This window comes from Thermococcus sp., from assembly GCF_027011145.1.
In the GTDB taxonomy this organism is placed as follows: Archaea; Methanobacteriota_B; Thermococci; order Thermococcales; family Thermococcaceae; genus Thermococcus.
In genome coordinates this window covers 1-54369 of the sequence record NZ_JALVAO010000056.1, presented here as the reverse complement: position 1 = coordinate 54369, position 54369 = coordinate 1, and the positions used below count along the sequence as shown (strand labels likewise).

Genomic DNA, 54369 nt, shown 5'->3' with positions numbered 1-54369 from the left:
TCCGATTACGTTATAGTCAACGAAGGAACACTTGAGGAGCTTAAAGAGAGGGTCGAGGAAATAATAAAGGACATCGCGGAGAAGGTTTAAAGGGAGTTTTACCAATTAAGCTCTGGTGGAAGCATGGGGGAGATTGTTATACGGGTCCCGGAGGAAATTGAGAGATATCTCACGCCGGGGCTTAGGAAAAAAATAGAGCTTGAGGCATTAAAGGAGATAGAAATGAGACTCTTAAAGGCCAGAAGGTTCATTGAGCTCGCGGAAAAGAGCGAACTGAACGATGAAAGCGCTGAAACTCTGTCGGAGGAGCTGAAAAAAGCCCTCGCTAGGAGATACGGGGTGGTCTAAACGGAGGTCGTTCTAGACTTCAACGTCCTTTTCTCGGCCCTCCACAGCAGGGGAGTTGCCCACCAGATTTTCGCCTGGAATTATGTGTTCAGAACAGTTAGATTCCTCGTCCCCGAATTTTTCTGGGAGGAGCTTGAGAAGCATTTCGATAGAGTACTGGCGCTGAGCAAGTTGAAGAGAGACGAGCTTGAGGAGATGCTTGAAATCATTAGGGAACAGACAGTTACGGTTCCTCGGGAGTTATTTAAGGACGAACTCGAAGATGCCAAGCGAGTTTCACCCGACCCACTCAACGTGCCCTACGTCGCCCTTGCTCTGGCCCTCGGTGTGCCACTCGTTACAGGGGACAAAAAGCTCATTAGGGAGCTTCCAAAGAGGGGAATTAAAGTGGTCACAGTTAGAGAGCTGTACGAAATAGTTGTGGGTGAGTAGCATGAACCTCCTGATAATAGCCCCCTGCCTCCTGAGCCCCTTCTACGTTTACCGGGGAGCGAAGGAGAAGGAATACGAGACCGCGAAGAGGCTGAGAAAGCTCCTTGGAGAACTCGGCGAGGAGTGGCAGATTCTGGCCTACCCCTGCCCGGAGTTCGAGCTAATCGGCTGGCCGAGACCGCCGATGGGAAGGGAGAGCTTTGAAAGGCTCGGCATGCGCGAGAAAGCAAACGTTATAGCGGATTTCATTGGGAGGGTTTTATCTGAGGAAAGGCCGGAGAAAGTTGTTTTCCTGGGTGTTAAGGGTTCGCCCACCTGTGGCGTCTTCCACACAACTTCAAACGACCCCGATTCATATGATTACGGCCTGATTCCGGCGTTCTTCTACATGGACAAGGAGGATAGAATTAAGGAGAGCAAAAAGGTCGTTGAAGGCTTTGGCTTTAGAATAAGAGAAGGCCCGGGGATTCTCTTTGAAGAGCTGATGAAGAGGTTCCCCGATGGGGTTTATCTCGAGTTCGATAAAGATGACGTTGAAGATAGTGTGAGAAGGTTAGGAGAGGCACTTGGACTTGGAGTAACTCTGAGTGAGTTGAAGGGGAAACATATGGAAACAGAAAGGTGAATGTTTGTTTTGAATTCAAGCTTTTAGATGATATGTGCCTTTGAAGACATTAGTAGGCTCTAGTTGGGTAGTTTTCACTTAAGACTTTGCCATTTTGAACTCTAATTCAAAAGTTGAAGGACTAAATTGGAAAAAAGGAGAGTAAACTCAAGTTTTAGGCTTTGAATCAGTTTCAGTATTCTTTCTTTTTGGATTCTCATTCTCTTCTTTGGGATTATTATCTGTGCTTTGGGAAATGGAGTTATCAGTAGAAGACTCTGGAGGAGCATACAATCCTTCTTCAACTATTTTTATTGACTCAATGTCATTCCAAGGGATTATCCAATAGTCCCCCGCGCTTTCTTGGGAGGTCCAAAGTATTAAATCATTTTTATCTTCAACTATCTGACCACCGTGCATCAGCTTGGATTTTCTTAGGACAAGAACCTTGCTATCAAGCGGGTCGTAGAGCTGACCAAAGAATACGCTACCTGTTTTAGTTTTCACAAGAAGATGAGGTAGCTTATTACTAAATGAACTGTTATTAGAGATATTTATTTTCCATAGCAAAGCAGTCCCAGTGTTGATTATGGTAGAGAATATTAAGGCGGATAATATAGCACCAATCCCCGCAACAATAACAGAGGCCGAATAAAAAATGTAGGAGAACCAATAAATGAAGACCTCAAACCCACAGTCATAACTGCTAAAACAGAGCCCAAAAATATCCATGCTGATCCGTTTAATGCGTTTTTCACTTTGTTATGTTCTAGTTGCACCTCAGAAATTAGAGCTTTTTTAAGTAAAATGAACCAGAGATTTAAGAAAACCCACAAAACTCCAATAATAAAAAATAGGAAAGCTGTTTCTTTATTTTCCGAGTTAAATTTCCCAGCCAATATTGTACAGAAAAGAGAAATGTTAACAATAACAGCACCAATCAGAAGCCCATCTCTCTTACTACAACCCCGAGAGTACTCCAATGCCTGTTTTTTCAATGATTCATACTCCCGCTTTACGGTAGAATGATATAGCAAGTTCGATTTAAAGAACATTCTGCTTAAGCCCCTACCTTGTATTACATTGTATCCAAAACTCACAACCCCGATGATAGCACTAAGTACCGTAGCAAACACTTCCCAATCCATTTCGATCACCAAATAATAGACTAACCAGATATTTTCAACTCCTTGCTATCGCCTCCCTTACCAGCCTCTCTGCCTTCTCCATCAGCTCCTTAGCTTTTTCCTCCGTGTGTGCCTCCAGCGTTATCCTCATTATCGGCTCCGTTCCGCTGGGCCTGAAGAGAATCCACCAGTCGTCGTTCTCTATCCTAATCCCGTCTATGTCTATCAACCTCTTGTATTCGAAGGTCTTCAGGGCTTCCTTAGCTATTATCTCCATAGCTTTAGCCTTCTTCTCGTTGGGGCAGGGTATCTTGGCGCGAAGCGTCACGTAGCGCGGGACCTCTTTGGCGAGCTCGCTTATGGGTCCGAGCCTGTCAATCATCTCCAGAACCAGTGCACCGGCGAAGATTCCATCCGGGGTGAAGTTCCACTGCGGGATTATCCAAGTTCCAGATGGCTCGCCACCGAAAACGCCACCGTGCCTGACGAGTTCGTCGGCAACTGCCACATCGCCAACGCGCGTCCTGATTACTTCTCCTCCAAGGGGCCTGACGTAGTCATCGAGTGCAAAGCCCGCATCAACCGTTGTAACTATCTTGCCCTTTCCAAACTTCCTGAGCATGTAGCCCGCTATGAGCGAGAGCATGACCTCGTACTCGACGAAGTTGCCCTCATCGTCAATGACGCCGATTCTGTCCGCGTCTCCGTCGTGCGCTATGCCTACATCGGCCTTCATCGCCTTCACTGTCTTCGCCAAGGCTGAGAGGCTCTTCGCGTTCGGCTCAAGTTCTCTCACAAAGAAGCCACTCGGATGGGCGTTAAGGCTGATGACCTTATTCCCAAGCTCGCGCTGGAGGTAGGGACTGAGAACTGAGCCTGCCCCGTTTCCAGTATCTAAAACAACTGTGTAGGAGTTCTCAAGTTCGACCATCTCAAGTGCCCGCTTAATGTATTCACCCCTTGGATTTGCCCTCCTGAGCGTTCCAATCTCGTTCCAGGGGGCCTTTTTAAAGTTCCCGGAGTCTATTATGGCCTCAAGTTCCGCCTCCATCTCGGGTGTATAGGCCATGCCATTACTCTGCCAGACCTTTATTCCGTTGTATTCCGGCGGATTGTGGGAGGCAGTTACTGTGACACCCGCATCGGCACCGTAGAGCTTTATGGCGAAGCCCGTGAGGGGTGTTGGGGCCAGGCCAATGTCTATAACCTCTGTTCCAGTAGACAGGAGACCGCTTATCAGGGCTCTCTTCAGGGTTTCACTGCTCGTCCTCGTGTCCATGCCAACAATTACCCTTCCCCCGTCGAGGTAAGTTCCAAGGGCCTTCCCAACGCGCAAAGCGAGTTCGGGGGTGACGCAGTCGTTGAAAACACCTCTGATTCCGCTGGTTCCAAAGTACCTCCCCATTCCAACCACCGCCTTCTGGTATCCGTGGTGGGTATAAACGAAGGGATATAACGCTTTCGTAGTTTTTTCAGGGTGTAGCACCAACACGAAGACGTTTCGCGAGCTCAACGAGTTTCCTTGCCCTCTCCGGAGAAACTTCGTTCTCGACAATTCCGTCCCGCTTTATCCAGGTTCCAACGATAAAGCCGTCGGCGTGCTTCCAGAGTTGGGGCAGGTTCTCGGAGGTGGTTCCCGAGCCAACTACCACCGGAACGGGGGAGATTTTCTTCGCGAGGGCGAGCTTTTCCAGGTTAACGGGTTTTCCGGTTGCCTTTCCACTCACGACGATGGCATCGGCTAAACCGCGCTCAACGGTGTCGCGTATAGCATCCTCAAAGTCGAAGAAGTGAACCGCGTGCTTAACGTGAACGTCCGCGAAGACCTTGATTTTGCTTGGGAGGAGTTTTCTCAGCCTTGCAAGTTCATGGGCGATGCCCTCGATGATACCCTGGTCCGTGTAAACCACACCGCTCAGCACGTTCACCCTTATGAAGTCCGCTTTTACGGCGTAGGCTATGGAGTAAGCGACCATCCCGTCGTTTCTCAGAACGTTTATCCCAACCGGAACTGAAACCTCGTCACGGATTGCCTTGGCCACAGCCGTAAAAGATGCAACGGTAGTTTTATCAACGTATTTTGGAAACGGCACGTCGCCGAAGTTCTCAACCATAATCGCATCGAAGCCGGCTTCCTCAAGCGTTCTGGCGTCTTTAAGGGCTGACTCGATTACTGCGTCTAAATTACCATCGTACCTGTAAGAGCCCGGCAGGGGCTTCAGGTGAACCATTCCAATCAGGGGCTTTCTATCAAAGTTCATGGTAGTAGCACCCAAAGTATTTTCTCAGCCTGGTTAATGAGGTTTGCGGGGAAACCCTGATATAGATTGTGGATAAGTTAGTCATGGTGGGATGCATGGCGAATGAGGAAAATCCTGAACTGCCGAAGTCAGTTTTGAGACATCTGGAACCCGGCGAGGAGGTTCTTTTTTCGATAAGGAAAAAGATAAGCGTTGAAAAGCCCAAATGGCTTCTCGTTACGGACAGAAGGATAATCTACCTGGATGAGAAGTTGCTCGGAAGGTACGACCTGAGGGCCATCCCCTACCAAAAGCTGGAGCAGGTCACCGTGAAGCTGGGGCTTGTGAGCTCGGAGTTCGTGATAGAGAGTGAGGAGAACATAACACTCAAGCTCGGATGGATGGACAAGGAGGAGGCGAGAAGGGCGATAAACGCTATTAAGGACGCCCTAAATGCTATAGCCGTCGAGCCGGTGAGCATCGGCGTGAAAAAGGGTCTGACCAGCGAGACCTGGACGCTGAGGAAACCCAAGGAGTTCATAACGCGCACCGTTCCTGCCCATCAACCCGAAGCACCTCAAAGGGAAGACCCAGTTGAGAAGCTCAAAAAGCTGAAGGAGCTCTACGACCTCGGGATAATAAGCCAGGAAGAATACGAGGAAAAGCGGAAGAAGCTCCTTGAGGAACTCTAGAGGATTACCGCTTCCTTTCCAAGGAGTTCCTTTCTCGGCGTTTTTACAACACCCAGAACGTAGCCCCTTTCCGTTGGGTAGAACGCCAGCACTGTTGTTGCGATTTCTCTCAGGAGGGCGTCGAATCCCCCGGCTTTGGAAGACAGGACGTCTGAGTTAACGAGATATATGGCTATTCTGTCCCTCTTACCAACAAAGCCGGCAACGTTCCTAATAAGCCTGAACAGCTCCCTGTCCGTGAGAACCATAAACAGCTTGTGGAAGCCGAGAACCGGGTTTATGGCGACTCCTTCTATGACCTTGGAGTATATTCTCTCGTAGTATCTAAAGTCAATTGAATGCCTGTCTACGTCTATGGTTCCTATAACCCGGCCAACGTTTCTCGAACCTCCGATTTTAACAACCGGAAGGTCGTCAAAGCCTGAGATATCAAAATCAAGAACCCTAAGTCTCGCCAAAACCTCAGGGAACGTGTCGAGAACATCGTCAATCAGGACGGGTTTACCGTTTTTCTCCGCCCATTTCACGAGCAACCAGAAGAGTAGCTCGGAGGGGGAGTCCTGGGTGTACTCAACAAGAATAGTTTCGCCGGGTAATAACAGGGACATAATGTTACTGAGCCCATCACTGCCCATGGCTCATCACCAAAAACAGGAATGGAACTAAAAATATAAAAACGTTATCAAACTAGCCTGCCCTCGACGAGAACCCTTGGAGAGAGGAAGCTTGAAATCCTCCTCGCTTTCCTCCCGGGTTTCAGGGTTTTTAAAAGCTCGAAGACGTTGCCAACGAGCATGTTGTCCTTAAACGGCCTGAGCTCGCCGTTTCTCACGACGTAGCCGAGCTCAACTGTGAGCGAGAAGTCACCGCTCACGGGGTTTGCCGTGTGTTCGCCGAAGACCCTTTTGACAACGATTCCCTCGTAGTCCTCAAGGCTCTCCTCGCCGGGTTCGAGGATTACGTTGCTCGTTCCGATGTAGGGAACGCTCCTGAAGCTCCTCAACGCGTTTCCCGTGCTCTTCATTTCGAGAAATGAGGCGTAGGTGTAATCGAGGAGGAAGCTTTTAATTACCCCCTCCTCAACGAGAACGGCCCTCTGGCCCGGAGTGCCTTCGCCGTCGAAGGAGTAGCTTCCCGGAAAACCTTCGAGCGTTGAGTCATCAACGAGGGTGAACGAGCCTATTTCCTCGCCCGGCCTTGAGAACCTGCTCCTTCCGTGGTAGACCTCATCGCCGTAGAGGTTGCCCAGAAAGACATCTAAAAGGGACGAGACCGCCTCGGGTTCTAGGACGAGCTCCCCGGTGAAGGGTTCAAGCTTTTTTGCTTCAGCGCTCAGCCTGGCATCTCCGATGGCGCTCTCAACGGCCCTCTCAAGTTCTCCGAAGTTCTGGAGTGATGTAAAGGACTGCCTGTATGAACCTGTTCCCGGCGGGTCGCTGATTACGGCGTATGCTGAAACCCCCATGTAAGTGGAGCGCTCCTCGAGTTCGATTCCGTTGGAGTTCACAATCCCGCTCGTTCCAACCGCGAGGGAAAGAGAGCCGGAGATAGTCTCGTTTTTCTTTTTCTCGCTCATAAGCTCTGCGTATTCCAGGGCCATGGAGTGGGCCTCTTCAAAGGGAATCTCGTCGATTCTCCTATCGTAGAGACCCTTTACGAGCGGTGTTTTTTCCTTTTCTGGAAAGCCCCTGAAGGGAACCTCGCTTATCCTCGCCAGTTTTAGCGTTCTCTTCACGAGGTTCTCAAGTTCATTACCGCTTGGATGCAGGCCGGTAATGTAAGAGAAGCCGAGCCTTCCCTTCAGGCCGATTCTAAGTCCTATTCCAGAGTAGAACTTCCTCTGGGAGCGCTCAAGGGTTTCCCTCTCTATGGCGAACGAACCCGAGCGACCGAACTGGTAAAAGACCTCCCACTCAACATTCTCCCCTTCAAGTAGTCTGACGAGTCTCTCAACTGCCTCAATCACCTCAATCCCCCCACGAGGGCCCTTGTGAGGATATGCGGACCACCGTCGTCGACCGGAACCCACTGACCCTTTCCGCAGTAGCCGGGGAACTCAACGCGCGTGTCGTTTCCAATCGCCCTTATGTTCCTCAGAACGTCGAGGATTTTGCCGGAGAGTGCAACGTCGCGGACGGTTTCCCTGATTTCCCCGTTTTCAACGATGTAACCAATCTTGGCCCCGAAGGTAAAGGTCCCGTTTGCCGTGTCAACCTCTCCGCCCTTGTCGCCGAGCATGTAGAGACCGTGCCTTACCTCCCCGAGGATTTCCTCAAAGGACCAGTCGCCGGGCTCGACGTAGGTGTTGCTCATCCTTACTAGGGGCTGATGGTTGTAGCTCTCGGCCCGGGCGTGTCCATTGGGCTCAATGTCAAAATACTCAGCCGTTTCCCTGTCATTGAGGTAGCTGACGAGAACGCCGTCTCTAATTATCTCCACGCGCTTGGCCTTAATTCCCTCGTCGTCGTAGGGATAGCTCCCGAACTTGCCGGGCAAAGTGGGGTCGTCAACCACCGTTAGTCCTTCAACTGCTATTTCTTCGCCCAGCTTTCCCGCCAGAATACTGTCTCCGTTTTTTACGGAATCAGCCTCAACCGCATGACCGAGTGCCTCGTGGATTAAAACCCCTGTGAGCTCGGGGTCGGCTATTACCTCCATCTCGCCGGAGGGCGGTGAGCCCGCTGAAAGTAGCTCTCGGGCCTTCGCCTTAACGTGGGACGTCCAGTGGTGAAGGTCAATCCCCTCCACGAGTTCCCAGCCGAGGGTTCCTCCAAAGCTCTTCCAGAAGCTCTGCATCTCACCGTTTTCCTTCGCCGTAACGGAGAAACCGAGCCTTATCCTTGGGACGACGGTTCTGACCTCGCTTCCGAGGGAGTTGAAGTAGAGGGTTTCGACGATTGAATCACCGTAGTTAACGCTTCTGCTGACGATTTTCTCACCTTTGAGCAGTTTATCTATTTCCTTGACGAGGGAGAGCTTTTCCTCGATGTCTATTTCCGTGAAGGGCTTTTTGACCCCGAGTTCAACCTCGTCCCTAACGGGGTCGCCAAGGTAAATCCTCGCGTTCCCGCGGGACAGCTTGGCTATCTTCATAGCCGTTTCTATCGCCTTCTCGAACCGCTCCCTGTCGTTTGCGCTGGAAAACCCCCACGCCCCGTTGAAGGCCCTGGCCCCTATGCCGAGCTCCGAGTTGCTGGAAAGCTCCCTCAGCTGGCCGTTTGTCATGATTAGCTTCCTGGAGGTTACCTTGACGAGCCTGATTTCATAGTAATCAACGCCGTGTTTTCTCGCGAGTTCCTCAGCCTTTTTAACCAGCCACTCCATAACCTCACCGCAGGGCATAAAAGGGAAAGGCCTTATATCCCTTGCCATAGAGGGATGAACCACAGAGTTTAAGGGTTGAAAGATGGAGCGGAGGAACGAGATACTCAACTACATCAGAAACAGGCCGGGTGTGACGTTCAGAGAACTTGCAAGGGAGCTTAAGCTGGGCATCGGAGACCTTCAGTACCACCTCGGAAAGCTTGAGAAAGAGGGCAAGGTGTTTTCAAGGAAGGTCGGAAGGAGGCGTTACATATTTCCCGCGGGCTTTGAAGAGGAAGCCCAGAGACTGCTCATGGCCATATCAACCGAAACCCGGCGAAAGATACTCCTCCTGCTCATGGAAGGGGAGATGAACCAGGGGGAGATAGCAGAGAAGCTCGGTGTCAGTCAGCCAACTATAAGCTACCACATGAGGGAACTGGAAAAACTCGGCGTTGTTAAGGCCCGTAGGGAAGGGAAGAGCGTTGTCTACTCCACAAACTATGACCCTGAGACGTTGGTCAGGTTGATTAAGGAATACAGGCCGGGGCTCTGGGAGAGGCTGGCAGATAGCCTTATAGACCTCCTCGCTGGAATGGGTGAGGGTGAATGATGGAGATGCTACTTGACGTGGCAACGATACTGCTCGCACTGGCACTGATGGGGGTTAGCTATCTGGCCTACAGGAAGAGCCACCTAAGGGCAACGCTTTACCTAACCCTTGCCTTCCTGCTCTTCGCCTTCAAGAAGGTTGTCGAGATTTCCGCCGAGAGCAGGGTTATCCAGTACGACATCGGGTTCATAGTCGATACCCTCGAGGTGCTTGTACTTCTGCTGTTCTTTCTGGCCCTCTGGAAGCGTTAAACCGTTGAACCACAAACGCTTTATTTGGCTCTTCTAATTCTTCCCGGGTGGAAAGATGAGGAGGGGAATAGTTCTTATACTGGCAGTACTCCTTCTGCTCCCCTTAGCGACGCCAGCGATGGCTCAGTGTCCAAGCGAGGGGCACACCGTGGTGATAAGGGCACCAGCCGTTGCAAAAACCTCAACGGGCGAGCTGACGGGTGTCGTCACGGAGTTCGTAATTACGGTAGCTCCCGGCCACGGACACGTTTACATAGAGACGTGGCCTTTGGCCCAGGTTGACATGCAGGCGAGCGCGAGACTGGCGGCGCAGGTGGCCGGAAGGGTTCTCGGGGTAAACATGAGCCACTACGACGTCTTCATACAGGTTCGTGCCAACACCTCAATCATCGGCGGTCCTTCAGCTGGGGGAACGATGACCGTTGGAATTATCGCGGCACTGGAAGGCTGGAAGATTAACCCCAAAGTGATGATGACGGGAATGATTAACCCCGACGGGAGCATCGGGCCCGTCGGCGGAATCCTTGAGAAAGCCGCGGCCGCTCACGAAGCGGGAGTTAAGCTCTTCCTTATCCCGGAGGGCCAGAGAATCCAGTACGTCCAAGAAACCCAGAAAAAGGAAATCGGGGGTGTTCTTGAGATAAACACCGAGACCAAGCCAGTTGACGTTGTTAAGTACGCCGAAGAGCGCTGGGGCCTCAAGGTTGTTGAGGTGAAGGACATCTACCAGGCGGTTTACTACTTCACCGGCCACAGACTCCCGAGGCCGGAGCCACCCAAGAACGTTCAGATTGATACCTCCTTCCTGAAGAACGACGCCGTCAGCGATTACAAGAACACGACGGATTACTACCAGAGAGTTCTGAAGGAGCTGAAGGGTAGCAACGTTGGATACGACACATACGTTACCCTGCTAACAGCCTTAAACAACGCCGGCCAGTTGCTCAACCAGTCAAAGGACTACATAGACAAGGGAATGTACTACACCGCCCTCAGCAAGGACTTCCAGGCGAGGATAATCATAAGGCATGTTGACTGGTATCTCAGGATAAACACCCCACAGGACGTTGAGAAACTACTGAAGAATACCAGTGAAACAATAAAGGAGGCGGAATCCTACGTTGAGAACCAGAGCATAAGGGGCATAACAATGCTCCAGGCCATCGCGGCCGCGGAGCAGAGGGTTGAAGACGCCAAAAGCGCCCTTGATAGCGCATGGAAGTATTACTACTCTGGGGACTACTGGGACTCTGTGGGAGAGGCCGCCTACGCCTATGAAAGGGCAAAAACAGCAATATTCTGGGCCGAGCTCGGAAAGCGCTTTGCAAGGGGAGAGCCCATAAAGAAGGATCTAATCAAGGTCACCGCAAGGGACTACATAGACGAGTCCGACCTCATAGTGGCATACATCGAGTCGATGTACGGCGACGTTTTGGGGAACAGCTTGACAAGCACAATAGAAAAGGCCCAGCAGTACTACGACGACGGAAAGTACTCCGCGGCGCTCTTTACGGCGATGCAGGCACGCGTTCAGGGGGAGGTCTTCCTCGATACGCTCGCCATAACCAACTGGACTGTCCTTATGGACAAGCTCAACATGGTGAAGGAGGACGCGAAAACCGCGATAGGAATAGCCGAGGAGAAGAACATCACACCGATACTCGCGATAGCCTACTACGAGTTCGCCCAGAGCTTTGAGGAGCTGGCAAAGAAGAACCAGAGCATTGACAACCTCGAGACGGCCATGACCTTCTACATGTACGCAAAGGAAACAGCCAACCTGTTCCTGTCAACGCCCCTGAGTCCTGTTCCAAAGGTCTCCACCACCAACACGGTTCCGGAGATAAGCGTCCCGAGTGCGACAAAAACGTCAACGCCAACCCCTGTGAAAACCTCTAGTGAGCCCGATTACGGTCTTGTAGGGCTCTTCGTGGTCATAGCCTTCGTCGTGGGTCTGGCCGTTGGAAGAAAGGTTTAGCCCGGAAGGGCCTTCACTCCTCTCTTCTTTAACAGCTCCACCTCCCACTCGGCCAAACTCGGGCATATCGTACAACCGAGCCTGTAGAAGCCCTCGTAGTAGAGGGGATGTAACTCGAAGCCCCTCATAATTATGAAGAGCTGGACCATGAACCCACTCCAGAACTTCACGGGCATGACCTCAAGAATTTTCCCGAAGTCGGTTTTCCTCTCCACCACGGGTGGCTTTAATCTTCTCCTCGCGCTCTCGCCGTCCCTGTCTCCAACGAGGAGAACGGGCCTTTCAAACTCGGAAACTATGGAGTACAGGGCTTCTACTTTCTTCCTCGTGCACCACCTGTTGTTGTGGGTCGGCATGCCGTACTTCTCGATTGGCATTGGGACGTCAACGCGAATTAAATCAACGCCGAGTCTTCTGGCGAGGCCTTCAACGTACTCGTCCGTTTCGGGCATCTCGTACTCCATTCTCACGTACACAGCAGTTACCCTGCCGAAGGTCTCCTTGGCAAGGATTAACGTCGCGGTTGAGTCCTTTCCACCGCTCCAGGGGACGATGATATCATAATCCCGGAAGGTTTCAAGGAACGCCCGTGAAGCATTTGCAAAGGCTTCAATGTATTCCCTGTTGAGCTCGATTAGGGAATCCAGGGAGACGTCCTCAACGCAGGGACAGCGCCAGAGCACTTCTGTTGGAAAACCGAGCTTTTTACTGACTTCAGCAACTTTGTTCGGCCCGGAGAAATAGACCTCCTGGTTCATGGTCTTCCTCAGAACGAGGGAGTTCTCACCGAGCTCAACCCCCAAAATCGACCGCATAGACCTTCTAAAGCCCTCTCCAACTGCCAGGTAGATATCATAGTCCGGATTTAGCTCGATTCCAAACGGGTTTTCAGGGTTTAAAGCGTACGCACCGCTCCATTCAATCCCAAGCCTGAAGCGGGCCTTTATCTCCTCGATGTGCGAGTACAGCTCGTCAACCCGCATGTTTCTGACACGCTTTGTCCTCAAAAGCCTCGCATAGAACGGCTTTCCGCTCTCCCTAAGAACCGGAAGGAGTTCCTCCATGAGGTCTCTTTCCTTCTCACCGAGGAGGAGAACCGGAATGTAAGGCGCCTTAATGGCTTTCTCAAGGTTTTCAAGGACTTCCTCCTTTTTCCTTCCACCACCGAGGCTCTCAACCCTTAAAAAGCCTCCGTAGTTTCTCTCGTTGATATAGCTTAGGGCCTTTGCGTCCTTCCTTGCCCGCGCTATGAGCGTGAACATGGAAGGGGTTAAAAGCGGAAATTTAAAAGCCTTGTCGCCGATGAGGAAAACTCCCTGCCCTGAGCCGTGATGAGACCGGCTTTCCTGAGGCTAGACCAAGTCCAGTATGAACTTTCTGTAGGCCTCTTTTACCCTTTTCATGGAGGAAACGCTCACCCATTCGTCGCTGGCGTGCCAGTTGCCCCCAACTGGGCCGAAAACGAAGGTCGGTTTTCCAAGGTATGTGGCAAAATAGTTGAAGTCCCCAACGCTCCTGCCGTATGTCACCTGAGGGTCTATGCCAGCCAAAGCCATGGCGCGCTTGAATAGCTTGACCTCGTGGAGGTTTTCCCTAATGACGTAGGGGAGCATGTCAGGTGTCGGTCTCGGGAACTTCTCTATTTTCAGTTCCGCTTTAACGTCGAGCCTTTCCGAGAGTTTCCTTAGCTCCCCCTCTACCCTTTCCCAGTCCTCGCCGATGACTACATGCCTGTCCACGATGGCCTCGGCGTAATCCGGAACGCTCAGGCCGTCGGCATTTCCTTGGATTGACAGCGCGCAGTAGGAACCCCTCCCGAGCTTGATGTGGTTCCTAGTTTTGATGCGGTAAAGGTTCCCCACAAGCCTTGACAGTTCCTCAACCGCGTTGATTCCAAGTTCCGGCCGGGCCGCGTGGGCCTTCTTCCCCCGGGCGGTTAGCCTTACAACGAAACGACCCCTCGCGCCGAGCATGAGCCTCTCGTTCGTTGGCTCCGCAACTAGGACAATGTCGGAATCCTTCAGCTTCCCGCTCTTAATCAGTTCCCACGTCCCCCTGGAATAGCCCTCTTCGTCGCTAACTGCCGTGAATATCAGGTTGGGCCTTTCACGCTTGGAAAGCTCCCCCATCTCAATGAACAGGCTCATCAGAACGGCGAGACCGGCCTTCATGTCGGCGCTACCGAGGCCGTAGAAACTGTCACCTTCAAGTTCGCCTTTGGGATTCCTCGTCCAGCCGGGAGAAAGGTTGACGGTGTCCATGTGCCCGTTGAGGACAACCGTGTAGCCCCTACCGGGAAGGTAAGCTATGATGTCGTCTCCAAAGCCCTCAACCGGGAGCGTTTCGACCTTGAAGCCGTGTTCCTTAAGGATTGAAGCTATAAACTTTGAAATCTCGTTTTCCTTTCCAAAGGGAGACTCGATGGCAACGAGGTCTTTAAAAAGCTCAAACTCGTCCATCCCTATCACCCACCAGCTCCCTGACAAATTCTGAAAACTTCACTTTCCGTTCTATTCCTTTTACCCTTTCAAGTTCTTCCCTGAGGAAAGATATGTTCTCCTCGATTTCATTGGCCAAATCCTGGAGAAGCATTGAGAGATCAAAGTCTTCAATTTTCCCCGAGAGATACCTGCAGGCCCGTAACTGGAGTTCCTCGAGCTTAATCGTCTGCTCGAGAACTTCCGCATAGTCGCCAACGGTCTCAATCGAGACCTCTATATCTTCCCCCTTAACTTCCGATGAAAGGGACTCCGGATGGAGCCGTAATGCTATTTTCCAAAGCTCCTCTGTTTGTCTTTCTTTCTTCTCAACAAAGCGCGAGAACTTGATTTTCCCATACCCCCTTGGGAGGGACTCCATCATCACCTGGTACACTGCAAGAACACGCTGGGAGGTTGAGACTAGATAGCTGAGAACGTCACGGGGAGGAAGCGATGAGACACGCCTGAGAACTTCGCTTAAATCGTCTTCAAAAAGATCTCCAAGTAAATCCATGGCATCACCTTTAGGAATTTTGAGGAAATGCGTAAAAACGTTTTGTTGGTGGACCGGGCGGGATTTGAACCCGCGGCCTCCGCCTTGCGAGGGCGGCGCTCGTACCAGGCTGAGCTACCGGCCCACTTCAGTTTATAGTCAAAGGTCGGGATTTTAAAAAGTTTTGGTATCGCTCAGTGGTGACCGCTCTCATCACCCTTCAGGAGGGCTTGGGCGTCATCATCGCTGGGCTTAAAAACTCGCGAACCTTTTTAACCCTGGTGATTTAGGTGAGGTTCATCCCGTTCATCGTTGCCAGACCGGAAGTTCAGATGGCAATAGACGAGGCCATAATGCTCGCCAGAATTGAGGGCAGGGTTCCTGACACCATCAGACTCTACGCCTTCTCGCCCAGCTCCGTGACGATAGGCAGGTTCCAGAGCGTGAGGCACGACGTCAACCTTGAAGAAGCTAAAAGGCTTGGTATTCCGGTCGTGAGGAGGATTACCGGCGGTGGAAGCGTCTTCCACGACGAGTTCGGCGAGATAACATACTCGGTAATAATCGGCGAGGACTTTCATCCGGCCTTGAAGAACGTCGAAACCAGCTACCGCTACCTAGCTGGCCCGCTCGTTGATGCCCTTGAAGACCTCGGTCTTAATGCCGGCTTCTCGGGTCTGAACGACATAGTTGCCAACGGGAAGAAAATCAGTGGCTCAGCCCAGACGAGGAGAAGAGGTGTTATCTTACAGCACGGCACGTTCATGTACGCGACGCGCGTTGAGATACTTGGAAAGGTGCTTAGGGCATCAAAAGAGAAGCTCAGGGATAAGGGAATCTCAAGTATCTGGGAGCGCGTTACAACGCTGGAGCGCGAGGGCATAAAGCTCACCCGCTGGGAGGCCTACGAGCTTCTCAGAGAGAGCTTTGCCAGGGCCTTTGACGTTGAAGAGGGTGAGCTAACGGATTACGAGCTCGAACTCGCGGAGAAGCTTATAGAGGAGCGCTATGGAAGGAAAGAGTGGAATGAAATGCGCTAAGGCATCTCCCACTTTTCTTTGATTTTAAACTCCTCAGCCAGCTCGTAGAACAGTTCGTCTCTTCCAAGTTCTTCCCGGAGTTTTTTAAAGTTCTTGAAGAGCCGTGGCAGTCTTCCCTTTGAGCGTTTCAGCATGGAGTTCCCTATTTCGAGGGCAAAGCGGAGGTAATTGTCGCTTACCATTATTTTTCCGTCCCTGCCGAGTGGAACGGTCAGGTACTCGGTCCCGTTGATTTCAACGAGATAGCGGTTCGAGATGACCTTGAAGGTTGTATACTTGAAACCACTCGCCAGTCCGAGCTCATGGAGTCTCTTCGCCTTCTCCAGGCCCTCTGCAACCACGTGAAAGATTGGTGGCTGGCTTTTCAGGAATATTAAACCGCTTTCAGCTCGTCCAAGGGCCCTCTTTGCTTCTGGAAACGTCATCTCCCTGTGAACCTTGATTAGCCACCTTGAGAGTGGTTTCGCCCCGAGGGAGGGCTCCTCGATGATTCCAATCCTGCCGGAGCATGAGCTTGTGGTGTAGATTCCCTTGATTGAGTTAATGAGAAGGAGGAGGTCTATGATGTCTTCATCAACTTTCCCGTCGAGCATCGCTGTGAAAAGGCTTTTAAGGGCCTCGCGCTTTGCCTTCATCTCTCAGCCCCCTGTGGGGTTTTCAATCGTCGTTTGACTGCGTCTGCACCTTAATTTCTCGTGAATGTGGAATTTAACACCGCCTTTCCCGGCATCTGACGAAAACTTTATAAAGCTAACCCAAAAGCTTAAGCTGGACATGGCCGGGGTGGTGTAGCCTGGTCAGCACAGGGGACTGTGGATCCCCTAGCCCGGGTTCAAATCCCGGCCCCGGCCCCAGAATCAAGATCTATATTCCTTCTCCATGATATTCTCAAGCTCTTTCACAGACTTGAGTTCAGAAGTTAAGAGGCTAAAAATTTTCTCTTCGAGCGCTTCTTTCTCCAAAGAGACAAGCAGAATTCCTCTATTGAGGGTTGCCAAATCCCGGAGACTAGCTATGAACCTTAAAACGCTCTCGGGCTTGTTTTCGAGTAATAGGTATTCAACACACTCCATTAGCACAACTTTGTCGAGATTCGTTGATTCCAGAAATGATCTTAGATTCTCAAGGAGGTATGGAAGTCTTGTCGGAGCTACTGCATCATCATGATGAATCTTTGAAACCCAAAGGACTGGAACAATCCTTAGCCCAAGCCTTCTCCTGAAGATCTCAGGAGGATCCCTAGTGACGGCTATACCGGGCAAATGCCGATGCTTAGTAAGCTCAACAAAAATCCTCTCAGTTTCCTCGCTTCTTCCCCAGTAAGCTCCGTGAACAAGTTCATAATCCGGTTCCGTGGCTATCTGAACAATGGCGTATCGACCTTTCGCAAAGGGCACGTACAGCATTAGAGAGGAGAGAAACAGAAGTAGTGCCCCACCAGTGAGAAGAACAGAACGGATAATTGCAAAATTCTCATTCCCGTACAGAAGCGATGTTCTCAGGAGGACACCGATAACTTCCGCAAAGACTATGAGAAGAAACGCCCCAAGAAGGAGGTTAAAGATCCTTGTGAAATACTTAACCCTAAGATGCCTCTTAACGCTTTTTTCAACAGTAAGGAGCATTATGACTATAGCCATTGATAGGAGTAGCACAACAAGGTCGCGAAGGAAATAACCCAGAGATAATATCTGGGGCATGAACTGAGTTTGAGCGGTAGGTTTTTTAACAATTTCGAGCAGTCTCCCTGAACTACACTCCAATGGTGGTTGAAATGTCATGGAAAGACAAACTCGGTTTAATTCACATTTACACAGGAAACGGAAAGGGGAAGACAACTGCCGCGTTTGGCCTCGCTGTGAGGATGCTCGGCTCCGGCGGGAAGGTTGCGATAATCCAGTTCATGAAGGCTCCAAAAGTCTACGGTGAGCAGAAGAAAATCGAGGAATGCGGTGCGCTCATAGAGTCCTTCGGACTGCCAAAGTTCGTCCACGGGAAGCCAGAGCCAGATGATATAGAGGCCGCAAAGAGGGCCTTGAAGAGGGCGGAGGATCTAGTCTCCAGCGGTGAGTGGGACCTGGTGATTCTCGATGAAATCTGCGTTGCCCTGGGCTTCAAAATGCTGGACGTTGAAGAAGTCAAAGAGCTCATAGATAAAAAAGCACCGAAAACGGAACTCGTCCTTACAGGTCGTTACTGTCCGGAGGAGCTGTTTGAACTTGCAGACTACGTTACGGAGATGAAGGAGGTAAAGCACCCCTACCAGAAGGGAATAATTGCAAGGAGGGGCGTTGAATACTGACTATCTCTTTATCATTGTTACCCCCGGAATATGGATCCTTACCTCTACTATGCGCATCACCTGTATTATCAGTGTCGCAAATACGAGGTAGATACCCGCGACTATAAGGTATATTTGTGCGTAGAGGAAGGTTTCTGAGGCTGTAACACTGGCCATGTACATAAGTTCTGGAACCGCAAGGAGCATTGCCAGCGAGGAGTACTTGAGAAGGTAAACCATCTCGTTGGTCCAGCTGGGGAGCATTATCCTAAACGCCTGAGGGAATATTATATGCCTTATTATCTGCCATTTACTCATTCCCAAGGAGAGAGCTGCTTCAATCTGACCTGATTCTATGGAGTTGAAAGCACCCCTCATATATTCTGCCTGATATGCTGCGCTGTTGAGCATTATGCCGAGCATCGCCGCGAGTGTTGGACTCATTACGAAGTTTTCAAAGTGCTGTCTTATCAAGAGAGGAAGTCCAAACCCGATAATGTAGAGCTGAAGAAGCATTGGAGTGCCCCTTATAAGCTCGATGTAAGCTATTGCAAGCGCCTTTGGTAATCCCCTTCCGTAAGTTCTCGCGATGGCCAAGAGAAAGCCGAGGACAAATCCCCCTATGAACCCCAGAATTGTTAACTCCAGCGTAACCTTAAGCCCTTTGAGGAGTTGAAGTAGTATGAAACCGTAGTCCATTATCTCCACCTCACAGAGACAGGTCAGCTATTCTCTTCAGAAAGGCCTTTGTTTCCTCCCTCTGAGGGCTGTAAAGTAACTCCCTCGGCTTCCCCTGTTCCCAGATTTTTCCGTTGTAGAAAAACAGAACTTCATCGGCTGCATTCAGGGCAAATCCTATTTCGTGGGTAACAACTAGCATCGTCACGTTTTTCTTTGCGAGTTCTCTCATAACGTCCAAGACTTCTCCTGCCAGCTGAGGATCAAGTGCCGACGTTGGTTCATCGAAGAGAATTATATCCGGCTCCATTGCGAGTGCCCTTGCTATTGCAACCCTCTGTTGCTGTCCTCCGCTCAGTTCCGCTGGATATTTCTCGAAGGCATCTTCCTCAAGATGAACTGCTCTAAGGGATTTAACCGCGAGCTTTTCTGCCTCATCGTCACTCAGACCTTTAACGACCTTTGGTCCAATTTTCACGTTTTCAAGGGCTGTCAGGTGTTTAAAGAGATTAAAATGCTGGAACACAAACCCTATTCTCGCGCGTATCTTCTTTATATCAACGTCTTTGGATAGAACGTTTATGCCATCAAAGATTATCTCTCCACTGTCAGGCTCAACTAGCCTATTAATGCACCTCAGAAGGGTACTCTTCCCAGCCCCACTTGGACCTATTATAACCTTTGTCTCGCCCCTTCTAACTCCAAATGAAACTCCGTCCAGAACTGTTTTTGAGCCAAACTTCTTTTTGAGATTCCTTATGATTAGAACGTTAGAGCCTGACGTTTGAAACACCCCCTGTTCCTTTTATACCATACTTCTTTGCAAGGATCCCAGCAAGATACGTGAGCGGAAGAACCATTATAAGATAGAAAACAGCCGCTAAACCGTAGTAGTGAAATGGCTCGCCCGTTATTGAAACCAGATACTGAGCCTGCCGTGTGAGTTCTACTATCCCCACAGCTAAGGCTACGGAGGTATCTTTGAGAACTATTACATATTCATTCATCCATGCAGGAACGGCCATCCTAAGAGCTTGGGGGAGAACTATGTATCTCAACACTTCTAACTTTGACATCCCCAGAGAATAGGCTGCTTCCACTTGTCCCTCCCCAACCGCCTGAATTGTGCTCCTAAATATCTGAGACTGGTATGCAGAAGAGCGTAGTCCCAAACCAAGGACGGCCGCCCAGAAAGCTGGCAATCCGATTCCAGTTATAAGAGGCATCGAAAAGAAAATCACCATGTATATCGCAAGAAGAGGAATTCCCCTCAAGGTCCCCTCATAAACCATGGCAACGTACCTCAAAGTTTTCCCACCGTAGGTTTCAATTATGGCTATTGGAAGGCCTATCAGAAGTCCAAGAAGTATTGATAGAATCGAGAGCACCACGGTTATCTTGGCACCCTCAAAAAGCATTCTGACTGCAGTGTCCAAAGACACCATAGTTCCAATCAAGACAACATCCCCCCAAAATAATAAAAGGAAATCAGCTACCAAAGTACTCCTCAACGAGTTTATCCCACTCAGGGGAGTTCATTATCTCTTTAAGGGCCGTATTAATGCCCTCGAGGAGTTTTGTATTGCCCTTCTTAACGGCTATACCGTACTTTTCACCAGTCTTTATGGTGTAAACGACCTCGACATTGTACTTCTTTGAGAACATTTTTGCAACTGGGCTGTCGAGAACAACGGCATCCACCTGACCGTTTAGGAGGGCTTCAATCGCCGCAACGTACGTAGGATACTCCTTTATCGTCGAGCTGTTGCCCAAGTGCTTTTTAACGTAGATTGCACCCGTTGTACCCTTTTCAACGCCTATCGTTTTTCCTTTGAGGTCATCTAGAGAATTGACCTTGATATTTGAACCTTTCCTAACGAGAACTGCTTGGTCGGCTTCCCAGTAGGGTATACTAAAGTCCACGACTTTTTCGCGCTCCGGTGTTATTGTCATTCCCGCTATAACAACGTCGACTTTTCCTGCCTGAAGTGCTGGAATCAAGGAGTCAAAGTCCATGTCCTTTATTTCAACCTTGTCGTATCCCATTTTCTTTGCTATCAGCTTTATTAGGGCGATATCAAACCCAGTTATCTGACCATTGCTTGCGTTTTTATACTCAAAGGGCGGAAAATCTGCACTTGTACCAACGACTAAAACCTTTTCCTGAGTTGTGCCACTGCCAATGCAACCGCTCGAGCCCACCGCTAAAAGAAGGGAAGCCACGAGCAGTAGTCCGAGATAGGAAGTCCTCCTCATGATGACCACCGCTCAAAAGTTGCAGGAGTATTTTTAAATCTTTACCTTTATCCACATGTTGAACTTTTGTTCCAAAGATTTTTCCAAAAATATCCCACGAACTTGGCATGATCTTCGGGCCTATTCCCGATTAGATTTCGACATTAACCGAAAAGCTTTTTAGTTAGAAAAACTTAAGATAAGCCGGGAAGATTTTAGTAACAATTTTTCAGGATAATCGGAAGGGGGTGATGATATGAGCGAGCTCATCCAGCAGATTGTGCAGGTTCTCAAGGAGCAGGTTGTTCAGGATACCGTCGTTCCGAGGAACATTAGGAGAGCGGCTGAGCAGGCGATAGAGGTTCTCCTCGATGAGAGCAAGGAGCCGGCCGTTAGGGCGGCCGATGCGATAGCAATCCTCGAGGAGATTAGCGAGGACCCGAACATGCCCATGCACACGAGGACGATCATCTGGGAAGTCCTTGGCGCTTTGGAGCAGGTTAAGTGAGCCTTTAGTTTTTCCGCTCATTTCCTGCTTAAATACCAGAGTTTTGCACTCTCCTCGACGAGTTCCGCCTTGTAAAACGCTTCCCTTAAGCTTTTTCCAATGGTTACTATGCCGTGCCTGGCCATCAAAACGGCATCTGCGTTTCTCAAAGCTTCCGCCGTAACTTCTGCCAGCTCCTCCGTTCCCGCGGGTCGGAAGGGAGCTATCGGGATTCTGCCGAGGTAGAGTTCCGCCTCCGGGGTTATGATTGGAAGTTCGCCTTCAAGGAGGGCTGATGCAACAATTGAATAGGGTGGATGGAGGTGGGCTATCGCTTTTACCTCGGGCCTCGCTTTATACACTGCCAGATGAAGCCTGTATTCGGAGGAGGGTTTAACTCCTGAGAGCTGGTTCCCCTTCAGGTCTATAACGGCAACCTGCTCCTCGGTCATCTCGTCCATAACAACTCCAGTTGCCTTGATAAACACGAGGTTCCCGACTCTAACGCTCAGGTTTCCGCCGAATGCGGCCGTTAAACCCCTCTCGTGGGCCTTTCTTGAGTATCGAACGAGCTGACGCTTGGCTATCCTGGTCATGTTAATCACCCTTAACCTTAACCCCGTAACCACAGTCGAGGCAGATTGCCCTCTTTCCGCGCCACATCAGTTCGCCTCCACATATCGGGCACGTGTCCAAGTTTCCGCTCTCCTTCCAGCGCTCGAAGGTCTCCTCGTCGATAACGAGGTAAATACCGTCCTTATCCTCCTCGAAGTCCCCGAGAATGGGATTGCTCTCCAGTTCGCCGGTTTCCAGGTTAACTATAACAGGCTCAACTCCTATGTTCCCCTCATACTCCAAATCGTTCGCCGGGAGGATTTCAAGGATTAGCGAGTTGAGCTTCCTGTCGTGATAGGCCATGACCTCAAGGGCATCGCTTACTTCACCGCTCGCTGGGATAATGTCAACCACAATGTTTTCCCGGGGGAAGAGCAGAGCTATCACGTCCCTGCTCCTGAACAGTGCCAGTCCCTTACCTAGATAAAGCTCCTCGAGGCCGAGTTCCTTCAGGAGGTTCCTGACTTCCTCGCCCGTGGGTAGCCTCTTGTCATTTACCATAACTCTCGCCATTCTTCTCGCTAGAGATATTGCGACTGTTATAGGCTCGCCCATTCTTTCCCACCGCAGGTATTCAAGGAGAAAAATTTATAAACCTGTCCCGGGGATAATGGTTCGGGCCACCCAGTAGGGTCCCGCGGTAGCCTAGCCTGGGAGTGGCGGCGGACTGTAGATCCGCAGGTCCCCGGTTCAAATCCGGGCCGCGGGACCACCAGAATTTTGAGCGCTTCTCGAAGTCTTTTGAACGAAATTATCCCCTGTGCTCATACTCTTACGGTTTTATCTCCAGAGAAGCAACGGTGTTCTAAACCGATTTAGAGCCTCAAGAAGAAGTAAAAAAGCTCCGGCTCACTTCATTCTCTCAAGAATAATCGCCGGGCATACCTTGAGGACGCCGTCAATCCTTCCGATTTTGTTTGAGATTATGTCCGAGAGGTCCTCGCCGTCCTTTGCCCAGACCTCGGCCATTATCATGTGGTCACCGCTCGTGAGGTAGACGTGCCTCACGAAGTCAAACTCCTTAAGCTTGCTTGCCACCTCAAAAATCTTCTCCGGTTTGGTGTCTATTCCGGTAATGCTCACGAGGTTGTAGCCGAGCTTTGCCGGGTCAACGACTATCGTGTACTGCTTTATTACCCCTGCCTCTTCCAGGGCCTTAACTCGTTTCCTCACTGCAGTCTCGCTGATACCGAGGACTTTGGCTATCTCCGTAAAGGGCGTTCTAGCGTCCTTGGTGAGCATGTCAAGTATAATCCTATCCCTTTCATCAAGCATAATCCACCACCTAAGTTCTAATTACGCACCCACCATTTATTAAGGTATCGGTCTTTTCGGTTTAGGTCTCGAACCTCTTTAATTCAACCACTGCCTCAACGTGTGGCGTATGCGGAAACATATCAAGACCAACGGCACTCTCGATTCTGTACTTATCCTTCAGGTGGGATATGTTCTCGGCGAGCGTTTTGGGGTTGCAGGAGACGTAAATAAGCCTTTCGGGTTTGTCTCTCAGTATTTTCCGAATTAGTTTTGGATGAAGGCCCGCTCTGGGCGGGTCAACAATCACGGTGTCGTAGTCTGAGAGGCTTTCCACGTCTTTATCGCTTCCAACCCTGAAGGTCGCCTCGACGTCGTTTATTCGGGCGTTTTGGTTGGCCATCTCAACGGCGAAGGGGTTGATTTCCACACCCTCAACTATAAAACCCCTCCTTGCCAAATAAACCCCAAACGTCCCAACGCCAGAGTAAAGGTCAAGAATCCTTTCACCGTTGGCGAGCTCGGCAACCTTCCTAACCAGGTTGACCGCCTGATAGCTGTTGGTCTGGAAAAAGCTGTTCGGGTGAATCAGATAAACAACGTCGTCCAGTCTTTCCCTTATGAAAGGCTCCCCCCAGAAGCGTTCTACATCGCCATAGGAAACGTCGCTCTCGCTCCTGTTGACGCTCCAGTAGAGGGAAGTAGCGAAGGGAAAGTAGTCCGGAAACGACTCCGGTAACTTTCCTTCCTTTGTTACGAGATTGACCATGACTTCGCCTGTGAACTTCCCCTCGCGAATCACGACGTACCTGAGGAAACCCTCGTTTTTTCTTATGTCGTAGGTCGTAAGGCCCTCGTCCTCGATAAACTCTCTCAGGGCTTTCAAAGCCCTTCCGCTGGTCTCCCCAAAGACGGGACATTCCCCTATGTCAACGACGTCCCACCACGTTCCGTAGCGCCTGAACCCAACACCTTTTGTCGAAATGACAGCATCAATCCTGTTCCTATGGCCGTATATTACTGGAGAGGGCATAACCTCGACATTCATGCGGAGATATCTGGAAAGTTTTGATGATTTAAAGCGGAGCTGTTCCCTATAGGGAACATGCTGGAGCAGACAACCACCGCACCTACCGAAATGGGGGCATTTAGGCTCAACCCTAAGCTCAGAGGGCTCAACGACTTTAAAATCGGTCGCTATCAACTTTTTTTTCTTTCTCCTCCATTTCCTGACTTCAACAACGTCCCCTGGCGCCGTGTATGGGACGAGTATTTCTTTCCTTCCATCCCTGAGGACTCCGAGTCCCTCGTCGCTTAGCCTCTCAATAACTCCCCTCATGGCCGGCGGTGCTCGTGAGTGCTTATAAACCTGCCCTTTGAACGTTCGCCAAAACTGTCCACGGAAAGTTTATTTAGTTCGAGAGCGTACTATTATCGGTGCCGGGTTCATGTTTGGGCGCCGTAAGGATATAGTCTATAAGGTTTTGGCAACCAAGAAGAGGGCCGTTGCCCTCCAGAATCTCAGTGCCGAGCTCGAGACACCCGCTCCGGCCCTGCTCAAAACCGTTAGGGAGCTGGAGTCTGAAGGTCTCGTTGAGGTCTTCTACGGCCGTGAGAAGGCCTCAATCATGGTGAAGGCCAAGACGCTTGAGGACTACATTTGACTTCAATCATTTTCTTTAATCAACGGAAATCGGAGACGAGCTTATGGTGTCGATAGTGATTACTGGCAGGGGTGGTGCCGGGAAGACGACGATGACGGCCAATCTCTCGACTTACCTCTCTGGAATCGGCCTCAGAACCCTCGCGATAGACGGTGACCTTTACCTTCCAAAACTCGCCTTCCACTTCGGGATATACAACCCCGTGACAAACCTCCACACCCTCCTTAAGAACGAGGAGTCAAGCCTTAAGGATTCCCTCTACCGGGACGTAAGGACCGGCGTTGATATTCTTCCCGGGAGTTCAAAGCTTTACGATGTTCTCAACATAGACCAGAGAAGGCTAAGGAAGATTGTGATGGACGTCCAGGCCAAATACGACGTTACGCTGATAGACTCCCCGGTGGGGATACCCTTCGACACAATCTCGACCTTCAGGCTTGCTCAGTATCAGCTAATCATAATCGAGGTTGAGAGGGGACCGATTCATTCCTTCCACAGGATGGTTGAGAACGAGGTCGAGAAACTGAAGGCTCTTGGCGAGGCTTATGGCCTAAAGGTTGGGGTCATCATAAACAAGGTTCGCGAAGCTGAACCGGCAATTGAAGGTATAGTGAACTTCCTCGAAGGGAGCTTCAACGTCCCGGTCGTTGGGATTATCGCCCACGACCCGGCGGTTCCAGCGAGCCAGAACGAGGGAATTCCTGTCATAGCCTTCTCCCCACACGCGAGGGCATCGAAGGACATAACCACAGCGGGAAGGGTTCTGAGCGAGTGGGTGTTCGGGAGGAGAAAAAAGAAGGGCCTCTGGGAGAGGATAAAGGAGGTCTTTCTGTCAGTCATTCACGGAGTCTCTTCTGGCGAAAAGCTCTGAGACGGTAACTAGGGGTGCAAAGGTGTAGTCCCTCAGGTTTTCCCCTGCGCCTTCCTCCCTATCAACGACGACGAGGATAGCCGATACCTTTGCCCCTTCCTTTTCAAGGACTTTCGCCGAACGGAGGACGCTTCCACCCGTCGTTGTCACGTCCTCGACGAGGAGAACCCTGTCTCCGGGCCTTACCTCACCTTCAATCTGACTCCCGGTTCCGTGGCCTTTGGGCTTCTTCCTGACGATTACGAGGGGTTTGCCCGTTTCGAGGGAAAGCGCCGTCGCTATAGGGACAGCTCCGAGCTCGGGACCCGCAACTCTGTCGAACTCAACTCCAAGCTCCTCAGCCTTCTCTTTCATCAGCTCTGCAATCAGCTTTAGAACCCCCGGGTTGGTTATGAGCTTCTTGACGTTGATGTAGTAGTCGCTCTCCTTCCCCGACGTCAGCACGAAGCGGCCGAAGAGTATAGCCTTCTCCCTGAAAAAGGCCTCGATTAGCTCGTCTCTCTTGTCCATCTACACCACCGGCTGAGGTTCATGGGCATGTTTAAAAAGGTGACGTGGGAGTTTCAGTTTAACACAATCTAGTTAAACCGAAAGACTTAAGTTACCATCGGCCAAAGTTAGTCGGTGGTAACATGGTTGGAGAACTTTTGGTAATGATTTATGCATTCATGGCCATTATCTTCGGAGTTAAGATATTTGCAAAAACTCTCTCATGGCTGGCCGAGACGGATAGGACAGTTTTTCCTTTCTCAAACCTTTCGGTAATCGGTTGGGGTGTCGTTGCCTTCATTACAGCACTTCTCTTAGAGTTTGCCGTGATGTATCCCCTCTGGGGGAGCTCGGCCATGTTTCTAGCTCTAGCGCTCTTCGTCGGTCCAATAGAGGAGGGGGCAAAGCTCCTCCCCTTTCTTTTTAGCCGGGAAAAGGACACGATGACGCGGTGGAGACTCACCCTAAAGGTGGCCCTCTTTTTTGGAATTATAGAGGCACTCATGTACTTCATATTTCTCATTTCTCGCGGTAACGTGCTCGCTGGTTTCTTTAGGATAATAATCTTGATGTTCCATGTTGCATGGACGGCAGTAGCCCTTGAAAGTGCCCTCAGAGGTTCTCTTCTTGAAGGATACCTTCGGGCTTCCCTTCTCCACAGCCTCTACGATGCACCGGTCCTCTTACTTTACTTTGGTTGGGGAATCGCTGGCATAGTTGCCCTAGGTGGGATGTGGGCAATCTTTAACCTCTACAACTCCCTTGATGGAGCATTTAGGTTCGCTATGGATTACGAAAGGAGACTCCTCGAGCGGAGAAGAGCAACTGTGGGAACACTCAATTCAAGCTCTCAAGAAGTTAGTGGGGATAAAACCGAGAAAGAAACCCAAGAGGAAAGCTGGGAAAACCTTACTTCTTCGCCTTGAACTTTTCCTGTAGCTCGTAGAGCTGGGCAATTCTGTCTATTGTATCGGCCTCCTCCGGACTTTTATCTTCCCTTAAAGCCACGAAGCGCGGGAAGCGAAGCGCGAAACCGCTCTTGTATTTGGGGCTCTTCTGTATCTCCTGATATGTGACCTCGATAACCACCTTGGGCTCAATCTCAACGAACTTGCCCTCTTCCCTCTTTATCAAGGGCTTAAGCATCTTTGTGAACTCTATTAGGTCCTCATCTGTGAATCCACTTCCGACTTTTCCAACGGGCAGAAATTCTCCACTCTGCGGATCATAAACAGCAACCAAGAAAGATCCAAGAAGATGTGCCCTTCTTCCTTCGCCCCATTCAGCGCCGATGATGACAAGGTCAAGGTTCTCCATCGTCGGCTTAATCTTCAGCCACTTCTTGCCCCTGTTTCCGGGCTCGTAAACTGCATCAAGTTTCTTTGCCATCAGTCCCTCGTGGCCAAGCTCCAAAGCCCTCTTGTAGAACTTCTCGGCCTCTTCAACCTTCTTCGTCACGAGTTGCTCAGCGAGTTTTATTTTCTCGCTTTCGTTGACGCTCTCTTCAAGCCTCTTTCTTCTCTCCCTGAAGGGCGTGTCTATGAGGCTCTCGCCTTCAATGTAGAGGATGTCAAAGAGGTTCAGCTCAAGGGGAATCTTCTCAATCATCTCCTCGATGTTGTACTTCCTTCTGAACCTTCTCAGGACGTACTGGAAGGGTCTAGGTCTACCGTTCTCGCCTACCGCGACCAGCTCCCCTTCAACTATGACCCTCGACGGCTTCAGTGAAGCTTTCACAGCCTCGACTATCTCCGGTATCGAGCGGGTAACGTTTTCAAGCCTCCTTGAATAAATTATCACGTTGTCACCGTCCCGGTGAACTTGAACCCTCGCCCCGTCGTACTTAATCTCGAAGGCCGCCTCACCCCCCATTTCGATGAGCGCATCCTTTACGCTGGCCGCGTTTTGGGCCAGCATCGGCCTTATGGGTTTTCCTATCTGTATCGTAACCTTCGCCAGTCCCTCGTTTCCTTCGAGCTTTGCAACTTTCGCCACGTAACCGAAGTCGCTCGTGAGCATGTAGGCCCTCTCTACGAGTTCTGGTTTGACTTTGAAGGCCTCCGCTATGGCGTCCCTTAGAATGCCCTCGGCAACACCTGTTCTCATCGTTCCAAGGACGGTTCTCGCTATGTACTTGCCCTCCTCGGGCTGGGCGTCCATGAAAAGGTTCGCCAGATACTTCATCTTTCTTTCCTGACTCCCCTCTCCCTGTGCTTCTGCAATCTTTACAAAGGTGTTATAAACACGCTTTATCGTTAGAGGCTGGCTGAAGAAACTCTTCTGCCTCTTCTTTTTGATTGCAAGGGCAACGCTCTCGCCCAAATCACCGGTGTCTTTGATGGAGTTCTCTATCTCTTTCTCCGGAACACCCGTTGCCATGGAAACGGCCCTTATGAGCAGTTTCTCCCCAACGCCGAGTTCCCTTTCGTCCCAGTCAGGAAAGACCTTTCCGAGAATGAGGTAGGGCACTATCTCAAGCAACTCGTCCGGTGTTTTCTTGAGGAAATCTGCGACAAACCTGGTCTTCAGCGTTTTGAGGGTGGTCTTCTCAAGCCTCCTGTAGAGTTCGGCCAGCTCGGAATACCTCATGTCACTCACTCCCACCACCAAGAAAAATACGGCGATGGGGGATAAAAGCCTAGTGGGGAGACGTTTAAATATTCTGACATCGTAAATAACTCGATGCTGGAGGAAATCGAGAGGGAAATGGAAGTGGCAGAGGAAGAACTCTCCTCAGCTTACATACTCTTCGAGCACGGAAAATACAGAGATGCAATAAGCAGGGCATACTATTCAATGTTTCACGCCGCAAGGGCACTCCTCCTGCTCAAAGGGCTCTCCCCTAAGAAGCACGCGGGCACGGTTTCGATGTTCGGGAAGCACTACGTGAAGGAGGGCCTTGTTGAGGAGTACTACGGGAAGGCCCTTACCAAGGCCTTTCAGATGAGGAGCAAGGCTGACTACAACGTGATGTATAGGCCCGAGCGGGAGGAAGCTGAGGAAGCGCTTGAACTAGCGGAGGATTTCGTTGAAAGAGCAAGGAGGCTGATGGTAGAGTGGAAGCGAAAAGGGGAGTGATGGAATTCATCGAGTATCTCAAGAGGAACTTTGGAGACAGGATTAAAGGGATCTATCTCTTCGGTTCCTATGTTAGTGGGGACTACACTGATGAAAGCGACGTTGATGTTTTGATAATCGGTGATTTGTCCCTTGATGACATCCTTGATGAGGTGTTCAGAATTCTAATGAAGCACGGCGTCCTCCTCAACGTAATAATAGAAAAACCAGAGGAATTCGAACGCTGGAAGGACACTTCCTTCCACAGGACGGTTCTATCAGAAGGAATCCGGGTCTATTAGCCCAGCCACCTTCCAACCTTCGGCTTTCCCTCGTGGATTTCCGCGACGTCGTATGGAACTTCAAGGTCCGACAGGAGGACTTTGGCACTTTCGAGTTCCTTCTCTTTGACCAGGGCGAAGAGCCCCTTTCCAAGCATTATCATCGAGCTCGGAAGTTTTAAGACCCTGTCCAGTTCCCTCGCCAGCTCGAGGAGTTCACCGCTTAACAGACCCGTTCTTTCAGAGAACTCCCTTGCAAGAACCATCATATGCTCCGCTCTCGGTTCCCGGAGAAGGCTTTCAAGGGCTTTCCTTCCCTCGGCCTCTATTGCCTTCACAACATCTCCATCGAGGATTTCCTTGGTTGAGAGTCTCCCAAGAGGAACGACGAGAACCTTGTAATCCTCAAAGAAGAGGTTATCGGTAACGCCTATTCCCGGACCGCCGGCTTTGACCCGGACCTCTATTCCTCCCGCGAGCTGGCCCACAACGTCACCGAGGCCACCTTTGTATTTCACCTCGGCTTCGTGCGCTATCTGAGAAGCCTTGAGCCACGTCCCACCGAAGGCGTAGCTCAATGCTAAAGCAGTTCCCAATGCCCCACCGGCGCTGTTACCAAAGCCGTAGCCGTTTGGGTAATCAAAATACTGCCACACCTCAACCTCGCCGATAAAATCTTCAGGGACGAGCTTTTCGACAACGGAATAGCTGATTACTGCGTTTTCTCTCTTTACGGGCTCGCCATTGAAAGCTATATGAACGTGCCTCTCAAGGGTTCCGGTTTCGATGCTGACAAAAACGTTGGTTCCCTTGTCGAGGTTGATTCCAGCACCAAGAGAGCCGGATTTGAGGGGGTCTTCTTTGAAGACTGGAAGGAAGAACGCCGTTATGTGGGCTGGGATAAATGACCTAATGAGCATCTGAACCACCAGAAAGAGTACGGGAGGACTCTTAAAAGAGTTTAGAAAAAATGAAAGAGTCAATCCTCAACCACGTAGATGGGCACTTTTCCGTGGGGAATGCCGTGCTTTTTGCCGTACCACTCGCTGAGTAGGTACCAAGCAATTACAAGTAGAACCCCTCCAATTAACAGGAGAACAACCCCGTTCCTGAGACCAAGAGCAAAGAGCAGGTAAAGGACAAGGCCAACGCTCGATGCCGTTACCGCGTAGGGTATCTGGGTCGTAACGTGGTCTATATGATCCGAACCGCTGAACATCGAGCTCATGATAGTTGTATCACTTATCGGAGAGCAGTGGTCTCCGAAGATACCCCCGGCAAAGACGGCTCCAATGCTTGCAAACACTTCTGGACCGATTTGACCGCTGATTCCGTAGGCTAAGGGTATGGCTATCGGCAGCATTATGCTAAAGGTTCCCCAGCTGGTTCCCGTTGTAAAGGATATGAACATTGAGATTAGGAATATTATCAGGGGAACCCAGCCACCGCTTATTCCTGCGCTTTTTGCAAGCTCAACTACATAGGGAGCGGTTCCAACGGCATCGGTGGCGCTTTTAATGCTCCATGCTAGCAACAGGATCGTGTTAGCTATTACCATCTGTTTCATGCCCCTGACCATGGCCTCCTCCGCTTCCTCAATTGTCATCTGTTTTGTGGCGAGAACCAATGCGAATGCAACGATGACCATGGCAAAACTTCCCCAGAGGAGCGCTAGTGCAGAATCAGCGTTTCCAAGAACTTCCCTTAGACCTCCTTTAGCGAAGGCCTCACTTCCACCTCCAGTATACCACATTCCGTAAAAGGTTACAAATATCAGCGTCAGTATGGGCCAGACGAAGAGGTGAACACTGCCCCCTTCTTTCGGCACACCAAGGTCAACCTCGGTTGTCATTAGGGGTTTCGCACCATCACGGAGAACTTTTCCAGTTGTCCTGGCGCGCATCTCAGCGTGGAGCATTGGGCCGTAGTGCCTGTGGAAGTATGCAACAAGAAACACGAGGAGTATTGCGAGAATCGAGTAGAACCTGAAGGGAACACTGTGCGCCCATGCAGCGTAAGGACCATAGCTTACGTTGAGACTTTTGAATGCGTCTCCAATAAGGCCAACCTCATATCCGATCCATGTTGAGACCATGGCTATACCTGCAACCGGTGCAGCGGTAGAATCGTCTATGTAAGCAAGCATTTCCCTAGAAACCCTCGTCCTGTCGGTTATCGGCCTCATGGTGTTTCCGACTATTATAGTGTTGGCATAGTCATCGAAGAATATAAGAACTCCTAAAAGCCAGCCCATTACGGAGGCGCCCCTGCTGGAACGAACCCTACTTGCCAGGACCCGACCAACGGCAAAGGCCCCTCCAGATTTATATATTAGCCCAACTCCAGCTCCAATCAGGAAGTCGAAGAGCAATATTTTGACGTTCCAACTGTCACTGGCGTTTTTAACGAGCCAATCTATGGTCTGAGTAGTCCCGGTTATTGGGTTCCACCCTGAAACCATAACGCCTCCAATCCAAACTCCTGCAAACAGTGCCAAGATAACCCTCTTTGTCCATATCGCAAGGATAATTGCCACCAGCGGTGGAAGTAGGGACAACACACCAAAGTCTGCCATAATCTTCACCTCCCGAGATTCAGAATCGAAAGTTATTCGATATATATAAACTTTTCTCGAACTTTTTTGTCAATAACTGGAGATATTTCGAATAACTTGAAAAAACGATGAACATTGCTGAGCATTACTCGGCTACACAGGGCAGATAGGAACCCTTAAGTACAGAACAAAGTACCGAGATGTCAAATGTCTGGGCAAAATATGGAACATTATGGAACAAAGATGAGAACAAAAATCAGAAATTAGAACACATTGTTGTTAAGACTCTTCAAAAAGAGTCGGATATTTACTTAGCATTTTCAAGAACTTTTGCCAGTTTGACGAAATCCTTCTCGAGCTCTTCCCTTATCTGGGGCCTGTAGAGGGCAGCTGCCGGATGATACATTGGCATTATGATTATCTTCCCGAAGAGGGTTCTTGCTTCAAAGGCTCTCCCGTGGATTTTGCTTATCGGTTCTGGCTTGAAGCCAAACTTCTCCAGTATGTATCTCATTGAGTATCTCCCGAGGGGGACGATTACCCTTGGCTGAATTATGTCAATCTGTCTGTCGAGGTAGGGAGCGCAGGCCTTAATTTCTTCCTCTGTTGGGTCGCGGTTTTCTGGGGGACGGCATTTGACTACATTGGTTATGTAAACCTCTTCCCTGCTGAGGCCTATCATCTCCAAAAGCTCGTCAAGAACCTTACCGGCTCTACCAACGAAAGGCAACCCCTTTTTGTCTTCCCAATACCCAGGAGCCTCCCCAACGAACATTACCTTGGCGTCGTAGCTTCCAGCCCCGGGGACGGCGTTGGTTCTTAACTTGCCAAGGGGACATTTCTGGCAGTTGCGAATCTTCTCTTCGAGCTTACGCATAAGCTCTTCCTTGCTCATAGGCATCACACAAGAGTTTTCTGGCTGAGGTAAGCTTTGAGGAACTCACTCCAAGCCGTGTAATAGCCTCTCTCGTAGTCGTCTCTGAATTCCTGTTCGGCAAGCTTCGAGTATGTATCGAGCAACTCTTTGGCCTTTTCCCTGTCTTTGCCGGAGAACAGCTGGACAATGAGAGAATCCGTATCGTTATCCTTGAGAGCGTTCATTATGCCCTCAACGGCCTTTGCGTAGCCCCTACCCCACTCGTCGTTGCCAGCTATTTTGATTAACTTTTCCAGATGACCCTTTGCTCTGCTGAAGTCCCTCCTAAGTAAGGCCCTGACGAACATTTCCATCCTCATCTCGCGAGCCGGCATTCAACCACCCCCTTCTCTTCCGAAGAAGTGCTTTTAACCTTAGCCCGATTGCCCAAATTTGTGTCATACTTATGAAGGAAAATCTTCATATTTACGCAAAAGCTTTTATACCTTCCCGTTGGATTAAGGGTAGCGGTGATGAAAAAATGGCTGAGCACGTTGGTGAGATACCAAGCGGGGAAAAGGAGTTTGAACAGCTCACGAGAAGGCTTAGGGACATTGTTGAGTTCCCTGAAATAAGTGAAGAAGAATTTGAAAACATGCTCAAAAACGCGAGCAGGGTTTACGGTGGGCCCCTTCCCCACAGGACCTACTCACTCTGTCCCGAGACGAGGCGTGTCGTTCCCGCCTTGGTATGGGAGAGTGACGGTAAGGTCTGGATAACCAAACGCTGTCCCGAGGGAATGATAACAGACCTCTACTACGAGAGCGTTGAGCAATACTACCGCTTCCAGCGCTGGAAGTACGATTTTAAGCTCAAGAGCGTGAACGTTGAAAACACCGGTGTTAACTGTCCCTTTGACTGTGGTCTCTGTGCCAGGCATCGCTCCCATACAAACCTGCTCAATATAGTTCTCACCAACCGCTGTAATCTCTCTTGCTGGTACTGCTTCTTCTACGCAAAGGAGGGCCAGCCGATTTACGAGCCGACGCTTGAGCAGATTAGGATGATGCTCCGCAACGCCAAGAAGCAGTATCCAATTGGAGCCAACGCCGTTCAGTTCACCGGCGGTGAGCCGACCCTCAGAGATGACCTCATTGAAATACTTAAGATGGCCAAGGAAGAGGGTTACGACCACGTTCAGCTCAACACGGACGGGATAAAGCTCGCCTTTGAGCCCGAACTTGTAAAGAAAATCCGAGAGGCCGGAACGAATACTCTCTACCTGAGTTATGATGGAATGACGCCACAGACCAACTGGAAAAACCACTGGGAGATTCCACTTATCTTCGAGAACGTGAGGAAGGCCGGTGGGCCGGGAATAGTTCTGGTTCCAACCACCATAAGAAATATCAACGACCACGAGCTTGGGGCGATAATCAACTTCGGTCTGAACCACCTCGATATCGTCAGGGGCGTTAACTTCCAGCCGATTTCCCTCGTCGGAAGGGTTCCGAAAAAGGAGCGCCAGCGCTTCAGGATAACGATTCCGGGAGCCATAAAGAGGATTGAAGAACAGACCAACGGCGTCATAGAGATGAACGACTGGTACCCGATTCCGATAGCGGGCCACATAGCGCGCTTCTTCGAGGCATTCACTGGTTCGCGCTACTACATGACGAGCCACTACTGCTGTGGCGCGGCAACGTACATCTTCCTCGACAGGGAACACAAGAGGGTCATTCCGATAAGCCGGTTCCTTGACGTTGAGGGCTTCGTTGAGTACCTCGAGGAGAAGGCCGAGGAGATAGAGCAGTGGAAGAAGCTCGGCAAGCTCCAGAAGCTCAAATTGGGAGCTGAGATATTCCTCAAGTTCAGGAGCTTCTACGACGACAGGTACGCTCCAAAGGGTCTCAAGGTCCTTGACCTCATAAAGAACGCCTTCATGCACGGCAACTACGACGCCCTCGGCAAGTTCCACGAGAACGCACTCTTCATCGGAATGATGCACTTCATGGACGAGTACAACTACGATGTGGAAAGGGTGGAGCGCTGTGTAATTCACTACGCGATGCCCGACGGAAGGGTGGTGCCATTCTGTACCTTCAACGTGATTCCAGAGCTCTACAGGGACAAGGTCCAGGCCCAGTTCAGCTACAGCTGGGAGGAGTGGAAGAAACTCCACCCTGACTGGGACTACTGGAGCGACAAGTACTTCCGCTCGAAGGAGTTCGTCGAGAAGATGAAGAAGAGCGAGCTCTACAGGAAGACTTACATTGACATCGAGGACTACTTTGGGACGATAAAGACGAAGGTGTGAGGTGATGAAAATGGCAGTTAAACCCGAGAAAGAGCTCGTTAGGCTCAACCTAAAATTCGGGAACATTAACTGGGAGAAGGGTACAATTAAACAGTATGAACTCAGTAAGGAGCTCGGTGTCTGGAGAGTTTTTATCAATGGCTACGCTAAAAACGGCTTTGTAATTTTTGATGAGGAGACCATGCCGAGAGAGAAAGTTCTTGAAATGCTTAAGGATTTGGAGCCTGAAGTCCTCGGAATAGAGAACTTAACCGTTGAGGAACTCATTGAAAAAAGCATGAGCTGGAACAACATTATTGGGAAACAGTGATTCAGCGCAGGTCGATTTTGAACTTTCCCTCTGAATCGCTTTTTTCCAATTCAAAACTCACTATTCCAGAAAAAGAATCGAGAGGAATAACATTTTTACCTTCCACGAGCTCAATATGCTCAACTGATGGTTCTAATGGGGACGTTGAGACATCGTATTCGTAGACAGTCAGCCGGTTGTCCCCCTTGAGGTAGAAGATTATTCTGGGTCTACGATAACCATCAAGGGGGATTCCTCCAAAGGGTCTGCCATTGGGGAGGGGAGAGGAGAAGCTAACCACAGGCGGTTTCTCCTCCAGGATTTTTTCATCAAGCAATACTATGTCCCTGTTTCCGGTATCAAAGGGCGTTGCCTCAGTTGCTCCTGTGTTTGAGGCATTGTTAGTCGCGATGAGTAGCTTCCCACCCACTTTCTCGATACTGGTCACCCTCGCTCCGAAGGTTCCCACTATCTTCACCATCGGAGGGATTATGTATAGGAGAACGCTCGGTCCGGCAACGAGATGAGTGAACTTGCCCCATCTAACGTTTTCGAACGAAACGTCATGATAAGAGTTGTAGGCAGTTAAGATTCCCCCACCGACGTTAAGCGCATTAACCCTAAAGGGCGCGTAGAATGTAGGAAAATCAAAGAGGCGGTAAAAGGTGAATTCCTCCTCTAAAAAGGGGCTTCCAACAAAAAATCCTCCCCTAACAAAAGCAAATACCCTGTTATAAGCGCTGGCCATGCAACCCAGTTCGGGCCTCTCCACAGGTCTCGAATCGAGGCTTTTACCGGGCTTTAAAAACTCCCATTTGTGGGTTTCAAGGTCTAATACCCCGAATTCTTCAACTCCCCCGGAAAAATTACTTCCAATGCCGAAAACCGCCACATCATGAACTAAAGTTCCCTTTGGTGAGGGCTCCTCTAAGAGTCTTTTCGTTTTTCCGCTGTGCCTGTCTAGGGAGTAAACTCCAAGATTAGCATGTCCGTCCTCTCTAGCTAGTAGAAGCCTGTCATTATAGGGATCATACAGGATATCACCAACTTCTCCTGCCCATTGGGTTGTTTGATGTATGGAGTCCTTCCATATGAGCTTCACTTCTTGGTTCTCGGTATCATAAACGTGAACGTGGGAATATTTATTCACAAAACTGATTCTGCCTTTGAGGTATCTAGCGGGAGCATGAACCCAGCCACCGAAGTATATAAATTCATCAACAGTCTCAACGGCGTTGTAGGTGTCACCACCACTTCTGGGAGCTTGTCCTATCATAGTAAACGAGTAAACGTTTTCGTCCCCACTTTTTAGTTCGATAAAGTGAGATTCAGCTTCAAAAGCTAGAGTAAAATATAGAACCCCATTGTGGTACTTAAGTCCAAATATACCTCCGCTTCCCCATTCTGGCCCGTATCGCCCTGGAAAAGACCAATTCGGGAGGTGCATTAGTCAGATCCTCCCCCTAAGGGCCTTGAATTCAGGAGTCGTTTTTATATCATCAAGTCTTGGAACGCTCCATGCACCCCTTCTAGTGACAGACAGTCCAGCCACGAGGTTAGCAAATTTTCCAATCTTCCAGAGAAGATCCTTCTCGAATTTTCCAGCTTTCAGGGATCCAGAATAATAAAGTGCTGCCAGAAGACCTGCCATAAATGCATCGCCCGCCCCCGTGGTGTCCACGGCCTCAACCTTTAAAGGAGGAACTTCCACTCTCTCTTCCATAGAAATCAGCATGGAACCCTTTGAGCCTAGTGTTATGGCTATAAGCTTCGCGCTGAAATCCTCGACGTTTATTCCTTTCTCCGCAAGGTATCTGTATTCTTCCCAACCGAGTTTAACTATGTCCGCTAGCCCCAAGGCCCTCTTTATGTCCTTAAGCATCTCCTCCTCACGACCCTTCCAGAGATCTAGCCTTATGTTAACGTCATAGCTGAGGGTAGTCTTCCCTTTGAGATTCTCAATGACTTTGAAGACAGCACTCCTAGAGGGTTCCCGGGCAAACATGACTGTTCCAAAGTGAACTGCCCCTGAATTCATGAGGATCTCAAGGGGGATCTCATCTTCCCTGAGGTTGAAGTAAGCAACACCGTCATAGAGAATAAACTCGGGTTTTGCCCCGATAAGCTGAACAAAAACGACCCCAGTATGTCTTTGTTCATCTACAGAAAGGACGGCCTTTACACCTTCTTTTTCCAATGATCTAGCGAGAAACTCACCGAATGGGTCTCTTCCGACCTTACTTATGAGAACGCTCTCAACGTTAAGTCTAGAGAGGCCCACCGCAACGTTTGCGGGGGCCCCTCCTGGATGTCTCTCAAATCTCTCAACCATGGCCAGCGGCTTGTCTTCAAGCGCTATCATATCGATTAAGACTTCACCTACGCTCACTATCATATGTCATCACCTACTGCCTCCCTGAACTGGGCGTAAAGTAGCTTTAAGTTTTCCTTTGGATTTGAATAATAGTTCTCTGGGACATTAAGATTGGGTTCAATTCTTTGGGGAGGGTCTGGATCCTCGCTTAGCCTTTTAAGAACGAACACTAGAGATTTTGGTGTTCCGTCACTTCTGAAAAGACCAAAGAACCTCTCGTGAATTGCTCGATCAAAAGGAGGCTTCTGCCACAGACTTGGATGGTAGTCAGAAAAGTTCCAATAAACTGCCCCCATGCATCCAAAGATTTGCAAAAGTCTTACTGTCTTTTCGAGCCATGTGGAGGCCTCTCTCTCGTTTATTAGATAGTGAAATCTTATTTCTTTTCCCGTTGCTGAGCGAATTCTTTTTGTTTTCTCCTGTGTTGTTGGCATCCCAAACTCTTCCATAAGCACTTCTTTATTTCCAAGTTCCCTAGTGAGCACACATGCAAAAGGAACAAAATATGGATCTAGGGGATTGGTAAATCCAGAGTAGACCGAGTAAGCGTGCATACAGAGATAGTCGTTCCATGGCGCTATATCCGGAATGCGAAAATGTTTATCCCCCTCAATGTCTTCTTGGTGTACTCCAAACGTTATCGGCTTGGAGGAAACCTCTTTAAGAGTTTCATAGATGAATGAAAGCCACTTCAGGGCAACTTCGGGTGTTCTTGGGATTAAAACGTTATCAATCTCATTTGAAATATCCCAGCTATGAATGGCTTTGTGGGAGGAGAACTCTCGCCCAACAGTCTCAACTAGAAGTTTTTCAGCTTCTAGTACGGCTGGATCTTCATATATGTTGGTTGCCCCTAGATCAACAAGCCTTCCATTGGAATACGTCAGGAACCTTTCATGGGGCTTGTCCGAAAGCAACCACGGAGGAAGCCAGTTAACTCCACTCATATGTCCCACAAAGAACGTGGGGATCACTTTAAGTCCAAGCTCGTCTGCTATGTCAAGAACGGTACCGAGATTTGAGAGAGCAGAATCAGAAACAATTTCCGGTTTTGGCTGAAAATCTTCCCAGAGAAGAAAAATCCTAACAAGCTTGAGTCCAATATCCCTTATACTAGTGAAATCCTCATAAACTTCATTTTTGTCAAAGGCCTTCCACCAGTACATAGCCTTCGTCCTCGGCCAGTAGTTCACGCCTAATAAAAAATCCTCACTCATCCTTTGATTCCCCCAGTAACACCTTTCATGTAATATTTCTGAAGCAACACGTACACAAGTATTGGGACTATTATTGAGAGAGTCCCTGCAGCTGTTAACTGACCCCAGTTGGGATTATAGCGACTTATAAAAGTCGTGACTCCAGCTGAGACCGGCCACTTGTCTGGACGAAGCAGAGTTAGTGCAAAGAACAGGTCTTGCCAGACAAAGATAAACTGAACAACTGCCACGCTTATCACTGCAGGAAGTGCGATAGGAAGTATGATTCTAAAATATATTCCAACGTCGCCAAGACCATCTATTCTTGCAGCTTCCTCATAGTCCTTAGGAATCGCTTTGAAGAAATTACGGAGGAAAAAGATCGTCCATGGAAGTGCGAAAGTTGAATGAACGAGGATTATCCCATAGTATTGGTTGTACATATGGAGATCCCTGAAGAGCTTAAGAAGGGGGACTATAACTGCCTGCTGAGGAACGACCTGAATAGCAACAAGCGTTAGAAAGAGTAAAGTCTTAACTGGAAAACTGAAGGACGTAAAACCATATGCAGCCATGCCCGCTATAAGAATTGGTAAGATCGTTGCAAAGGTTGCAATAAGAAGAGAATTAAGAATATACCTCCAGAAACCAGCATCCCAAACCTGTTTGTAATTCACGAGCGTGAAATGGGCATTGTGAAGATTCCACCATCCATTGACAATCTCCGCGAATGGTCTGACCGATGCCATAATCAACGCAAGGAGAGGTATAAAAAGGATTACTCCGATCAACCAAGCTACTAGGTTTATAGAGACCTTGTACCTTGTGCTAACCTTAACCACTCTCAACACCCCTCTCACTTATCATTCTTTTCAACATTCCCAGTGAGAACACAAAGACCGAGACTGTGAGCAGTGTCGCTATGGCAGCAGCATAACCCCACCGGAAGTTGTAGAAGATCTCGTAGTAAACTATGTACGCCAGCACAAACAAATACATTGGAACGGACTCTCCGCCCGAGAGCACGTAGATAAGATCAAATACCTTAAGAATATAGATTGCACTCATCGTGACAACAACTATTAGAGCGGGCTTCAATAGAGGCAGAATAACATATCTAAATCTCTGCCAAGCGTTAGCCCCATCAATCCACGCGGCTTCGAGAACTTCAACGTCCAATCCCTCAAGTCCTGCAAGAAAAACCGTTGTTGTGAAGCCTTGCCACGCCCAGAGAGAACCTATTATGACAAAGTAAATAGCAGTTGAAGGATCTTGTATCCATGCCCTAGGAGCAACACCAACCATTTCAAGAATCTTATTCACGATTCCAGCATGAGGATCAAGAAGTAGCATCCAGACAATACCAACAACGGTCATAGGCATAACCATGCCAAGCATTACAAGACCTCTAAGAACGTTTCTCCCAACTACAGCTTTATTATGAAGAAGAACTGCAAAACCCAACCCTATGATAGTAACAAGGGGGAGAAACACTATGAAGATAAAGAAGTTGTTTTTAACAGACGTCCAAAATAGCTGATCATGAATCATCTCTCGGTAGTTTGCGAGCCCAACGAATTTTGGAGACGTCATTCCATCCCAATGTGTAAAGCTGAGATAAAATGTGTTAAACAGAGGATATATGATAAAAACTAAAAGAAGTACAAAAGCGGGCGTCATCAGGATAAAGAAATCTTTAGTCAACCATCTCCTTCCGCCCATTCCTTTTCACCTCATGATTTGTAGTACTGCTCAGCATACTGCTCAAGCTGTTCGGCTATCTGCTTGTAATTGTCAGGATTAGCCCAGAACTCAAAGAGCTTGTTCCAGATTATGGGCTGGAACCCCGGTGGTGCGTTGTCATCGAGATCAGGTACAATACCATACTCCTTCATCCATTCAACTACCTTAGCGTCCATCGGATCGTAGGCACTAAGAGGAACCTTGAGGTTAGGGGCGAGGTAGCCTTTCTTTTTGACCATGATCTCTTGATACTGCGGTCCGGCGAGCCACTTAGCGAGCTCCATGGCAGCTTCTTTGTGTGGGGCGTTCTTTGGAATAACCACCCAGTCTCCACCTGCAACAATGGCGAACTTGGCGCTCTGATTTATGACTGGGAACGGTATCAGTCCAAAGTCGGTTCCCGGTTTGGCTCCTTCTTTCTCAAGCATGAGAACAATCCAGTTGCCCATAAAGTACATGGCCACCTGGCCGTTGGCGAGCCTTGGAACTTGGGCTTCCCATTTTTCACCTATGGCCGTCTGGGGGTTACCGTAGCAGCCTTCCTTTATAAGGTCGCGAAGTATCTTAAAGGCCTCAAGAACACGAGGATCAGTCCATTTAACCTTGTGGAGCATTAAATCGTTGTGGAGTTGTGGACCTCCTATTCTGATGAGAACCGCTTCAAAGATGTCTGAGAGTGGCCACTTATCGGCTGCGCCACTAGCCATAGGCTGTATTCCGTGTTCTTCAAACACCTTACAGTCCTGCTTAAGTTGATCGAGGGTCTTTGGTGGTGTCAAATTATACTTCTCAAAATCGTGAACGTTATACCATATTCCTGGTTTTGCCCAAGCTTTTATGGGAATTGCATAGTAAGTGTCCCCGACCTTAACCATGTTAAGAAGATCTTTTTGAATTTCTCCGTTGTAGTAACTAACGATACTGTTTAGAGGCTCAAGCTGACCCTTTTGACCTAATTCCTTTATAAGGGCGGGCCACGGGAGAATCGCAATGTCAAAGGACGGTGAGCCAGTAGCAAGTTCAGTAAGAACAGCGTCCCTAAGCTTGGACTGAACAACGTACTTTATCTTGACGTTAGGATGCTCCTGCTCATATACCTTTAGGGCACTCTCGAAGTTCTGGCCCTCAACGCCACCCCACTGGCCGTATATAACAACGGTAACCTGTTTTTGCTGGGAAGTTGTGGGGGAAACTGTTGTTGTCGGAGAACCTGTGGAACTCGCTGAAGAACTAGATGTTGTTGAACCTGTGATACACCCAGCCGCAACAACGGCAAGTAAAACAACAAAAGCCATTGCAATACTCAAGGTTTTCCTACCCATGAGGAAGCCCCCAAATAATTTTCATGCTGTATTTACTTTTGGTATATATATAGTTTTTGGATTCCGGCAAAAGTCGATGTTTAAAAGACATAATAGAACATTAGCGTATCAATAAGAGGAGACCAAAAAAGAAATGTTTATATATTATTTTCCCATATTGTTTACTAAAAGTATATACAAAAGCAAACAAGAAAGTAAACCTAATGTAGGGAGACATTCCAAAATGAGGAGGGTGTTTACAAGTGGGACCAAGCGACAAAATCATGAGGGCAATGGCAAGGCTCGGCTTTACTAAATATGAAGTTTTAACTTATTGGACCCTTCTTGTAAATGGACCAAGTACAGCCAGGGAAATTTCAGAGGAAAGTGGAATTCCATACAATAGAGTTTACGATACGGTAACTACACTCAAAGCGAGAGGTTTTGTTACAGAAGTTGAGGGAACACCAAGGGTTTATGCAGCGTTTTCTCCAGCTATATCATTTATGCGCTTAAAAAATGAAATAGATGATCTCCAGAAATTATTCGAAGAAGAACTCTCAAAGTCAAAAAGAAAAGATCAAGAAAGACCGGCTATATGGCGTACGACAGATATAGAAGAAGCCATTGAGATGGTTAAAGAGTCCATAGAAAACAGCAAGTACGAGATAATTCTTGTAGCCCCTGAGAAGTTTTTAGAAAAGATACAAAGAGACTTAGAAAAAGCTCTGTTAAGAGGAGTTACGTTATCCCTCTATACCGGAGGAGATACATCTCTAAATGGATTGCGAAAAAAAGGTAACCTATTCATACGGCGTTTCCACAAACTCAACCATTTTATAGGGATGTTCGATGGAAAAGAAGTTATAGATATCCAGAATATCGGTTTAAGACCTCGGAATCCCCCTAGTTTTAAAGCAACGTATCCCGAAATAATCTTTGCTCAATACGCCTTTGTAAGGGAAGCGTTTAAGGAATCGGAACTCATTTTAGAGGACATAAAAAGAAAGAACGACATTAGGTTTTTTACAACGTTTCATGCTGTTGATATCATAAAGAGATACCTTCCCAAAAAGAGAATATACGCTGAGGTAATTGGAAGAAACCTTGCAACAAACGAAATAGAGACCCTTGCAGGGGAAGTAGTTGGCTACACCGTATTACTTGAGGAGGGCGTTGATAATTTTGATTTAAAAACCAACGGCAAAATAGTGAAAGTTGGGGGCATGTTTGCAGTTCTTGAGGATTACGAAACAACAAAAATTCGGCTTATATTGGACTGAGGTGTTTATCATGGCCGGTGTTCGCCTTATAAACGTTTGGAAAGAGTTTGATAATGTTGTAGCTGTTAAAAACATGACATTGGAGGTCAAAGATGGGGAATTTATGATTCTCCTAGGACCAAGTGGGTGCGGAAAAACAACAACCCTGAGAATGATTGCAGGTCTAGAGGAACCAACCCGAGGCCAAATATACATAGGAGATCGACTTGTAGCCGATCCAGAAAAAGATGTATTCGTTCCACCCAAAGATAGGGACATCGCCATGGTCTTTCAGAGCTATGCCCTTTATCCTCACATGACAGTTTATGACAACATAGCCTTCCCCCTCAAACTTAGGAAGGTTCCAAAGAATGAAATAGACAGGAGGGTCAGAGAGGTTGCGGAACTCCTTGGACTAACCGAACTCCTTAAGAGAAAACCGAGGGAGTTAAGCGGGGGACAGAGACAAAGAGTTGCGCTTGGGAGGGCAATAATAAGGAAACCCCAAGTCTTTCTAATGGATGAACCTCTAAGCAACTTAGATGCAAAACTTAGAGTAAAAATGCGCGCTGAATTGAAGAAACTTCAAAAACAACTGGGAGTAACTACAATCTATGTTACACATGACCAAGTTGAGGCCATGACAATGGGAGACAGAATTGCAGTTATAAACATTGGTGTCCTTCAACAAGTCGGAACGCCGGAAGAAGTCTACAACAAGCCTTCAAACACGTTTGTTGCAGGTTTTATAGGAACACCTCCAATGAATTTCCTTAAGGGAACCCTTCTTGAAGACGGTAGAATGGACTTTGGAGAGTTTTTACTCCGATTAACTCCTGATCAGTTTGAAATTTCAAAGGATTACGTGGGAAAAACACTGACCTTGGGTATCCGCCCCGAAGATATTTATGACGCTGAATTGTCGCCAATTCAAGACGAGGAAAACACAGTAGTTGGCCGTGTCGAAATACTTGAAAACCTAGGAAACGAAAAGATAGTTCACGTTTCAATAGGTGAGCATTCCCTCACAGCTTCACTTCCACCAGAATCGAAAGCAAGGGAGGGCTCTAAAATAAAGCTGGTTCTCAACATCAGGAAGGCACACTTATTTAGGGAAAGTGGAGATGCAATATTTTGAGGTGGCATGAATGCTCGCGGTTGCAACTTATACAGACCCCAGACCAACATCGCTTGCCATCGAGAGAGAAAAAGCACTAAAAAACAAGCACTTGCAGTTGATCCGCACTCTACAGGACTCAGGTTTTGAAGTTTTGGATATAAACAAAGAACTAGGAAAGTACGAGATACTCGAAAAAGGAGGGAACTTCGGAATAGACTCGATGGAAGAAAGCATAAAGGCTGCAAGCATAGCATCATCTAAAGGCGCCTCCGGGGTAATATTTGGCCTCTGGCACTGGACGGAGAGCAACCTCATAACGGCCTTTGTAAGGGAAGCCAATATGCCAATTCTCCTGTATGCAGACGATGATCCCGCTTGGGCTGGGAGTACATGCATAACATCTGTGGGGGCGTCGCTGTGGGAAAGTGCCGTAAACGAATACGCTCTGAGACATTCTAGATTAAAGGGGGACACAGAGAAAGTGAAATCTTGGGCCAGGGCTGTTGAAGCTGTTAAAAAGCTGTCAAGATCCAAGATTGTTCTGTTCGGATCACCATACACCCTTGGAATGGAACATCTCATGGACGATATTCCAAGGATAAAAAGACTGATCGGAGACTTCCTTATGCTGGATCAATACCTTATCATTAAGAACGCTGAAAACATTGAGGACGATATCGTGGAAAGTTTTTATTCATGGCTGATTTCAAAAACGAATGTCGAATTCGATGGGAAAATGTTAACTCCAGAGAGCTTAAAGAGACAGATAAGACTCTATCTCGCTACAAAGAGGCTGATCAACGAGAACATTGTCGGTGTTTCAATAAAGTGTCAACCAGAACTGAGCGAAGTTTACGGGACAACAGCCTGTTTTATCCCAGCTTTCCTTCCGTTCCCATTAGATGGTGAAGGTGAAAAACCAGTAATCCCAGCGACATGTGAGGGGGATATCAAAGGCACGATAAGTTCGTCAGTACTCTACCTCCTCAGTGGAAAGCCACCACTCTTTGGAGATATTAAATACGTAGATGACAATATCGTAATTATAGCAAACTGTGGCGCATCTTCCCTCTACTACGCAAAGCTTAGTGAAGACCCCGAGGAAAACCTACGTGCAACAACTCTAAGGGGGCAATGTCAGGGTAAGAGCGGAGCGGCTTTAGGCTATCGCACACCCCCTGCAACTTTCACCATCGCAAGACTTATCCGGAGAGGCGGTAGGTACTACTTACTCTACTTTCTCGGAGAAGGTGTTGAAATTGGAGAGGATATAGAAAACAAGCTTCTCTGGGGAAAACAGTGGCCTCATACCGCTATCAAGAATCCTCTCAACAAAGAATTGTTCATAACAGTCATGGGAGCAAACCATCTCTCGGCAGTGCCGGGGGACTACAGGGAAGAGATTAAGTTTATAGCAAGACTATGGGGAATTAAAGCAGTAAACCTTAATGACAGGATAGATGTTAAGACGTTCCTCGAGGAACTATGATTTTTATATTTCAAACACCTAGTTCTTTCTATGACGTCCTTGAAACCATACAGAGGAATGGCAATAATATTTGGGTTCTATGCCCTAGGAGAATTCATTAGCTCGACCCTTAGACTACCCATTCCCGGAAGTGTTGTTGGAATGTTACTTTTGCTCCTTGCTCTGTTCAATGGTGGAATACAGATTGAGTGGGTTGAGAGCGAAGCCGAGCTCTTTGTAAAGAACATGAGTATTTTCTTCGTTCCCCCCGGAGTTGGGATAGTAACTTATCTAACCCTCATAGAATCCCAACTCTTGCCAATATCCATAGCACTTGTTGTTAGCTTCACAGTCACACTTCTCATCACAGCAAAGATTGTGGAGGTCGCTAGGAAATGAATCCATATGGGATAGCTCTAACCATAATAACCTTCTACATATTCTCAGAAGTTCACGAAAGAAGGAAAGTGTTCTACACCAACCCCGTCCTGCTGTCGATAGTTGTAATAGCATTAGTCCTCAAGATTTTTGACTTTTCATACGACTCATATATGGAAAGTGCAGTCTTCCTGAAACTTTTACTAGGACCTGCTGTGGTGAGCTTAGCCGTCCCAGTGTACAAAAACAGAGAGCTTATATTCCAATACTCAAAGGAAATAACCTTGGGAATAATCTTCGGAGGAACCGTAGCCATATTGAGCGCATATTGGATAGCAAAACTTCTCGGCGCTAGTGACGTTGTCTTAAAAAGCATAGCTCCAAAAAGCGTTACTACTGCCATAGCAATAGGGATAAGCGCCAAGGTTGGTGGGATACCCTCTTTGACTGCAGTTCTCGTAATAACAACGGGTCTGCTTGGCAACGCTTTTGCGCCAGAACTTTTGAGCTTTTTTGGAATAAAGGACCGAATTGCAAGGGGCTTAGCAACAGGTGTAAGCTCCCACGGTCTTGGAACAGCGAGGATAATAGCAGAGGACGAGCTAGCTGGAGCGGTAAGTGGGCTTGCTATGGCTCTTAACGGCATCTACACTGCTCTTGTTCTTCCTTATTTCCTCAAAATCATCTAAGATACACTCACTTACCCTAAGGCGGTCATTGGTATCGAGAAATAGAGTAAAGTTCCTCTTCACAAGTCTGTCCTCCACAGGTGCATGTTCAACGAGAAAAGCTATTATCTCCGCAGTACTATAAGGAACCTTAACACCGAGTCTATCAGCTTTTTCAAAGAGTCGTTTAGGTATTTCAAATATGTCGTCCCCCCTCTTGACGCTTATGCTTACTTTCGAATTGATCTGCTCCCAGATCAAGAGAGTATTCTTGGCTTTTTCTATCTTCTCGAGAGCCCTTCTTTCTAGTATGCTTATGTTAGCCCTGCTCGTGCCAAGAAGTTCAGCGATCTCACTCTGTTTGAGACCCTTCGCGCGGAGACTGAGAATCTTAATTTGTTGTTCTGTGAGAAAACTCTTCATTGTAAACACCATAGCTTAACATAGCAAAGAAGGTTAAAAGTTTTTAGGTCTCAAACAAACAACTTAACTTTGAAGTTTGCAGAGATTAGAAGAACAACGAGTTTTTTGCAGGCAAGAACTGGTGCGGTGGCCGGGATTTGAACCCGGGTCACCGGCTTGGGAGGCCGGTGTCCTAGACCAGGCTAGACTACCACCGCACACCCGTTAATCTTAGGGGGAGAGCACTTTAAAAGTTTTACTCTCCGAAGGACTTCCTTGCGACAATCAAACGCACGATTCCCCTGTAATGGCTTTCTTCCCTCTCAATTTCAAAGTATCTGGCAACAAGTCTGTGGGTCTCGCGGAGGGGGTCGTCCCCCAGGAGGGGCTTGAGTATCAGTTTCATCGGCCAGAGGAAGAGGTAGTTGATAAGCCTTGAGTCACTCCTCGTGTGCTCGAGGAAAATCGCCCTTCCGCCGGGTTTCAGGACGCGGAGGATTTCCATCATTCCCCTCTCGGGATTGGGAACCGTGCAGAAGACGAAGGAAGAAACAACGGTGTCAAAGCTTTTATCTGGAAAGGGAAGCTCCTCAACGTCGGCCTCCATGAAACATGCGTTCAGACCCAGCGCTTTGGCCTTCTTTTCAGCTATCACAAGGGCCTCTGGAACAGCATCAATCCCGCAGAGCTCAACGTCCCCCGGGTAGTATTTCAGCGTCTTGCCAACGCCGACGCCAACCTCAAGGATTCTCTTCCCCTCGATGAAGGAGATGGCCTTCCTCCTGAGCGGGCAGAAGAACCTGTCGAGGGGCCTTTCTAAGACATCGTAGTATCTGGCGAGCCTCGCGTACTTCTCGCGGAACGACATGGAGGAACTACCGCAGGGCTTTTAAAAACCTCACCCAACGCCCGACGGTGGGAGCATGCCGTACCTGGTAATCGAGCACCTCGAGGAGATAAGCGACTGGCTCTGGCTGGAGTACAAGCACGTGAGCGAGTGGTGGGGGGATAGGCTTATTTTCACGAACGTTCTGCCGGAGGAAAGGGAGAGGCTCGCGAAGCTTGGGAGCGTCATAGGTGAAAGCGTCACGCGCTTTCCCTTCGACCGCTCGAAGATAATAGTCCTCGACCTCCAGGCGGAGGAGGAGCTCAGGCCCGAGGACATCGAGGAGGACACGATAATAGTCGTCGGCGGAATCCTCGGCGACGCTATCCCAAGGGGCAGAACCAAGGAGTTCATAACCTCGAAGATGGAAGGGGTCAAGGTAAGGCACATCGGAAAGCCCCAGTTCTCGATAGATGGTGCAAGCATAGTGGCGAAGCTAATAGCGGACGGAAGGAGGCTGGAGGAGATTGACTACGAGGAGAACCCGACGATTAAGCTGGACGAGTTCAGCGAGATAACGCTCCACTACGCCGTGCCGAAGCTTGACGGAAAGCTTTTGCTAACGCCGGGACTGATAGACCTCCAGAAGCGGGAGCTCGGCTACACCGAGGAGGAAATCAGTGACGAGGAGTTAGTCGAGTTCTTCGAGGGCAAGAGGGAGCTCTAGTCACCCTTTCGGAAAAGCATCTCTATTCTCCCTTTAACCCAAGCCCTGTCCTTTTTATCCACGACGAGAAAAACCTCCTGAACGGAGCCGTCACTCTTGGCGACGAGCTTTAAACCCGTTTGGGTTTCCCGCGTTACCTTAATCTCGAAGCCCCTCGAATCGCTCGCGTATATCCTTCCCGGGATTACCTTCTTAACACCCGGAATCTGGGCTATCTCCTCGAGCGGTTTCTCGAGTCCCTTGAGGAAGTGGTGCTCCCGCTTGACGCCTTTCTTGAAATGCTTCGGCATGAAGAAAAGTCGGAGGGAGAGTTTAAAAGTTAAGCCCTCTTCCTCACCTTGACGGCAACGCCCTTCTTGGCTTTAACCATCTCTTCTCCACTCAAGACGGCCTTTCCAACACCGACGACCTTCTCGTCCCTCACGACGCCGACTATGTCGTCAGGCCTTATTTTCTCGTCGGCCTCGTTGACACCGACGGCAAAGACGTCACCGCGAAGGTCGAAATCAATCCTCACCCAGTAGGCTTTGAGCGAGTCGTAAATCCTCTGCATGCCGAAGGGGGTGACGCTTATAACCCCCTCCCTGAAGGTTCCTGTCTGCTGGTTGTCCACAAAGAGGCGGAGCATTTTAGAACCCTTGACGTGGCCGTTGTCGGGAAGGACGGCCTCTCCTGCTCCCGCGCCAAAGTAGAAGTCGAAGACCTTTCTTATGTTCTCAAAGTAGCGGTAGGTCCTGTCCTCCTTGGTCCCCTCAAGCTCGAACTCCTTAAGCGTCTCGGTGAGCGATTTTAGGCTCTCCTTGCTTGTAGTTCCGTTCTTCACTTCCGTGAAGGTTATCTCCCTTCCGCTCAGTTCACTTGCAAGCTTCGCTATCTCAACATAGGCTTCATCGAGGTGCGCTATTATCGGAACGTCCTTCGGATACTTCTCAAGGGTTTTTGCCAGAAGCTCCGCCGCGGGCTTTATCTCCTCCTCGCTCCAGTGGCCAGTAACCACTATATCGTACTTAGCTAACCACTCCCACTCGCGCGGAACGACGCCGAAGGGGGAAGTTAGTATAAGCTCGTGGACTTTGGAAACGCCGGAGCCTAAAGCCTCTTTAACCGCCTTCCTGTAGAGGGTGTGGGAGCGGGAGAAGGAATAGGGCTTTTTGGCCGAACAGGGGAAGAGAAGCACTAACTCGGTGTTCTTCGGTGGAGTAAAGCGCTCGATAACACGCTCGTGCCACCTCTTAACCTCTGGCCTTCTTATAGAGGCGTCGCTTATAAAGTAGACCGTGTCCTTTTGTATGGGCGTGTATTTTTCCAGGTAATCAAAGTGCTCCAAATCCGCTATGCGAAGGATTCCGGCATGGTATTGAGTGTAGAAGAGGTTCTCAACAAGGTAACGGAGCTTTCCTTCCTCCAGGGCCTTTCTAACGAGCAAAATCGTCTCCCTTGCGAAGTTCAGTGAGTTCGGCTCTTTACCCCAGAGGAAGGGGCTGTACTGGGTGAAGCCCTTCCCCTCAAAGTCGTAGAGCTTCAGCGAGCGCGTTTCAAAGGCATCAATGCCGAGGTAAACGGCGAGCGGATAGAAGAAGGGCTCCAAATCGGCTATTATCATGATGTTGGGGAACCTCTCGCGAAGCTCGCGGAGGATTTTAACGAAATAGCGGTACTCCTTGACGAGAATCTTCGAGTTACCGAGGTAGACGGCGTCAAAGCTGTACCGCTCGATTATCTTAAAGAACTCCTCCAGATACTCGGTTCTCCTCAAAGCTGGCAGGTAGAAGGCGTTGAAGCCGTCATAGTTTACACTCCAGAGCCTTCCGATGGCCTTCTCAATGACTTCACTTGGCGTGTAAAAGCCGAGCGGTATAGCAGGAGCAAGGTTAAAGTCGTAGTCACCCGGTTTCTCAGGGTGGAAGAAGGAGTTGAAGGGCGAAAGCGTGAAGTCTACCCCTGCTAAAGCGGGGGTTCTGAAGGAGTAATCCCCCAGGCGAACTAACCCAAGCCTTCCGGGACCTTCGTGTTTGAGCACTTCCATGGGCATCACACGAGGTTGTAGCGCTGGAGGAGTAGTAGCTCGTCGAGGGTGAGCTTCTCACCGCGCTTGAACTTTTCAAGGGCCTCAACTGCTCTCTCGAAGCTCGCGTCCTTCTTGGCGCGCATCTTGGCAACGAGACGGTAGGCAATAAGCTCCTTGTGCTTCTCGTCGTACTCCCTAATCTTCCTCTCGATTTCTCTAAGCTGTCTCCTTACCTCCCTGACCTTCTCGCGGAGCTCGACGACCTTCTGGTGGTACTCGTCTGCCTCTTTCTTGACTTCATCTGCCTTGTTGAAGGCCTGAATCATCTGCTCGTGGTACTGCTGGCTCTGGTTTGCCAGCTTCTGTATCTCAAGGCTTATCGCCTTCCTGGCCTTCTTGAGCTGGTCGACCTTCTTCCTCGTCTCCACGAGCTTCTTGTGGAACCTGTCAGCCTGCTGGATTATCTCAAGCTCCGTCGCGAGAACCTGTATCTGGTCAACTATCTGCTTCTCCCTCTCGGGGGTTATGTTCGGGTTGGTCTGGAGCTCCCATTCAAGCTTCTCAATCCTCTCCTGTATCTTCTCCGGAGACATCTTGAGCCTTCTGAGCTGGTTGTATTCGTCCCTCTTGGTCCTGTACTCGAGTATCTCTTGGTAGAGGAGGTCGAGCTTCGCGTTTATCTCCTCGCGGTTCTTCTTGAGCTCCTTTATCTTCTGGTTGATTTCATCGCGCTTGGCCTTGTACTCCCTGCCCTTCTGACGGAGCTGCTGAACTTCTTTGTTCTTCTCATCCCTCTTTTGAATCCAGATTTGGAGCTCCTTTTCGAGCTCATCAAGTTTGGCCCTAATCTCGTTTCTCTCCTTCTCAAGGGCCTCCAATTCTCTCTTGATTCTCTTAATTTCCTCTGGGTCTACTTTAACCGTTGGCATCTCTCTAACCCCTCTCCCATTTTTAGAACAGCTCTGTTTACTCCAAACATCTGGACTGAAAAAGGAGAAAGCAAATAAAAACTTTTTGGCCAAAATCAAAAGGAAGTAAAATTGAAAACAAATCACTTCGAGTTCTCAGCCTTCTGAGGATAGGGCATGAACTCCACTGTTCCCCTTTGTCTCATTGGCTGTTTGTAGAGCTCCATGAGGGCATAAACTTCCTCAGGAACGTCTGTGCTCACGTGAAGGCCGAGCTCCTTGGCGTGCTCGTAGGTAATCGGGTAGTCGTGTGTCCACCTGCCCTCGGTGAGTATCTGAGCGAGTTCCCTCGCCTTCTCCTCGCCGTAGCGGTCCTTGAGGAGACTGTAAACGAAGTCCCTCACCTGCTTGATGGCCTTTTCGGCGACATCAGCAAGGATTAGCGTCTGGTCGTCCACCTTTTCAACGCCCTTTTTCTCCACCGCCCTCACTATGCTCGGTCCCGGGTACTGTCCCAGCTGTGGGTCAACCGGGCCGAGGACGGCGTGGGGGTCCATTATTATCTTGTCCGCCGCCAGGGCTATAAGCGTTCCACCGCTCATCGCGTAGTGGGGAACAATAACCCTCGTCTCAGCTGGGTGGTCCTTGAGGGCCTTGGCTATTTGTGTCGCCGCTAGGACTAAACCGCCGGGCGTGTGGATTATCAGGTCAATGGGCTTGTCTTTTGGTGCCATTCTGATAGCCCTGAGTATTTCCTCGCTGTCCTCCATGCTTATGAAACGATAGAAGGGAATCCCGAAGAGGCCTATGCTCTCCTGTCTGTGAATCATTGTTATCACTGTTGAGCCCCTCTTCCTTGAGAGTTGCTGGAGAATCCTAGCCCTGGCCATCTGAAGACTCTTGTACTGCATCTGGGGCCAGAGGAGCAGGTAGAGGAAGAACAGCCACCATAGCAGGGAGCCAAAGAACCCGCTCACCGCGCTCGAAGCGTCAGCCATGTCATCACCTAAGAAAGAAGGGAGAAAGAGTATTTATATACTTTGGTCATTTCACGACCTGCGTTCCGGTTTTCCCTTCAAGGGCTTCAACAGCTCTGTCGAGGGAAGCTATGATTCCCCGCTCGCCACCCCATTCAACGAATCTTATGACTGCTAGAACCTTGGGCCCCATGCTACCCTTCTTGAAGTGCCCCTCGTTGTAGTATCTCCTGAGCTCCTCGACCGTAACCTTTCCGAGCCAGCGCTCGTTTTCCTTTCCATAGTTAATCGCCGCACCGTTTACATCGGTCAGAATCATGAAGATGTCCGCGTTTACCTCTTCGGCGAGCTTTTCACCGGCCAAATCCTTGTCTATGACGGCCTCAACACCCTTAAGCTGACCGTCCTCCTCTATCACAGGAACTCCACCGCCACCGCTGGCTATGACGATGAAACCCTTCTCAACAAGGTTAACTATCACAGGTGCCTCAACGTGGCCCTTGGGGTCCGGGCTCGGAACAACGCGTCTCCAGCCCCTACCAGAATCTTCCACAACAACCCAGCCCTTCTCCTTCGCGAGCTTTTTTGCCGTTTCCTCGTCGTAGAAAGGCCCAACTGGCTTGCTGGGGTTCTGAAATGCCGGGTCGTTCTTGTCAACTATCGTCTGTGTGACTATCGTGGCGACAGGCTTATCTATTCCCCTCGCGCGGAGCTCGTTGAGGAGCGCCTGCTGAATCATGTAGCCAATCTGTCCCTGGGTCATCGCTCCAGCCACGTCCATCGGCTGGGCAGGAATGCCATAAACCTGCTGGCCGGCATCCATCTGAAGGAGTAAGGCTCCCACCTGAGGACCGTTGCCATGGGTTATGACGACCTCATAACCCCTTTCGATTATATCGGCTATCTGCCCGGCAGTCTTTCTCACATTCTCCATCTGCTCCTCGTAGGTTCCCTTTTGACCGCGCTGGAGGATTGCGTTACCGCCAAGGGCTATGACGACTCTCTTCATGAGCATCACCCCGGGATGAATAAGTCTGAACCTGAGAATAAAAACGTTCGTTAGGTGCCAACGATGTTCATTTGAAAAAGGTTCGGTGGGTGGTAAACTTAATTGGAAAACGTAAAGAAAAGATGCTCAAAAACTTTCCTTCACAAATACCACTCCGAAAAGCTTCCAAGGTTGAGTCGCTCAAGAGTCCTCATGACGCCGAGAGCTATTCCCTCAACTTCTATTCCGCCGGGGGGCTTGTAGGCGTCGCCAACGATGTAGACGTCCTGAACCGGAAAGTCTTCAACGGTCTGTCCGCTTGCAACCCTGTTTACCGGGTTCCCATCGAGATACGTCTGGATTAAGAGTATTTCGCCCTCCTCGTCAAGGTTCGGGAAGATTTTGTAGATATCCTCAATCCCCTTCTTCCGTTCGGCCTTAACGTTCCTTGACTGAAGGGCGTGGTGGAGCATGAGGAGGGTGTATCCTTCTGG

The 54369-nt window shown here is 49.3% G+C and carries 61 protein-coding genes, 4 tRNA genes and 2 pseudogenes; 25 read left to right on the top strand and 42 right to left on the bottom strand.

Annotation, left to right across the window (positions count from 1 at the left end):
• Positions 1-123: 123 nt before the first annotated feature.
• From MVG27_RS07330 to MVG27_RS07320, 3 genes and pseudogenes are all read left to right on the top strand, one after another.
• The gene (locus MVG27_RS07330; RefSeq protein WP_297548706.1) at positions 124-348 is read left to right on the top strand and encodes a hypothetical protein; all 225 of its coding nucleotides are present in this window, start codon (positions 124-126) and stop codon (positions 346-348) included.
• Between the two features lie 21 nt (positions 349-369).
• Positions 370-780: pseudogene (locus MVG27_RS07325) on the top strand (PIN domain-containing protein); the annotation flags it as partial.
• A gap of 1 nt (position 781) precedes the next feature.
• A complete protein-coding gene (locus tag MVG27_RS07320; protein ID WP_297548704.1) occupies positions 782-1405 on the top strand; it encodes a hypothetical protein in 624 nt (207 codons plus the stop codon).
• Between the two features lie 147 nt (positions 1406-1552).
• Here MVG27_RS07320 and MVG27_RS07315 read toward each other — a convergent pair whose 3' ends face one another.
• From MVG27_RS07315 to MVG27_RS07300, 4 genes are all read right to left on the bottom strand, one after another.
• Positions 1553-1891, bottom strand: a complete 339-nt coding sequence (locus MVG27_RS07315) for a hypothetical protein (protein WP_297548702.1) — start codon at positions 1889-1891, stop codon at positions 1553-1555.
• A 95-nt stretch (positions 1892-1986) separates the two neighbouring features.
• A complete protein-coding gene (locus MVG27_RS07310) occupies positions 1987-2541 on the bottom strand; it encodes a hypothetical protein (protein ID WP_297548700.1) in 555 nt (184 codons plus the stop codon).
• Between the two features lie 25 nt (positions 2542-2566).
• Positions 2567-3916, bottom strand: coding sequence for a phosphoglucosamine mutase (gene glmM / locus MVG27_RS07305; RefSeq protein ID WP_297548698.1), 1350 nt, complete (start codon positions 3914-3916; stop codon positions 2567-2569).
• A gap of 67 nt (positions 3917-3983) precedes the next feature.
• The gene (locus MVG27_RS07300; RefSeq protein ID WP_297556439.1) at positions 3984-4772 is read right to left on the bottom strand and encodes a BtpA/SgcQ family protein; all 789 of its coding nucleotides are present in this window, start codon (positions 4770-4772) and stop codon (positions 3984-3986) included.
• Between the two features lie 95 nt (positions 4773-4867).
• Between MVG27_RS07300 and MVG27_RS07295 the strand changes: the two genes are divergently transcribed.
• Positions 4868-5443, top strand: a complete 576-nt coding sequence (locus tag MVG27_RS07295) for a PH domain-containing protein (protein ID WP_297548710.1) — start codon at positions 4868-4870, stop codon at positions 5441-5443.
• Here the strand turns inward: MVG27_RS07295 and MVG27_RS07290 are convergent.
• The 3 genes from MVG27_RS07290 to MVG27_RS07280 are packed head-to-tail and all read right to left on the bottom strand — an operon-like array spanning position 5440 to position 8767.
• A complete protein-coding gene (locus tag MVG27_RS07290; protein WP_297548694.1) occupies positions 5440-6078 on the bottom strand; it encodes a DUF257 family protein in 639 nt (212 codons plus the stop codon). The genes MVG27_RS07295 and MVG27_RS07290 overlap by 4 nt on opposite strands.
• 47 nt (positions 6079-6125) lie before the next feature.
• The gene (locus MVG27_RS07285) at positions 6126-7409 is read right to left on the bottom strand and encodes a TldD/PmbA family protein (RefSeq protein ID WP_297548692.1); all 1284 of its coding nucleotides are present in this window, start codon (positions 7407-7409) and stop codon (positions 6126-6128) included.
• Positions 7406-8767: a TldD/PmbA family protein gene (locus MVG27_RS07280; RefSeq protein ID WP_297548690.1), complete on the bottom strand. Its 1362-nt coding sequence runs from the start codon at positions 8765-8767 to the stop codon at positions 7406-7408. The genes MVG27_RS07285 and MVG27_RS07280 overlap by 4 nt, the downstream gene beginning before the upstream one ends.
• A gap of 82 nt (positions 8768-8849) precedes the next feature.
• On the opposite strand from MVG27_RS07280, the gene MVG27_RS07275 reads away from it, so the two are divergent.
• From MVG27_RS07275 to MVG27_RS07265, 3 genes are read left to right on the top strand one after another with little or no spacing between them, the layout of a single operon-like run.
• A complete protein-coding gene (locus tag MVG27_RS07275; protein ID WP_297548688.1) occupies positions 8850-9359 on the top strand; it encodes a metalloregulator ArsR/SmtB family transcription factor in 510 nt (169 codons plus the stop codon).
• Positions 9356-9610, top strand: coding sequence for a hypothetical protein (locus MVG27_RS07270; RefSeq protein WP_297548686.1), 255 nt, complete (start codon positions 9356-9358; stop codon positions 9608-9610). The genes MVG27_RS07275 and MVG27_RS07270 overlap by 4 nt, the downstream gene beginning before the upstream one ends.
• A 55-nt stretch (positions 9611-9665) precedes the next feature.
• Complete coding sequence (locus MVG27_RS07265; protein WP_297548684.1) at positions 9666-11588, top strand: S16 family serine protease; 1923 nt, start codon at positions 9666-9668, stop codon at positions 11586-11588.
• Here the strand turns inward: MVG27_RS07265 and MVG27_RS07260 are convergent.
• From MVG27_RS07260 to MVG27_RS07245, 4 genes are all read right to left on the bottom strand, one after another.
• Positions 11585-12850 (bottom strand): phosphoadenosine phosphosulfate reductase family protein, encoded by a 1266-nt coding sequence (locus tag MVG27_RS07260; RefSeq protein WP_297548682.1) that lies wholly within the window; start codon positions 12848-12850, stop codon positions 11585-11587. The genes MVG27_RS07265 and MVG27_RS07260 overlap by 4 nt on opposite strands.
• A 90-nt stretch (positions 12851-12940) precedes the next feature.
• The gene (locus MVG27_RS07255; RefSeq protein WP_297548680.1) at positions 12941-14047 is read right to left on the bottom strand and encodes a M20/M25/M40 family metallo-hydrolase; all 1107 of its coding nucleotides are present in this window, start codon (positions 14045-14047) and stop codon (positions 12941-12943) included.
• Complete coding sequence (locus tag MVG27_RS07250) at positions 14034-14582, bottom strand: hypothetical protein (protein WP_297548678.1); 549 nt, start codon at positions 14580-14582, stop codon at positions 14034-14036. The genes MVG27_RS07255 and MVG27_RS07250 overlap by 14 nt, the downstream gene beginning before the upstream one ends.
• A gap of 46 nt (positions 14583-14628) precedes the next feature.
• Positions 14629-14706: transfer RNA gene (locus MVG27_RS07245), tRNA-Ala, on the bottom strand.
• A 145-nt stretch (positions 14707-14851) separates the two neighbouring features.
• Between MVG27_RS07245 and MVG27_RS07240 the strand changes: the two genes are divergently transcribed.
• Positions 14852-15601: a biotin/lipoate A/B protein ligase family protein gene (locus MVG27_RS07240; protein ID WP_297549403.1), complete on the top strand. Its 750-nt coding sequence runs from the start codon at positions 14852-14854 to the stop codon at positions 15599-15601.
• Here the strand turns inward: MVG27_RS07240 and MVG27_RS07235 are convergent.
• Complete coding sequence (locus tag MVG27_RS07235; protein ID WP_297549405.1) at positions 15598-16236, bottom strand: hypothetical protein; 639 nt, start codon at positions 16234-16236, stop codon at positions 15598-15600. The two genes, MVG27_RS07240 and MVG27_RS07235, sit on opposite strands and share 4 nt — an antisense overlap.
• A gap of 142 nt (positions 16237-16378) precedes the next feature.
• On the opposite strand from MVG27_RS07235, the gene MVG27_RS07230 reads away from it, so the two are divergent.
• Positions 16379-16455, top strand: a tRNA-His gene (locus MVG27_RS07230).
• Between the two features lie 3 nt (positions 16456-16458).
• On the opposite strand, the gene MVG27_RS07225 is transcribed toward MVG27_RS07230, so the two are convergent.
• Positions 16459-17301 (bottom strand): DUF835 domain-containing protein, encoded by an 843-nt coding sequence (locus tag MVG27_RS07225; RefSeq protein WP_297549407.1) that lies wholly within the window; start codon positions 17299-17301, stop codon positions 16459-16461.
• Between the two features lie 74 nt (positions 17302-17375).
• On the opposite strand from MVG27_RS07225, the gene cobO reads away from it, so the two are divergent.
• Positions 17376-17903: a cob(I)yrinic acid a,c-diamide adenosyltransferase gene (gene cobO, locus MVG27_RS07220; RefSeq protein ID WP_297549410.1), complete on the top strand. Its 528-nt coding sequence runs from the start codon at positions 17376-17378 to the stop codon at positions 17901-17903.
• Here the strand turns inward: cobO and MVG27_RS07215 are convergent, their stop codons facing one another.
• The 4 genes from MVG27_RS07215 to MVG27_RS07200 are packed head-to-tail and all read right to left on the bottom strand — an operon-like array spanning position 17904 to position 20816.
• Positions 17904-18581: an amino acid ABC transporter permease gene (locus tag MVG27_RS07215; protein ID WP_297549413.1), complete on the bottom strand. Its 678-nt coding sequence runs from the start codon at positions 18579-18581 to the stop codon at positions 17904-17906.
• Between the two features lie 10 nt (positions 18582-18591).
• Positions 18592-19353 carry an amino acid ABC transporter ATP-binding protein gene (locus MVG27_RS07210; protein ID WP_297549416.1) on the bottom strand — a complete coding sequence of 254 codons (762 nt, stop codon included), beginning with the start codon at positions 19351-19353 and terminating at the stop codon, positions 18592-18594.
• A complete protein-coding gene (locus tag MVG27_RS07205) occupies positions 19331-20017 on the bottom strand; it encodes an amino acid ABC transporter permease (protein ID WP_297549418.1) in 687 nt (228 codons plus the stop codon). Before MVG27_RS07205 ends, MVG27_RS07210 begins: the two co-directional genes overlap by 23 nt.
• Before the next feature lie 31 nt (positions 20018-20048).
• On the bottom strand, positions 20049-20816 hold the full coding sequence (locus MVG27_RS07200) for a basic amino acid ABC transporter substrate-binding protein (protein ID WP_297549461.1): 768 nt from the start codon (positions 20814-20816) through the stop codon (positions 20049-20051).
• Between the two features lie 235 nt (positions 20817-21051).
• Between MVG27_RS07200 and MVG27_RS07195 the strand changes: the two genes are divergently transcribed.
• On the top strand, positions 21052-21303 hold the full coding sequence (locus MVG27_RS07195) for a UPF0147 family protein (protein ID WP_014122777.1): 252 nt from the start codon (positions 21052-21054) through the stop codon (positions 21301-21303).
• 17 nt (positions 21304-21320) lie between these two features.
• On the opposite strand, the gene MVG27_RS07190 is transcribed toward MVG27_RS07195, so the two are convergent.
• The gene (locus tag MVG27_RS07190) at positions 21321-21878 is read right to left on the bottom strand and encodes an aldolase (RefSeq protein WP_297549420.1); all 558 of its coding nucleotides are present in this window, start codon (positions 21876-21878) and stop codon (positions 21321-21323) included.
• Between the two features lies 1 nt (position 21879).
• On the bottom strand, positions 21880-22452 hold the full coding sequence (locus MVG27_RS07185) for a hypothetical protein (RefSeq protein WP_297549422.1): 573 nt from the start codon (positions 22450-22452) through the stop codon (positions 21880-21882).
• Between the two features lie 79 nt (positions 22453-22531).
• Between MVG27_RS07185 and MVG27_RS07180 the strand changes: the two genes are divergently transcribed.
• Positions 22532-22609 (top strand) — tRNA-Tyr (locus tag MVG27_RS07180).
• A 137-nt stretch (positions 22610-22746) separates the two neighbouring features.
• Here MVG27_RS07180 and lrpA read toward each other — a convergent pair.
• Together lrpA and rlmD are read right to left on the bottom strand one after the other, a co-directional pair.
• A complete protein-coding gene (gene lrpA / locus MVG27_RS07175) occupies positions 22747-23172 on the bottom strand; it encodes an HTH-type transcriptional regulator LrpA (protein ID WP_297063538.1) in 426 nt (141 codons plus the stop codon).
• A gap of 61 nt (positions 23173-23233) precedes the next feature.
• Positions 23234-24490, bottom strand: a complete 1257-nt coding sequence (rlmD, locus tag MVG27_RS07170; protein ID WP_297549425.1) for a 23S rRNA (uracil(1939)-C(5))-methyltransferase RlmD — start codon at positions 24488-24490, stop codon at positions 23234-23236.
• Between the two features lie 109 nt (positions 24491-24599).
• On the opposite strand from rlmD, the gene MVG27_RS07165 reads away from it, so the two are divergent.
• Entirely contained in the window at positions 24600-24815 is a 216-nt protein-coding gene (locus MVG27_RS07165) for an ArsR family transcriptional regulator (protein ID WP_297064809.1), read from the top strand.
• A 43-nt stretch (positions 24816-24858) separates the two neighbouring features.
• Positions 24859-25686 carry a MinD/ParA family protein gene (locus MVG27_RS07160; protein WP_297549427.1) on the top strand — a complete coding sequence of 276 codons (828 nt, stop codon included), beginning with the start codon at positions 24859-24861 and terminating at the stop codon, positions 25684-25686.
• Here the strand turns inward: MVG27_RS07160 and pyrE are convergent.
• Positions 25648-26196, bottom strand: coding sequence for an orotate phosphoribosyltransferase (pyrE, locus tag MVG27_RS07155; protein ID WP_297556436.1), 549 nt, complete (start codon positions 26194-26196; stop codon positions 25648-25650). The genes MVG27_RS07160 and pyrE overlap by 39 nt on opposite strands.
• Before the next feature lie 122 nt (positions 26197-26318).
• On the opposite strand from pyrE, the gene MVG27_RS07150 reads away from it, so the two are divergent.
• The gene (locus tag MVG27_RS07150) at positions 26319-27101 is read left to right on the top strand and encodes a hypothetical protein (RefSeq protein WP_297549432.1); all 783 of its coding nucleotides are present in this window, start codon (positions 26319-26321) and stop codon (positions 27099-27101) included.
• Here MVG27_RS07150 and MVG27_RS07145 read toward each other — a convergent pair.
• Positions 27085-28764: an ATP-dependent DNA ligase gene (locus tag MVG27_RS07145; protein WP_297556440.1), complete on the bottom strand. Its 1680-nt coding sequence runs from the start codon at positions 28762-28764 to the stop codon at positions 27085-27087. The two genes, MVG27_RS07150 and MVG27_RS07145, sit on opposite strands and share 17 nt — an antisense overlap.
• A 93-nt stretch (positions 28765-28857) precedes the next feature.
• Between MVG27_RS07145 and MVG27_RS07140 the strand changes: the two genes are divergently transcribed.
• Positions 28858-29253: a HEPN domain-containing protein gene (locus MVG27_RS07140; RefSeq protein ID WP_297556433.1), complete on the top strand. Its 396-nt coding sequence runs from the start codon at positions 28858-28860 to the stop codon at positions 29251-29253.
• A complete protein-coding gene (locus MVG27_RS07135) occupies positions 29253-29534 on the top strand; it encodes a nucleotidyltransferase domain-containing protein (RefSeq protein WP_297549435.1) in 282 nt (93 codons plus the stop codon). The genes MVG27_RS07140 and MVG27_RS07135 overlap by 1 nt, the downstream gene beginning before the upstream one ends.
• Here MVG27_RS07135 and MVG27_RS07130 read toward each other — a convergent pair.
• The 4 genes from MVG27_RS07130 to MVG27_RS07115 form a co-directional block, all read right to left on the bottom strand.
• Entirely contained in the window at positions 29531-30433 is a 903-nt protein-coding gene (locus MVG27_RS07130; protein WP_297549464.1) for a pantoate kinase, read from the bottom strand. The two genes, MVG27_RS07135 and MVG27_RS07130, sit on opposite strands and share 4 nt — an antisense overlap.
• A 59-nt stretch (positions 30434-30492) precedes the next feature.
• Positions 30493-32088, bottom strand: a complete 1596-nt coding sequence (locus tag MVG27_RS07125) for a Na+/H+ antiporter NhaC family protein (RefSeq protein WP_297549438.1) — start codon at positions 32086-32088, stop codon at positions 30493-30495.
• A 286-nt stretch (positions 32089-32374) separates the two neighbouring features.
• A complete protein-coding gene (gene udg / locus MVG27_RS07120) occupies positions 32375-32962 on the bottom strand; it encodes a type-4 uracil-DNA glycosylase (RefSeq protein ID WP_297549466.1) in 588 nt (195 codons plus the stop codon).
• Between the two features lie 5 nt (positions 32963-32967).
• The gene (locus MVG27_RS07115) at positions 32968-33318 is read right to left on the bottom strand and encodes a hypothetical protein (RefSeq protein WP_297549440.1); all 351 of its coding nucleotides are present in this window, start codon (positions 33316-33318) and stop codon (positions 32968-32970) included.
• A 146-nt stretch (positions 33319-33464) separates the two neighbouring features.
• Between MVG27_RS07115 and tes the strand changes: the two genes are divergently transcribed.
• Both tes and MVG27_RS07105 read left to right on the top strand, forming a co-directional pair.
• Positions 33465-35240 carry a tetraether lipid synthase Tes gene (gene tes, locus MVG27_RS07110; RefSeq protein WP_297549442.1) on the top strand — a complete coding sequence of 592 codons (1776 nt, stop codon included), beginning with the start codon at positions 33465-33467 and terminating at the stop codon, positions 35238-35240.
• 4 nt (positions 35241-35244) lie between these two features.
• Complete coding sequence (locus tag MVG27_RS07105) at positions 35245-35550, top strand: DUF3213 domain-containing protein (protein ID WP_366078924.1); 306 nt, start codon at positions 35245-35247, stop codon at positions 35548-35550.
• Between the two features lies 1 nt (position 35551).
• Here MVG27_RS07105 and MVG27_RS07100 read toward each other — a convergent pair whose 3' ends face one another.
• The 6 genes from MVG27_RS07100 to MVG27_RS07075 are packed head-to-tail and all read right to left on the bottom strand — an operon-like array spanning position 35552 to position 42164.
• Entirely contained in the window at positions 35552-36976 is a 1425-nt protein-coding gene (locus tag MVG27_RS07100) for a DUF2139 domain-containing protein (RefSeq protein ID WP_297549444.1), read from the bottom strand.
• Positions 36977-36979: 3 nt separating this feature from the next.
• Positions 36980-37924 carry a carbohydrate kinase gene (locus MVG27_RS07095; RefSeq protein WP_297549446.1) on the bottom strand — a complete coding sequence of 315 codons (945 nt, stop codon included), beginning with the start codon at positions 37922-37924 and terminating at the stop codon, positions 36980-36982.
• Positions 37921-39069: a beta-galactosidase gene (locus MVG27_RS07090; protein ID WP_297549449.1), complete on the bottom strand. Its 1149-nt coding sequence runs from the start codon at positions 39067-39069 to the stop codon at positions 37921-37923. Before MVG27_RS07090 ends, MVG27_RS07095 begins: the two co-directional genes overlap by 4 nt.
• Before the next feature lie 47 nt (positions 39070-39116).
• Positions 39117-39941 carry a carbohydrate ABC transporter permease gene (locus MVG27_RS07085; protein WP_297549451.1) on the bottom strand — a complete coding sequence of 275 codons (825 nt, stop codon included), beginning with the start codon at positions 39939-39941 and terminating at the stop codon, positions 39117-39119.
• The gene (locus tag MVG27_RS07080; protein WP_297549454.1) at positions 39934-40821 is read right to left on the bottom strand and encodes a sugar ABC transporter permease; all 888 of its coding nucleotides are present in this window, start codon (positions 40819-40821) and stop codon (positions 39934-39936) included. Before MVG27_RS07080 ends, MVG27_RS07085 begins: the two co-directional genes overlap by 8 nt.
• Before the next feature lie 11 nt (positions 40822-40832).
• Positions 40833-42164 (bottom strand): extracellular solute-binding protein, encoded by a 1332-nt coding sequence (locus MVG27_RS07075; RefSeq protein ID WP_297549456.1) that lies wholly within the window; start codon positions 42162-42164, stop codon positions 40833-40835.
• Between the two features lie 263 nt (positions 42165-42427).
• Here MVG27_RS07075 and MVG27_RS07070 point away from each other — a divergent pair, with 263 nt between their 5' ends.
• The 5 genes from MVG27_RS07070 to MVG27_RS07050 are packed head-to-tail and all read left to right on the top strand — an operon-like array spanning position 42428 to position 47060.
• A complete protein-coding gene (locus MVG27_RS07070) occupies positions 42428-43426 on the top strand; it encodes a TrmB family transcriptional regulator (protein WP_297556431.1) in 999 nt (332 codons plus the stop codon).
• Between the two features lie 10 nt (positions 43427-43436).
• On the top strand, positions 43437-44543 hold the full coding sequence (locus MVG27_RS07065; RefSeq protein ID WP_297547906.1) for an ABC transporter ATP-binding protein: 1107 nt from the start codon (positions 43437-43439) through the stop codon (positions 44541-44543).
• Positions 44544-44553: 10 nt separating this feature from the next.
• Positions 44554-46014 (top strand): L-fucose/L-arabinose isomerase family protein, encoded by a 1461-nt coding sequence (locus tag MVG27_RS07060; protein WP_297547908.1) that lies wholly within the window; start codon positions 44554-44556, stop codon positions 46012-46014.
• Between the two features lie 39 nt (positions 46015-46053).
• Entirely contained in the window at positions 46054-46392 is a 339-nt protein-coding gene (locus MVG27_RS07055) for a CidA/LrgA family protein (RefSeq protein ID WP_297547920.1), read from the top strand.
• On the top strand, positions 46389-47060 hold the full coding sequence (locus MVG27_RS07050) for a CidB/LrgB family autolysis modulator (protein ID WP_297547910.1): 672 nt from the start codon (positions 46389-46391) through the stop codon (positions 47058-47060). Before MVG27_RS07055 ends, MVG27_RS07050 begins: the two co-directional genes overlap by 4 nt.
• Here the strand turns inward: MVG27_RS07050 and MVG27_RS07045 are convergent.
• The 3 genes from MVG27_RS07045 to MVG27_RS07035 form a co-directional block, all read right to left on the bottom strand.
• Positions 46974-47462: a Tfx family DNA-binding protein gene (locus MVG27_RS07045; RefSeq protein WP_297547922.1), complete on the bottom strand. Its 489-nt coding sequence runs from the start codon at positions 47460-47462 to the stop codon at positions 46974-46976. The two genes, MVG27_RS07050 and MVG27_RS07045, sit on opposite strands and share 87 nt — an antisense overlap.
• A gap of 119 nt (positions 47463-47581) precedes the next feature.
• Positions 47582-47659 (bottom strand) — tRNA-Gly (locus MVG27_RS07040).
• 38 nt (positions 47660-47697) lie between these two features.
• Positions 47698-48309, bottom strand: coding sequence for a class I SAM-dependent methyltransferase (locus MVG27_RS07035; RefSeq protein ID WP_297547913.1), 612 nt, complete (start codon positions 48307-48309; stop codon positions 47698-47700).
• Between the two features lie 55 nt (positions 48310-48364).
• On the opposite strand from MVG27_RS07035, the gene MVG27_RS07030 reads away from it, so the two are divergent.
• Positions 48365-48994: a hypothetical protein gene (locus MVG27_RS07030; protein ID WP_297556428.1), complete on the top strand. Its 630-nt coding sequence runs from the start codon at positions 48365-48367 to the stop codon at positions 48992-48994.
• Here MVG27_RS07030 and MVG27_RS07025 read toward each other — a convergent pair.
• From MVG27_RS07025 to MVG27_RS07000, 6 genes and pseudogenes are all read right to left on the bottom strand, one after another.
• Positions 48991-49284, bottom strand: coding sequence for a DUF2103 domain-containing protein (locus MVG27_RS07025; RefSeq protein ID WP_297556426.1), 294 nt, complete (start codon positions 49282-49284; stop codon positions 48991-48993). The genes MVG27_RS07030 and MVG27_RS07025 overlap by 4 nt on opposite strands.
• Before the next feature lie 29 nt (positions 49285-49313).
• Positions 49314-51020 (bottom strand): archaeosine synthase subunit alpha, encoded by a 1707-nt coding sequence (gene arcS, locus MVG27_RS07020; RefSeq protein ID WP_297549484.1) that lies wholly within the window; start codon positions 51018-51020, stop codon positions 49314-49316.
• Between the two features lie 5 nt (positions 51021-51025).
• Positions 51026-51931: a coiled-coil protein gene (locus MVG27_RS07015; protein ID WP_297549473.1), complete on the bottom strand. Its 906-nt coding sequence runs from the start codon at positions 51929-51931 to the stop codon at positions 51026-51028.
• Positions 51932-52053: 122 nt separating this feature from the next.
• Complete coding sequence (locus MVG27_RS07010) at positions 52054-52908, bottom strand: ATP-dependent Clp protease proteolytic subunit (RefSeq protein WP_297549475.1); 855 nt, start codon at positions 52906-52908, stop codon at positions 52054-52056.
• A gap of 46 nt (positions 52909-52954) precedes the next feature.
• The gene (arcC, locus tag MVG27_RS07005) at positions 52955-53896 is read right to left on the bottom strand and encodes a carbamate kinase (protein WP_297549486.1); all 942 of its coding nucleotides are present in this window, start codon (positions 53894-53896) and stop codon (positions 52955-52957) included.
• Between the two features lie 140 nt (positions 53897-54036).
• Positions 54037-54369 (bottom strand): annotated as a pseudogene (locus MVG27_RS07000) (oxidoreductase); the annotation flags it as partial.

Coding starts and splice junctions, on each gene's coding strand:
- MVG27_RS07015 (WP_297549473.1), bottom strand. CDS start 51,931: ATGCCAACGGTTAAAGTAGACCCAGAGGAAATTAAGAGAATCAAGAGA.
- MVG27_RS07140 (WP_297556433.1), top strand. CDS start 28,858: ATGCTGGAGGAAATCGAGAGGGAAATGGAAGTGGCAGAGGAAGAACTC.
- MVG27_RS07060 (WP_297547908.1), top strand. CDS start 44,554: ATGCTCGCGGTTGCAACTTATACAGACCCCAGACCAACATCGCTTGCC.
- MVG27_RS07165 (WP_297064809.1), top strand. CDS start 24,600: ATGTTTGGGCGCCGTAAGGATATAGTCTATAAGGTTTTGGCAACCAAG.
- MVG27_RS07260 (WP_297548682.1), bottom strand. CDS start 12,850: ATGTTCACGCTCATAGCGCGGGCAAGGAAGGACGCAAAGGCCCTAAGC.
- MVG27_RS07330 (WP_297548706.1), top strand. CDS start 124: ATGGGGGAGATTGTTATACGGGTCCCGGAGGAAATTGAGAGATATCTC.
- MVG27_RS07270 (WP_297548686.1), top strand. CDS start 9,356: ATGATGGAGATGCTACTTGACGTGGCAACGATACTGCTCGCACTGGCA.
- MVG27_RS07300 (WP_297556439.1), bottom strand. CDS start 4,772: ATGAACTTTGATAGAAAGCCCCTGATTGGAATGGTTCACCTGAAGCCC.
- MVG27_RS07030 (WP_297556428.1), top strand. CDS start 48,365: ATGCCGTACCTGGTAATCGAGCACCTCGAGGAGATAAGCGACTGGCTC.
- MVG27_RS07035 (WP_297547913.1), bottom strand. CDS start 48,309: ATGTCGTTCCGCGAGAAGTACGCGAGGCTCGCCAGATACTACGATGTC.
- MVG27_RS07075 (WP_297549456.1), bottom strand. CDS start 42,164: ATGGGTAGGAAAACCTTGAGTATTGCAATGGCTTTTGTTGTTTTACTT.
- arcS (WP_297549484.1), bottom strand. CDS start 51,020: ATGGAAGTGCTCAAACACGAAGGTCCCGGAAGGCTTGGGTTAGTTCGC.
- MVG27_RS07275 (WP_297548688.1), top strand. CDS start 8,850: ATGGAGCGGAGGAACGAGATACTCAACTACATCAGAAACAGGCCGGGT.
- MVG27_RS07090 (WP_297549449.1), bottom strand. CDS start 39,069: ATGTACTGGTGGAAGGCCTTTGACAAAAATGAAGTTTATGAGGATTTC.
- MVG27_RS07095 (WP_297549446.1), bottom strand. CDS start 37,924: ATGATAGTGAGCGTAGGTGAAGTCTTAATCGATATGATAGCGCTTGAA.
- MVG27_RS07185 (WP_297549422.1), bottom strand. CDS start 22,452: ATGGGCGAGCCTATAACAGTCGCAATATCTCTAGCGAGAAGAATGGCG.
- udg (WP_297549466.1), bottom strand. CDS start 32,962: ATGAGCAAGGAAGAGCTTATGCGTAAGCTCGAAGAGAAGATTCGCAAC.
- MVG27_RS07025 (WP_297556426.1), bottom strand. CDS start 49,284: ATGCCGAAGCATTTCAAGAAAGGCGTCAAGCGGGAGCACCACTTCCTC.
- MVG27_RS07200 (WP_297549461.1), bottom strand. CDS start 20,816: ATGAGGAGGACTTCCTATCTCGGACTACTGCTCGTGGCTTCCCTTCTT.
- MVG27_RS07320 (WP_297548704.1), top strand. CDS start 782: ATGAACCTCCTGATAATAGCCCCCTGCCTCCTGAGCCCCTTCTACGTT.
- cobO (WP_297549410.1), top strand. CDS start 17,376: ATGTCATGGAAAGACAAACTCGGTTTAATTCACATTTACACAGGAAAC.
- MVG27_RS07290 (WP_297548694.1), bottom strand. CDS start 6,078: ATGGGCAGTGATGGGCTCAGTAACATTATGTCCCTGTTATTACCCGGC.
- MVG27_RS07150 (WP_297549432.1), top strand. CDS start 26,319: ATGGTTGGAGAACTTTTGGTAATGATTTATGCATTCATGGCCATTATC.
- arcC (WP_297549486.1), bottom strand. CDS start 53,896: ATGAAGAGAGTCGTCATAGCCCTTGGCGGTAACGCAATCCTCCAGCGC.
- MVG27_RS07010 (WP_297549475.1), bottom strand. CDS start 52,908: ATGGCTGACGCTTCGAGCGCGGTGAGCGGGTTCTTTGGCTCCCTGCTA.
- MVG27_RS07280 (WP_297548690.1), bottom strand. CDS start 8,767: ATGGAGTGGCTGGTTAAAAAGGCTGAGGAACTCGCGAGAAAACACGGC.
- rlmD (WP_297549425.1), bottom strand. CDS start 24,490: ATGAGGGGAGTTATTGAGAGGCTAAGCGACGAGGGACTCGGAGTCCTC.
- MVG27_RS07115 (WP_297549440.1), bottom strand. CDS start 33,318: ATGCCGGCTCGCGAGATGAGGATGGAAATGTTCGTCAGGGCCTTACTT.
- MVG27_RS07070 (WP_297556431.1), top strand. CDS start 42,428: ATGAGGGCAATGGCAAGGCTCGGCTTTACTAAATATGAAGTTTTAACT.
- MVG27_RS07135 (WP_297549435.1), top strand. CDS start 29,253: ATGGAATTCATCGAGTATCTCAAGAGGAACTTTGGAGACAGGATTAAA.
- MVG27_RS07215 (WP_297549413.1), bottom strand. CDS start 18,581: ATGGACTACGGTTTCATACTACTTCAACTCCTCAAAGGGCTTAAGGTT.
- MVG27_RS07225 (WP_297549407.1), bottom strand. CDS start 17,301: ATGCCCCAGATATTATCTCTGGGTTATTTCCTTCGCGACCTTGTTGTG.
- MVG27_RS07160 (WP_297549427.1), top strand. CDS start 24,859: ATGGTGTCGATAGTGATTACTGGCAGGGGTGGTGCCGGGAAGACGACG.
- MVG27_RS07050 (WP_297547910.1), top strand. CDS start 46,389: ATGAATCCATATGGGATAGCTCTAACCATAATAACCTTCTACATATTC.
- MVG27_RS07065 (WP_297547906.1), top strand. CDS start 43,437: ATGGCCGGTGTTCGCCTTATAAACGTTTGGAAAGAGTTTGATAATGTT.
- MVG27_RS07295 (WP_297548710.1), top strand. CDS start 4,868: ATGGCGAATGAGGAAAATCCTGAACTGCCGAAGTCAGTTTTGAGACAT.
- glmM (WP_297548698.1), bottom strand. CDS start 3,916: ATGGGGAGGTACTTTGGAACCAGCGGAATCAGAGGTGTTTTCAACGAC.
- MVG27_RS07145 (WP_297556440.1), bottom strand. CDS start 28,764: ATGAGGTATTCCGAGCTGGCCGAACTCTACAGGAGGCTTGAGAAGACC.
- MVG27_RS07130 (WP_297549464.1), bottom strand. CDS start 30,433: ATGCTCATTAGGTCATTTATCCCAGCCCACATAACGGCGTTCTTCCTT.
- pyrE (WP_297556436.1), bottom strand. CDS start 26,196: ATGGACAAGAGAGACGAGCTAATCGAGGCCTTTTTCAGGGAGAAGGCT.
- MVG27_RS07045 (WP_297547922.1), bottom strand. CDS start 47,462: ATGAAGAGTTTTCTCACAGAACAACAAATTAAGATTCTCAGTCTCCGC.
- MVG27_RS07265 (WP_297548684.1), top strand. CDS start 9,666: ATGAGGAGGGGAATAGTTCTTATACTGGCAGTACTCCTTCTGCTCCCC.
- MVG27_RS07080 (WP_297549454.1), bottom strand. CDS start 40,821: ATGGGCGGAAGGAGATGGTTGACTAAAGATTTCTTTATCCTGATGACG.
- MVG27_RS07105 (WP_366078924.1), top strand. CDS start 35,245: ATGAAAATGGCAGTTAAACCCGAGAAAGAGCTCGTTAGGCTCAACCTA.
- tes (WP_297549442.1), top strand. CDS start 33,465: ATGGCTGAGCACGTTGGTGAGATACCAAGCGGGGAAAAGGAGTTTGAA.
- MVG27_RS07100 (WP_297549444.1), bottom strand. CDS start 36,976: ATGCACCTCCCGAATTGGTCTTTTCCAGGGCGATACGGGCCAGAATGG.
- MVG27_RS07195 (WP_014122777.1), top strand. CDS start 21,052: ATGAGCGAGCTCATCCAGCAGATTGTGCAGGTTCTCAAGGAGCAGGTT.
- MVG27_RS07125 (WP_297549438.1), bottom strand. CDS start 32,088: ATGGCAGACTTTGGTGTGTTGTCCCTACTTCCACCGCTGGTGGCAATT.
- lrpA (WP_297063538.1), bottom strand. CDS start 23,172: ATGCTTGATGAAAGGGATAGGATTATACTTGACATGCTCACCAAGGAC.
- MVG27_RS07250 (WP_297548678.1), bottom strand. CDS start 14,582: ATGGATTTACTTGGAGATCTTTTTGAAGACGATTTAAGCGAAGTTCTC.
- MVG27_RS07235 (WP_297549405.1), bottom strand. CDS start 16,236: ATGAAGGCAAAGCGCGAGGCCCTTAAAAGCCTTTTCACAGCGATGCTC.
- MVG27_RS07190 (WP_297549420.1), bottom strand. CDS start 21,878: ATGACCAGGATAGCCAAGCGTCAGCTCGTTCGATACTCAAGAAAGGCC.
- MVG27_RS07255 (WP_297548680.1), bottom strand. CDS start 14,047: ATGGACGAGTTTGAGCTTTTTAAAGACCTCGTTGCCATCGAGTCTCCC.